The sequence below is a fragment of the Anaerosolibacter carboniphilus genome, from assembly GCF_014205875.1.
Classification (GTDB): Bacteria; Bacillota; Clostridia; order Peptostreptococcales; family Thermotaleaceae; genus Anaerosolibacter; species Anaerosolibacter carboniphilus.
Map to the genome: position 1 here is coordinate 1 of NZ_JACHEN010000037.1, position 53,978 is coordinate 53,978.

Annotated in this window: 56 protein-coding genes and 1 pseudogene; 12 read left to right on the forward strand and 45 right to left on the reverse strand. The window is 38.1% G+C overall.

Going from position 1 to position 53,978, the window contains the following annotated elements:
• Positions 1 to 198: 198 nt before the first annotated feature.
• From HNQ80_RS21935 to pdxR, 3 genes are all read right to left on the reverse strand, one after another.
• Positions 199 to 1,221, reverse strand: a complete 1,023-nt coding sequence (locus tag HNQ80_RS21935) for a DUF362 domain-containing protein (RefSeq protein WP_184312825.1) — start codon at positions 1,219 to 1,221, stop codon at positions 199 to 201.
• Between the two features lie 368 nt (positions 1,222 to 1,589).
• Positions 1,590 to 1,745: a hypothetical protein gene (locus HNQ80_RS21940; RefSeq protein WP_184312826.1), complete on the reverse strand. Its 156-nt coding sequence runs from the start codon at positions 1,743 to 1,745 to the stop codon at positions 1,590 to 1,592.
• A 192-nt stretch (positions 1,746 to 1,937) separates the two neighbouring features.
• The gene (gene pdxR / locus HNQ80_RS21945; protein ID WP_184312827.1) at positions 1,938 to 3,359 is read right to left on the reverse strand and encodes a MocR-like pyridoxine biosynthesis transcription factor PdxR; all 1,422 of its coding nucleotides are present in this window, start codon (positions 3,357 to 3,359) and stop codon (positions 1,938 to 1,940) included.
• A 120-nt stretch (positions 3,360 to 3,479) separates the two neighbouring features.
• Between pdxR and HNQ80_RS21950 the strand changes: the two genes are divergently transcribed.
• Entirely contained in the window at positions 3,480 to 3,848 is a 369-nt protein-coding gene (locus HNQ80_RS21950; protein ID WP_184312828.1) for a pyridoxamine 5'-phosphate oxidase family protein, read from the forward strand.
• A 306-nt stretch (positions 3,849 to 4,154) separates the two neighbouring features.
• Here the strand turns inward: HNQ80_RS21950 and HNQ80_RS21955 are convergent, their stop codons facing one another.
• Positions 4,155 to 5,030, reverse strand: a complete 876-nt coding sequence (locus HNQ80_RS21955; RefSeq protein ID WP_184312829.1) for an SDR family NAD(P)-dependent oxidoreductase — start codon at positions 5,028 to 5,030, stop codon at positions 4,155 to 4,157.
• A gap of 204 nt (positions 5,031 to 5,234) precedes the next feature.
• Here HNQ80_RS21955 and HNQ80_RS21960 point away from each other — a divergent pair, with 204 nt between their 5' ends.
• On the forward strand, positions 5,235 to 5,699 hold the full coding sequence (locus HNQ80_RS21960; RefSeq protein WP_184312830.1) for a MarR family winged helix-turn-helix transcriptional regulator: 465 nt from the start codon (positions 5,235 to 5,237) through the stop codon (positions 5,697 to 5,699).
• Positions 5,700 to 6,008: 309 nt separating this feature from the next.
• Here the strand turns inward: HNQ80_RS21960 and HNQ80_RS21965 are convergent, their stop codons facing one another.
• The 3 genes from HNQ80_RS21965 to HNQ80_RS21975 all read right to left on the reverse strand — a co-directional run bounded on the left by HNQ80_RS21965 (position 6,009) and on the right by HNQ80_RS21975 (position 11,741).
• Positions 6,009 to 6,911 (reverse strand): DUF3221 domain-containing protein, encoded by a 903-nt coding sequence (locus tag HNQ80_RS21965; RefSeq protein ID WP_184312831.1) that lies wholly within the window; start codon positions 6,909 to 6,911, stop codon positions 6,009 to 6,011.
• Between the two features lie 413 nt (positions 6,912 to 7,324).
• On the reverse strand, positions 7,325 to 9,685 hold the full coding sequence (locus HNQ80_RS21970) for an NlpC/P60 family protein (RefSeq protein ID WP_184312832.1): 2,361 nt from the start codon (positions 9,683 to 9,685) through the stop codon (positions 7,325 to 7,327).
• Between the two features lie 256 nt (positions 9,686 to 9,941).
• Entirely contained in the window at positions 9,942 to 11,741 is a 1,800-nt protein-coding gene (locus HNQ80_RS21975) for a C40 family peptidase (RefSeq protein ID WP_184312833.1), read from the reverse strand.
• Between the two features lie 105 nt (positions 11,742 to 11,846).
• Between HNQ80_RS21975 and HNQ80_RS21980 the strand changes: the two genes are divergently transcribed.
• Positions 11,847 to 12,530, forward strand: a complete 684-nt coding sequence (locus HNQ80_RS21980) for a poly-gamma-glutamate hydrolase family protein (RefSeq protein WP_184312834.1) — start codon at positions 11,847 to 11,849, stop codon at positions 12,528 to 12,530.
• Positions 12,531 to 12,635: 105 nt separating this feature from the next.
• Here HNQ80_RS21980 and HNQ80_RS21985 read toward each other — a convergent pair whose 3' ends face one another.
• The 32 genes and pseudogenes from HNQ80_RS21985 to HNQ80_RS22140 form a co-directional block, all read right to left on the reverse strand.
• Positions 12,636 to 13,466, reverse strand: coding sequence for a poly-gamma-glutamate hydrolase family protein (locus tag HNQ80_RS21985; protein WP_184312835.1), 831 nt, complete (start codon positions 13,464 to 13,466; stop codon positions 12,636 to 12,638).
• Positions 13,467 to 13,484: 18 nt separating this feature from the next.
• Positions 13,485 to 13,718, reverse strand: coding sequence for a hypothetical protein (locus HNQ80_RS21990; RefSeq protein ID WP_207727149.1), 234 nt, complete (start codon positions 13,716 to 13,718; stop codon positions 13,485 to 13,487).
• Between the two features lie 115 nt (positions 13,719 to 13,833).
• Positions 13,834 to 14,286 (reverse strand): poly-gamma-glutamate biosynthesis protein PgsC, encoded by a 453-nt coding sequence (gene pgsC, locus HNQ80_RS21995; protein WP_184312836.1) that lies wholly within the window; start codon positions 14,284 to 14,286, stop codon positions 13,834 to 13,836.
• A gap of 58 nt (positions 14,287 to 14,344) precedes the next feature.
• Positions 14,345 to 15,541, reverse strand: a complete 1,197-nt coding sequence (pgsB, locus tag HNQ80_RS22000; protein WP_184312837.1) for a poly-gamma-glutamate synthase PgsB — start codon at positions 15,539 to 15,541, stop codon at positions 14,345 to 14,347.
• A gap of 607 nt (positions 15,542 to 16,148) precedes the next feature.
• Positions 16,149 to 16,436 carry a DHHW family protein gene (locus tag HNQ80_RS22005; RefSeq protein ID WP_184312838.1) on the reverse strand — a complete coding sequence of 96 codons (288 nt, stop codon included), beginning with the start codon at positions 16,434 to 16,436 and terminating at the stop codon, positions 16,149 to 16,151.
• 14 nt (positions 16,437 to 16,450) lie between these two features.
• Entirely contained in the window at positions 16,451 to 17,857 is a 1,407-nt protein-coding gene (locus HNQ80_RS22010; RefSeq protein WP_184312839.1) for an MBOAT family O-acyltransferase, read from the reverse strand.
• 13 nt (positions 17,858 to 17,870) lie between these two features.
• On the reverse strand, positions 17,871 to 18,476 hold the full coding sequence (locus HNQ80_RS22015) for a GDSL-type esterase/lipase family protein (protein WP_184312840.1): 606 nt from the start codon (positions 18,474 to 18,476) through the stop codon (positions 17,871 to 17,873).
• Between the two features lie 160 nt (positions 18,477 to 18,636).
• Positions 18,637 to 20,373, reverse strand: coding sequence for a HAMP domain-containing sensor histidine kinase (locus HNQ80_RS22020; protein ID WP_184312841.1), 1,737 nt, complete (start codon positions 20,371 to 20,373; stop codon positions 18,637 to 18,639).
• Positions 20,370 to 21,044 carry a response regulator transcription factor gene (locus HNQ80_RS22025; RefSeq protein ID WP_184312842.1) on the reverse strand — a complete coding sequence of 225 codons (675 nt, stop codon included), beginning with the start codon at positions 21,042 to 21,044 and terminating at the stop codon, positions 20,370 to 20,372. The genes HNQ80_RS22020 and HNQ80_RS22025 overlap by 4 nt, the downstream gene beginning before the upstream one ends.
• A gap of 230 nt (positions 21,045 to 21,274) precedes the next feature.
• A complete protein-coding gene (locus HNQ80_RS22030) occupies positions 21,275 to 22,129 on the reverse strand; it encodes an AAA family ATPase (RefSeq protein WP_184312843.1) in 855 nt (284 codons plus the stop codon).
• A 217-nt stretch (positions 22,130 to 22,346) separates the two neighbouring features.
• Complete coding sequence (locus HNQ80_RS22035; RefSeq protein WP_184312844.1) at positions 22,347 to 23,186, reverse strand: AraC family transcriptional regulator; 840 nt, start codon at positions 23,184 to 23,186, stop codon at positions 22,347 to 22,349.
• Between the two features lie 130 nt (positions 23,187 to 23,316).
• On the reverse strand, positions 23,317 to 24,444 hold the full coding sequence (locus HNQ80_RS22040; protein ID WP_184312845.1) for a C45 family autoproteolytic acyltransferase/hydolase: 1,128 nt from the start codon (positions 24,442 to 24,444) through the stop codon (positions 23,317 to 23,319).
• Between the two features lie 320 nt (positions 24,445 to 24,764).
• Positions 24,765 to 24,863, reverse strand: coding sequence for an SEC-C metal-binding domain-containing protein (locus tag HNQ80_RS26595; protein ID WP_334297396.1), 99 nt, complete (start codon positions 24,861 to 24,863; stop codon positions 24,765 to 24,767).
• 11 nt (positions 24,864 to 24,874) lie between these two features.
• A complete protein-coding gene (locus tag HNQ80_RS22050) occupies positions 24,875 to 25,726 on the reverse strand; it encodes an ABC transporter permease (RefSeq protein ID WP_184312846.1) in 852 nt (283 codons plus the stop codon).
• Positions 25,723 to 26,625, reverse strand: a complete 903-nt coding sequence (locus HNQ80_RS22055; protein WP_184312847.1) for an ABC transporter ATP-binding protein — start codon at positions 26,623 to 26,625, stop codon at positions 25,723 to 25,725. The genes HNQ80_RS22050 and HNQ80_RS22055 overlap by 4 nt, the downstream gene beginning before the upstream one ends.
• A 4-nt stretch (positions 26,626 to 26,629) precedes the next feature.
• A complete protein-coding gene (locus tag HNQ80_RS22060; protein ID WP_184312848.1) occupies positions 26,630 to 27,739 on the reverse strand; it encodes an anti-sigma factor in 1,110 nt (369 codons plus the stop codon).
• The gene (locus HNQ80_RS22065) at positions 27,729 to 28,268 is read right to left on the reverse strand and encodes a sigma-70 family RNA polymerase sigma factor (RefSeq protein WP_184312849.1); all 540 of its coding nucleotides are present in this window, start codon (positions 28,266 to 28,268) and stop codon (positions 27,729 to 27,731) included. Before HNQ80_RS22065 ends, HNQ80_RS22060 begins: the two co-directional genes overlap by 11 nt.
• A gap of 148 nt (positions 28,269 to 28,416) precedes the next feature.
• The gene (locus tag HNQ80_RS22070; RefSeq protein WP_184312850.1) at positions 28,417 to 29,478 is read right to left on the reverse strand and encodes an FAD-binding protein; all 1,062 of its coding nucleotides are present in this window, start codon (positions 29,476 to 29,478) and stop codon (positions 28,417 to 28,419) included.
• 43 nt (positions 29,479 to 29,521) lie between these two features.
• A complete protein-coding gene (locus tag HNQ80_RS22075; RefSeq protein WP_184312851.1) occupies positions 29,522 to 29,746 on the reverse strand; it encodes a helix-turn-helix domain-containing protein in 225 nt (74 codons plus the stop codon).
• A 10-nt stretch (positions 29,747 to 29,756) separates the two neighbouring features.
• Positions 29,757 to 30,209 carry a DUF2975 domain-containing protein gene (locus tag HNQ80_RS22080; RefSeq protein WP_184312852.1) on the reverse strand — a complete coding sequence of 151 codons (453 nt, stop codon included), beginning with the start codon at positions 30,207 to 30,209 and terminating at the stop codon, positions 29,757 to 29,759.
• A 246-nt stretch (positions 30,210 to 30,455) separates the two neighbouring features.
• Entirely contained in the window at positions 30,456 to 33,074 is a 2,619-nt protein-coding gene (gene ppsA / locus HNQ80_RS22085) for a phosphoenolpyruvate synthase (RefSeq protein ID WP_184312853.1), read from the reverse strand.
• A gap of 475 nt (positions 33,075 to 33,549) precedes the next feature.
• The gene (locus HNQ80_RS22090; RefSeq protein ID WP_207727150.1) at positions 33,550 to 34,302 is read right to left on the reverse strand and encodes a transposase; all 753 of its coding nucleotides are present in this window, start codon (positions 34,300 to 34,302) and stop codon (positions 33,550 to 33,552) included.
• A 146-nt stretch (positions 34,303 to 34,448) separates the two neighbouring features.
• Positions 34,449 to 35,249 (reverse strand): ABC transporter permease subunit, encoded by an 801-nt coding sequence (locus tag HNQ80_RS22095; RefSeq protein WP_184312855.1) that lies wholly within the window; start codon positions 35,247 to 35,249, stop codon positions 34,449 to 34,451.
• Positions 35,250 to 35,253: 4 nt separating this feature from the next.
• The gene (locus HNQ80_RS22100) at positions 35,254 to 36,051 is read right to left on the reverse strand and encodes an ABC transporter permease subunit (protein WP_184312856.1); all 798 of its coding nucleotides are present in this window, start codon (positions 36,049 to 36,051) and stop codon (positions 35,254 to 35,256) included.
• 13 nt (positions 36,052 to 36,064) lie between these two features.
• Positions 36,065 to 36,937, reverse strand: coding sequence for an ABC transporter ATP-binding protein (locus HNQ80_RS22105; protein WP_184312857.1), 873 nt, complete (start codon positions 36,935 to 36,937; stop codon positions 36,065 to 36,067).
• 17 nt (positions 36,938 to 36,954) lie between these two features.
• Positions 36,955 to 37,194 (reverse strand): ATP-binding cassette domain-containing protein, encoded by a 240-nt coding sequence (locus HNQ80_RS22110; RefSeq protein ID WP_184312858.1) that lies wholly within the window; start codon positions 37,192 to 37,194, stop codon positions 36,955 to 36,957.
• 1 nt (position 37,195) lies between these two features.
• Positions 37,196 to 37,828: a TetR/AcrR family transcriptional regulator gene (locus HNQ80_RS22115; RefSeq protein WP_184312877.1), complete on the reverse strand. Its 633-nt coding sequence runs from the start codon at positions 37,826 to 37,828 to the stop codon at positions 37,196 to 37,198.
• A gap of 275 nt (positions 37,829 to 38,103) precedes the next feature.
• Positions 38,104 to 39,228 carry a radical SAM protein gene (locus HNQ80_RS22120; RefSeq protein ID WP_184312859.1) on the reverse strand — a complete coding sequence of 375 codons (1,125 nt, stop codon included), beginning with the start codon at positions 39,226 to 39,228 and terminating at the stop codon, positions 38,104 to 38,106.
• A 198-nt stretch (positions 39,229 to 39,426) separates the two neighbouring features.
• Entirely contained in the window at positions 39,427 to 39,627 is a 201-nt protein-coding gene (locus HNQ80_RS22125) for a DNA-directed RNA polymerase subunit alpha C-terminal domain-containing protein (protein WP_184312860.1), read from the reverse strand.
• Positions 39,628 to 39,776: 149 nt separating this feature from the next.
• The gene (locus HNQ80_RS26785) at positions 39,777 to 41,129 is read right to left on the reverse strand and encodes a YjiH family protein (RefSeq protein ID WP_243183497.1); all 1,353 of its coding nucleotides are present in this window, start codon (positions 41,127 to 41,129) and stop codon (positions 39,777 to 39,779) included.
• Between the two features lie 181 nt (positions 41,130 to 41,310).
• Positions 41,311 to 41,409 (reverse strand): annotated as a pseudogene (locus HNQ80_RS22135) (transposase); the annotation flags it as partial.
• A 261-nt stretch (positions 41,410 to 41,670) separates the two neighbouring features.
• The gene (locus tag HNQ80_RS22140; protein ID WP_184312861.1) at positions 41,671 to 42,597 is read right to left on the reverse strand and encodes a Gfo/Idh/MocA family protein; all 927 of its coding nucleotides are present in this window, start codon (positions 42,595 to 42,597) and stop codon (positions 41,671 to 41,673) included.
• A gap of 597 nt (positions 42,598 to 43,194) precedes the next feature.
• On the opposite strand from HNQ80_RS22140, the gene HNQ80_RS22145 reads away from it, so the two are divergent.
• The 9 genes from HNQ80_RS22145 to HNQ80_RS22185 all read left to right on the forward strand — a co-directional run bounded on the left by HNQ80_RS22145 (position 43,195) and on the right by HNQ80_RS22185 (position 49,359).
• Entirely contained in the window at positions 43,195 to 43,500 is a 306-nt protein-coding gene (locus tag HNQ80_RS22145) for a PadR family transcriptional regulator (RefSeq protein ID WP_184312862.1), read from the forward strand.
• Positions 43,500 to 43,847 carry a DUF1048 domain-containing protein gene (locus HNQ80_RS22150; protein ID WP_184312863.1) on the forward strand — a complete coding sequence of 116 codons (348 nt, stop codon included), beginning with the start codon at positions 43,500 to 43,502 and terminating at the stop codon, positions 43,845 to 43,847. The genes HNQ80_RS22145 and HNQ80_RS22150 overlap by 1 nt, the downstream gene beginning before the upstream one ends.
• 9 nt (positions 43,848 to 43,856) lie before the next feature.
• Complete coding sequence (locus HNQ80_RS22155) at positions 43,857 to 44,207, forward strand: DUF1048 domain-containing protein (RefSeq protein ID WP_184312864.1); 351 nt, start codon at positions 43,857 to 43,859, stop codon at positions 44,205 to 44,207.
• A 15-nt stretch (positions 44,208 to 44,222) separates the two neighbouring features.
• The gene (locus HNQ80_RS22160) at positions 44,223 to 44,981 is read left to right on the forward strand and encodes an ABC transporter ATP-binding protein (RefSeq protein WP_184312865.1); all 759 of its coding nucleotides are present in this window, start codon (positions 44,223 to 44,225) and stop codon (positions 44,979 to 44,981) included.
• Positions 44,982 to 45,752, forward strand: a complete 771-nt coding sequence (locus tag HNQ80_RS22165) for an ABC transporter permease (RefSeq protein ID WP_184312866.1) — start codon at positions 44,982 to 44,984, stop codon at positions 45,750 to 45,752.
• Positions 45,753 to 45,810: 58 nt separating this feature from the next.
• Positions 45,811 to 45,999 (forward strand): cysteine-rich KTR domain-containing protein, encoded by a 189-nt coding sequence (locus HNQ80_RS22170; RefSeq protein WP_184312867.1) that lies wholly within the window; start codon positions 45,811 to 45,813, stop codon positions 45,997 to 45,999.
• A gap of 161 nt (positions 46,000 to 46,160) precedes the next feature.
• The gene (locus tag HNQ80_RS22175; RefSeq protein WP_184312868.1) at positions 46,161 to 46,856 is read left to right on the forward strand and encodes an ABC transporter ATP-binding protein; all 696 of its coding nucleotides are present in this window, start codon (positions 46,161 to 46,163) and stop codon (positions 46,854 to 46,856) included.
• On the forward strand, positions 46,856 to 49,102 hold the full coding sequence (locus tag HNQ80_RS22180) for an ABC transporter permease (RefSeq protein ID WP_184312869.1): 2,247 nt from the start codon (positions 46,856 to 46,858) through the stop codon (positions 49,100 to 49,102). Before HNQ80_RS22175 ends, HNQ80_RS22180 begins: the two co-directional genes overlap by 1 nt.
• 23 nt (positions 49,103 to 49,125) lie before the next feature.
• On the forward strand, positions 49,126 to 49,359 hold the full coding sequence (locus HNQ80_RS22185) for a hypothetical protein (RefSeq protein WP_207727155.1): 234 nt from the start codon (positions 49,126 to 49,128) through the stop codon (positions 49,357 to 49,359).
• A 156-nt stretch (positions 49,360 to 49,515) separates the two neighbouring features.
• Here HNQ80_RS22185 and HNQ80_RS22190 read toward each other — a convergent pair whose 3' ends face one another.
• The 6 genes from HNQ80_RS22190 to HNQ80_RS22215 all read right to left on the reverse strand — a co-directional run bounded on the left by HNQ80_RS22190 (position 49,516) and on the right by HNQ80_RS22215 (position 53,615).
• Positions 49,516 to 50,082 carry a dihydrofolate reductase family protein gene (locus tag HNQ80_RS22190; RefSeq protein WP_184312870.1) on the reverse strand — a complete coding sequence of 189 codons (567 nt, stop codon included), beginning with the start codon at positions 50,080 to 50,082 and terminating at the stop codon, positions 49,516 to 49,518.
• Positions 50,083 to 50,174: 92 nt separating this feature from the next.
• Positions 50,175 to 50,396 (reverse strand): MerR family transcriptional regulator, encoded by a 222-nt coding sequence (locus HNQ80_RS22195; protein WP_184312871.1) that lies wholly within the window; start codon positions 50,394 to 50,396, stop codon positions 50,175 to 50,177.
• Positions 50,397 to 50,417: 21 nt separating this feature from the next.
• Positions 50,418 to 50,891, reverse strand: coding sequence for a flavodoxin (locus HNQ80_RS22200; protein ID WP_184312872.1), 474 nt, complete (start codon positions 50,889 to 50,891; stop codon positions 50,418 to 50,420).
• 452 nt (positions 50,892 to 51,343) lie between these two features.
• Positions 51,344 to 51,910 (reverse strand): DUF4256 domain-containing protein, encoded by a 567-nt coding sequence (locus HNQ80_RS22205; RefSeq protein WP_184312873.1) that lies wholly within the window; start codon positions 51,908 to 51,910, stop codon positions 51,344 to 51,346.
• Between the two features lie 307 nt (positions 51,911 to 52,217).
• Positions 52,218 to 52,700 carry an SRPBCC domain-containing protein gene (locus tag HNQ80_RS22210; RefSeq protein WP_207727151.1) on the reverse strand — a complete coding sequence of 161 codons (483 nt, stop codon included), beginning with the start codon at positions 52,698 to 52,700 and terminating at the stop codon, positions 52,218 to 52,220.
• A 471-nt stretch (positions 52,701 to 53,171) separates the two neighbouring features.
• Entirely contained in the window at positions 53,172 to 53,615 is a 444-nt protein-coding gene (locus HNQ80_RS22215) for a DUF5946 family protein (RefSeq protein WP_184312875.1), read from the reverse strand.
• Between the last annotated feature and the right edge of the window lie 363 nt (positions 53,616 to 53,978).

The window sequence follows — 53,978 nt, forward strand, 5'->3', positions numbered from 1 at the left end:
AACACATCAAAATTTGAATTATTCTTCAAATTTTGATGTGTCTTATTTTGTACAATTGATTTAGCTGAAAAACTATCTATTTTTCAGCGGCCTCGGTAGAACCGGGGGTTTTCGTTACATAATTAAAGCCACAGGACGTTAGTCTTGTGGCTTATTGGAGATAAAATAGGTACTGGACCGCTAATCCTAGCGTTAGTCTTACTTGACTTCTATAAGCTGATACTGCATGGAGCCTAATCCGATTTTTTCAGCATGAGAAAGAGATATCCTACCATTTTCAAAAAGCTTTTCTCCACTATTCTTCTGCACCAAATCGAGACAGGCAGTATCTAAAGCAACCGGATCCTTCCCTGCAAGAATACCAATATTTTCTGCTATCGGCTTCATCGCCTTACCCATACAATCACAATCCTTAGTGATATTATGAAGGAAGGTAATATAGATGATATCCTTGTCCTTTGCTGCTCCATACGCATATTCTGCCATTTTTTCAAGGAAATTAGAGCCACCCCATGTGTTTCTGATAGCGCCTTTCGGACAAACAGCAATACATCCGGCGCATCCGATACATTTGCTCTCATCAATGACTGCACTGTCGGTCCTATAAATGGCATCAAAATCACATTTGCTCACACAAAGATCACATCCCACACATTTTTCAGCATTCACAATAGGAGATATTCCCGAATGCTGAGCTAGCTTTCCTCCTCTTGCAGCAAATCCCATGCTTAGTTGTTTTAGTGCACCACCAAAGCCCGCCTCTATATGTCCTTTGAAATGACTCATTACGATAAATTGCTTATAGTTACCATAGGCTTTACCTATTTTGCATCTGTCTATGTATTCCTTGTTTATTTCTATTTCATCGTATTCTGTACCCACTTCCCCATCTGCTATGATAATCGGAATCTGGGTGAATCCATGACTTCTTGCAGTTTGAATATGACTATCTGAGGTTGTTCTTGATCCCCTATATAACACATTGGTTTCAATATAGGATGTTGATACGCCATTTTTCATAAGATAATCAATGGTTTCGTCATAACAGACAGCTGGTATGAATGTTGTGTTTCCTTTTTCTCCAAAATGAACCTTTAAGGGTACCTCCTTCTCAAACTGGTGGCCAGTCTCAGTTACTACTTTTTGCAATAGTTTTAAAGCATCCTTTCCCAGTTCAGTGTAGTCTGTGCCAGAATTTCCGATAAAATAAACTTTACTCATTCCTTATCTCTCCTTTACATACTTTTATTGAAACACCCTAGTCCTCTCTATAAGTTTATCACGACCTATTTTTATAAGGTAGCATAATATTCTCTACATGCCTTAAGTGTACAAAAAAGATGTCGCTTAAAGCTGGTACCCCCTTGGCGTCAAGGTATATTTCTGAAAATTGTCTTTATAGCCCATCCCATACCCTTCGCATCAGACTGCTTTTTGATATACATTTATATGTTAAAATTATAATTTTCATTATATCCTTAAGCCAAAATATTCATGTATTTTTCTAAAATAATAGACGTGAAAGTCTTCACTCTCACGCCATTAATTCTAACGCATTCTTTTTATTCTATCTATATCATAACTGATTTTTAGCCATCTGTCCTTTTGAAACCTAGCTGTTCTATATCTAGTCCATCTACAAAAACATCTATTACACGTACTGGATTTTCTTCTGCAATATACTCGTCAAGGTATTCAGGAAACATTATTACTTGGTTTCTATCTTCACCTTTGATATATGCCATCGGAATTCCGCTCCTTCAATGATAATATTCACTTCACAAAGTAGCATTCGGCAAGCGAGAGGAAAATCCTTTTTGTAATTTCTATTTCCTGCATATCTTTTAATTCCTATTAATTGTCACACAGTCTGCCGTCCCTTATCCTATACACGACTGCGCCAACTTGAAATCCAAATGATTAACTACTAACCAAACCTAAACTGTGTTTTCCCATGCTTGTGCCAGTTGTTTTATTCCTTCAACGATATCATTCTCCGATACATTTCCAAAGCCTAACAAAACCATGTTGTCAGGATAACGACTTTTATCTATCCAGAACATGGATACAGGATAAACCAATACGCCATGTTCTCTGGCTTTCTCAATCATCTCTTTTTCCTTTAAACCCTGTGTTGATTCCAGTAAAATGTGTAGCCCAGCATTTTTACCATGAATTATTACCTTATTACCCATTAACTCCTGGATAGTGCGAATCAGCAGATCATGTTTTTTCTTATTTGCGATACATACCTTACGCAAATGCCTTTCCCAATGCCCAGAATGAATGTATTCTTGAAGAATTCGCTGTTGTAATAAAGAAACAGGTGACTGATACATTTTAAATTCTTCGTCATAACGCGTCATCCACTTTTGAGGCAATACCATATAACTTATACGCAGACTTGGAGATAAGGCTTTTGACATTGTTCCGATATATATAACATCTTCATTTCTCGCAACACTACTTATTGACGGAATAGGTCTGGAATTATAGCGCAATTCGCTGTCATAGTCATCTTCAATAATAACTCCATTGTTTTGTCTTGCCCAATCTAATAAGAGCAATCTCTTTTGTATTGGCATGACCACACCGCTTGGAAATTGATGAGAGGGTGTCACATAAACCATTTTAGCAAAAGATTTTTCTAACTCCTTCACATTTACTCCATCTTTTTCAATACCAACAGGAACAACTTTTAATCCATTATTTTTAAATATATCTCTCGCTCCTGAGTATCCCGGATCTTCTAAAGCAATTTGATCGAAAGTCTTTTGTAACAGCTGACTCAATAAGGATATTGCATACTCAAAGCCTGAACAAAGGATGATTTGTTCAGGGTCACATGAAACTCCCCTAGATCTTCTCAAATAATCTGCTAAATCCTTTCTTAGCTGCAGCTCGCCCTTTCGATCGCAATACATAGTCATATCGTCAGCAGTCAAGGACGCTAAAGCTTTAGTTGAAACCTTTCTCCATATATTTAGTGGAAAATCCTGAGAGCTTAAATGTCCGTATTCAAAATTATATGGGTAAATCTTGTGCATATTATTTTTTTCAGTGCTTGATACTATTATTGGAAGTTCATGATGCTTTTCTTCATTAGCCAAGCGCATCATATCATGAATATTCTGTACAAAAAATCCACTTCCGATTCTACTTTCAACATAACCTTCCGAGGCAAGCTGCAAGTATGCGTTTTCCACGGTGTTCCTTCCAACAGCCAGCATTTCTGCAAGATGACGTGTGGAGGGAAGCTTTGAGCCATCGGGTAGTGCACCCGTAATGATTTCCTCTTTGAGTTGTTCGTAGATTTGTATATATAGAGGTGTACGTACATCATTTTTTAGTATAATCATATTTATACCTCCAACTGTATCCTATAAAATATTTAAAATTGGTTATTTTAACAAGTCCAATTAGATATTATACTAATAATATCAATCTGTCAATTTATTAATCAATATAGGAGGATTACAATGTTAAATGAAAAATTCTTTGAAGTTCTATCTCATGAAGGTGTTGTAGCAATTGTATCTTGCGGTGATAATGGAGCCCATGTAGTTAATACGTGGAATTCATACCTTGTTATTGAGGATAACAAAATCCTTATTCCTGCTGCCGGCATGCGGAAAACGCAGAAGAACATTGAACAAAACAATAGTGTTAAAGTTACGTTGGGGAGCAAAGAAGTAATGGGTTACAAGTATATGGGAACAGGATTTCTCATTGAAGGCACTGCTAAATTTATCGAATCTGGCTCAGAATTTGATATGATGAAGCAAAAGTTTCCATTCCTCAGTAGAGTTCTGGAGATTACAGTTGAGTCTGCTACTCAAACACTCTAAACCTAACCAAGAAGTAATTTTCTAATTATATCCAATACTAAATAGTAAAATATCCCTTGGCCAATTGAGCCCAGGGATATTTTACTATCATAATACCCTCCTATAATGTAAACACTCTGCTCACAACAAGTTTAAATTAATGAAAATTATTTTCAACAGAGAATTTTTTAATCTTTTCTACTCCCTAACCACTAACGCTACGTCCTCACAACGGGTGGTGTGTTGCAGTTAGCATGTATAAGCTCACTTAAAATATTATCATGACTGGGAACCTTCCCATGTCATATGCAACCGGTTTATATCTATTTACTCTATAAAACCTCTTCGCTGCAACAATTCTTTGGTATCATTCCACAGTTTATTCTGCATAGTGATTTCTCCGCCTGGACATACAGGCACTATAGGCTTCCCAGTTCCAACATTGAAATACCCACCAGTAACCCCATTATATTGCGGTTCTACAACTAATCGAATAATAATGTCAGCACCTTTGCGCGGATCTCCTATATGCAAAACTTTCAGTATATGTTCAAGCATGGAAGCAAACCAAAGCTCACGCCCTAGACCCGTGACATTAAAACCTGGATTAAGTGCATTAACAGTGACTCCCGTTCCAGAGAGCTGCCTCGCCAGTTCTCCAGTAAACATAATATTGAATAGTTTTGTTTTTCCATAAAGAGCAGACGAACCCCTAGCAGTAAATGAAGATGTATTAGTCAAATCCTCAGGCAGCTTAAATTCTCCATGGTTACGTGATGCTTCAGAAGCTACATTGACAATCCTTGCATTTCTTGACATTATTAGAGATTGTTGCAATGTATGCGTCAATAACCATGGTGCTAAATAGTTCACTGCTATCATTTCTGAAAAGCCCTCAGAAGTTATTCGCTGCTCAAATGCGTGTATCCCAGCATTATTCACCAGCACATCAATCTTTGGATATGCAGTTTTAATTTCATTTCCAACCCGCTTAACATCTTCCATCAATGATAGGTCTCCGAAAAAAAAGTCTAGCTTTGATTCTTGCGTAAAATCCATTATCATTTTTTTAGTCATTTCAGCCCGATTCTTGTTCCTGGCTATCAATACAAGATGGGCACCGCGCTTTGCAAGTTCAATTGCCACCAATTGTCCAAGACCGCTGGTAGCACCTGTGATCACAACAACTTGATGAGTCATCATAATAATCCCCCTTAGTTTTGTTTAGTTGATTGTCCGTTCAGATTACATTTCTACACTGTTTTTTAAATTGTATAATTAGATACCTTATTAGCTTGACATGAAACAAATAAACTCATATACTTGACATATATCAAATATGCCGATATATTTGATATATGTTAAGTATTTTATTCTATAAGAAAATATACTAAATTGAGGTGAACTATGAAGGGTACTACGCATAACAAAAATACCACAAGAGTACAGTTAGAACAGGAGCTGGGAAAACAGTTAAATGCACTTATTAGTGCCTCACATGCACTTAATGTCAGAACAGCAGCACGTTTTGATTCGACATTACAGCCAGCTGCTTTTCTTATTGTTCGTTGGCTCTTCTCATTTGGTCCAACAAGTGCCACAGTTTTAGCTGAATCAACAGCCATGGATCGCAGCTCTGTTAGCCGCCTTACCAATCAGCTCAAGCGCTTGGGTTACGCGAAGAGTGAACCATCTCCTAATGATCGTAGAGGAGTATTGTTATCTTTGACTGAACTTGGACGACAAAAGACTGTAGATGCTTTAAAAGAGAAAGAATCTGCATTCTATGAACGCATTTCAAAATGGGATGATTCCCAACTTGAAAATTTTATAGAAATGCTCGAACATTTCAACCATCACGATTTCAAATAACAGGACACAATGATTTTGCAGCATTAAGAGTATATCCTACTCGAGTCAAAATAAAACTGCACCCGCTTCAGGTGCAGCTTCATCTTACTTGTTCACTTATTGCGAGAAGACCTTATTGCAAATATATAATGAATATCAAAATTTCGTCCCCTCAATGTAAGAATACCACCAAATTTCAAAAATCCTCAGACCTATAGACTAACAAAACTACTAACATAGATTAAATTATTCCCATTTCGCTTCTCCCTGCCTAAAAATCAAACAAGGACCGTCCCCTACTTGCTATTGCTAGGACGGCCCGTCTTTTATTTATCTCTTTTCGTTTACTGCAACTGCGTCAGCTGCTGCCTGCATTGGATAGGATTCCATAATCGCTCCGTCTATTATTATCTCTACGTGATTTCCTACTTTAAATTCTCTGCTGACATTTCTATAGCCAATAGCTATATCCTCTGAAATGTTCTCAAAAAAGTTGGTTTCTTCATTTATGGTTATCCAAATCAGACCATTAACAGTAGTGTCTTTAGAATCTACTAATACGCGTTTTCCTCCTTCCTCAATCTCTATTATTTTGCCCACAACATCCGGAGCCTTAACTTTTGCATTTATGACAGGTGAATTTGTTTCCTCTGATAATATATTGATCTTTTTCGCCATGGCTTGGGCCGGATAAGATTTTGCAATAGGACCTGTAAAGACGGCCTCCACAATATCTCCTTCTTTAATTTCCCCATAGGCAAAGTTCCTAGTTATTTCCACACCATTCCTCATTACTGTAGTTTGCATATTGACGGTAACATAGGCTTTATCTAGCATAGTATCCTCATCCAGCTTTCCTTCAATTAAAAAGGTTACACCATCCTTGCCTTTAACCAGATTTTTGACTACACCCCTTACACCTATTTCATCCTTTTCTTCAGTCATATCCTCAATAAGTATTGTCTGGCTTTCATTGTCCCAATCAATATTTAATCCTGTTAAATTCGCTATTGCCCTTATCGGTAAGTAGGTGCTGCCATTTATTATTATTGGAGTTATTAACTCATCATTTGAGTCCTTTAACTCAATAGCTTCATTGTTGTACTTCACCATTATATCCGGCCTCAATGTAGCACTTACGTTATTGTATACCGTAGCTGCCCCCACCGTAGATAAGCCTGTCATTGCTACTATTGCACATACTGATATAGCCTTTGCAAATTTTGATTTCATGTCTTCTCCTCCTCTAATAAAATAGTTCATTTACATCTATGGTAGTTAGACGATGAAATCTTTGCACTGTTTCCCTAACTTATAATATTTGTATAGGTCATATTCTCCCACTCAGGCTCCTTAACGGTGCCCATTCCATTCTCAAAGCATGTAAGATCTAATTCTTTACAAGAAGATCGCACCTGATTCTGTCCTGTCTTAAGACTATTGAATTCCTATGATAAGTACTCCTATATTCACTTAAAACCTTCAAAGCCTTGATATGAGTCTTATAACTTCTCGATCTTCATGACACACTCAACATGCATGGAGTGTTGCAGTTAGCATATGTTCAACTTCTTCGAAATATATAATCCATCACAATAGTCACTGCAGCAGCCAGGCTATCATAGTGCAATTACTGCTATTATTGCTTAAAGCAATCGTCTTGCTCCCAAGTATCGTTCGCTCCAATCCTGGTGATATCTTAAGTTTCTTTCTTTTACTCCTGTACTTGTAAGTATGATAAATGAACCTTCCCCTGCATATATACCTGTCGTCGATGGTGTATCTTCGGATAGATTGCTTCTAAAAAATATAAGATCTCCTTCTTTCAGTGCTTCTGGTGAAATTGCTTGACCCAAATTCCATTGCTCATAGGCCTTAGAGGGTAATTCTAAATGAATATCCGGTGCTTCATTGAATACTTTTTGTACAAATTGTGCTGTCATGTAGTCTTCAAATGAGACATCTATATATTCTTTAGCCTTGATGACAGCAGAGTGGGTATTTTCGATTTTTTCATATCGTCTTGCCCCAACATATCGTTGACTCCAATGACTATCTGAGATATTAAGATCACGAATTGCTACACCTTCAGATTCTGTTACGATGATAAACTGCCCATTTCCAATATATAATCCTGGTAGCAGTACCTCATCGGATCCTTGGAAAAATAGAACATCTCCAATATCTAAATTTTCCCTTTCTATTTTATTTCCTAAAGCCCATTGTTGAAATGAATATCTTGGCAGATCAATATCTAAACCTGCTTTCATAACGTATTGTACAAACCCGGAGTGATCAAAGCCTTCTATGGTATTTCCTCCTGCTAAGTAAGGTACTCCCAGGGTTTTATATGCTTCTTCAACTACTTTAGAATCCAGCCTCAAACTGAGGGAGTCAAAGCGCTTTACGACTAAATAGCGATCCAGCAAATATTGTCCTAAATAGCTGATTGTCGTCATACCTTCGTCACCAGATGCATGAATGATATAATTATTTCCCAGATAAATTGCGGCATGATGTGTTTTCCCGTCCTGCTGCCATTTTCCTTTAAAATAAATCACGTCTCCAGGGCGCTTGTTTTCAAAATCGATGGTTTCGCCTACTACAGCTTGTTTATAAGTTATGCGAGGCAAATAAATCTTTTTAGCATCTCTAAAGACTGTCTGAACTAAATAAGAACAGTCAAAACCATCAGTTGTCTCGCCACCTAACAAATAAGGAGTTCCTATATATTTCATTGCTTCTCGAATAACTACATTCTCATGTTCCCTATAATTTTCAGGCTGAGAATAATATATATCTGCCTCGGTTAGTCGTTTTGCGCCTACATATATATCTGACCAATACTCACTCTCAATATCCCTTTCCGCAACGCCTTCTGTAGTTTGAACGATAAATCTACCATTTCCTTTGTAAATACCAGGTATAAGACTGCTTCCCTGGAAAAATACCAAGTCTCCTGCTTGAAGCTCTTCTTTAGAAATGGATTCGCCTACTTCATAGATCCTATCGGAAAAAACAGATAGTTGTATGTTGAGGGTTTCCTTAAAAACATAACGAACAAAATTAGTGGTATTAAATCCTTCGGTTGGTGATTTCCCTTCGGAGTTATAGGGTGTCCCAAGCAAGTCCATAGCCTTTTCTACAATTGGATTGCTTACGACGGATTCCTCAATAATATTCTTAGTAAACCGTCTTGCTCCCAGCAACCTGGATTTCCAATAATCACTTGCTTCCAGATCTACTACAGCAACCCCATTCGTTATAACAATAGCAAAAATACCATTGTCTATGTAAATTCCTGGTAGTCGTACACTGCTACCTTGAAAGAATAGTACATCACCAGATTTAAGATCAACCGTATCTACTTCCATACCTACTCGCCATTGTTCGTTCGCAGTTCTTGGAAAATCCAGTTTGTATACTTCACGAAAAACGTATTGTACAAAGCCTGAATGATCAAAACCATTTGGATCATTACCTCCAAGCTCATAAGGAGATCCTGCTAATTCAAGGGCTTTTACGGCTGCAGGATTTAATTCATTCGCTATATTTGTATAGCGCCTTGCACCTTTATACCGATCTCTCCAATAGGAATCTTCTACGATATTCCTTTTTACTACACCTTCATTGGTCGTTACAACGATAATGATATTATCGCCTTTATATATTGCTGGTATCAGGTTGTTGCTTGCGGTAAAGAAAAGAACATCTCCAGGCTGTATTTCACTACGTTCTATAGGTTCACCCAGTTTCCATAACTGCGAAGGTGATCCTGGGAGGACTATATTTTCTCCCTCTCTAAAAACATACTGAATAAACCCCGTACTATCAAATCCTTCCTCTGGTATATTTCCCCCTTGTATAAAAGGTTTGCCTATTAAACTTTCTGCAAGTAAAACCGTTTGAATTTCTGTCTCATTACTATAACCATAGGATGGGACTATAAAAGTTAACAGAATCAATAGGACTAACCATATGACATTTAGTTTTTTAAATTGGTTCATTTTTAAAATCCACCTACTTTACTAAATTTCACTAGAATTTGCAGCAGTTGACTGACTAAACATTGAAATTCAGACAATAAAAAAATTAGTCATTTAAACTAAAAATAGTATTCGGCATTATTCTCCAAAATCAAGCAATTTTTTGGATACTATGATGAGATCAATATTCTTAAGCTGGCAAGAATAAACTCGTTAGGGTATAGGATTTATGGTCAAACTGATGTTGATAAGTTGCTTCTTGACAAAAGAATTCATTTCATTTAGTTTTGACTAATGATTTAATAAACCGATATCCCAAATAGATAAGAAGTGCAAGGATAATTATTCCAATTCCTAAGGTTTTTTGAAGTTTTTTTGAAACATTTTTTTGTATTAATGGATTTACCGTGGGTTTAACTATGTTTGTTTGCCCAATGCTATTGATTTTTTCATATCGTCTTGCTCCAACATATCGTGGAGTCCAATAACTATCTGAGATATTAAGATCACGAATTGCTACACCTTCAGATTCTGTTACGATCATAAACTGCTCATTTCCAATATATAATCCTGGTAGTAGTACCTTATTGGATCCTTGGAAGAATAGAACATCTCCAATATTTAAATCTTCCCTTTCTATTTCCTTTCCTAAAGCCCATTGTTGAGATGAATATCTTGGTAGATCAATATCTAAACCTGCTTTCATAACGTATTGTATAAACCCAGAGTAATCAAAGCCTTCTTTGGTATTTCCTCCTGCTAAGTAAGGTATCCCCAGGGTTTTATATGCTTCTTCAACTACTTTTGAATCTAGTCTCAAACTAAGGGAGTCAAAACGCTTTACTACTGCAAGGCGGCCGAGCCAATATGGCCCTAAATAGCTGATTGTAGTCATACCTTCGTCGCCGGATGCATGAATTATGTAATTATTTCCTAGATAAATAGCAGCATGTGATATTTCTTTCTCCGATTTTCCTTTAAAATAAATCACGTCTCCAGGGCGCTTGTTTTCAAAATCGATAGTTTCGCCTACTACAGCTTGTTTATAAGTTATGCGAGGCAAATAAATCTTTTTAGCATCTCTAAAGACTGTCTGAACTAAATAAGAACAGTCAAAACCATCAGTTGTCTCGCCACCTAGCAAATAAGGAGTTCCTATATATTTCATTGCTTCTCGAATAACTACATTCTCATGATCCCTATAATTTTCAGGCTGAGAATAATATATATCTGCCTCGGTTAGTCGTTTTGCACCTACATATATATCTGACCAATACTCACTCTCAATATCTCTTTCCGCAACGCCTTCTGTAGTTTGAACGATAAACATACCATTTCCTCTATAAATACCAGGTATAAGACTGCTTCCCTGGAAAAACACCAAGTCTCCTAGTTGAAGGTCTTCTTTAGAAATGGATTCCCCTACTTCATAGATCCTATCGGAAAAGACAGATAATTGTATGTCGAGGGTTTTCTTAAAAACATAACGTACAAAATTAGTCGTATTAAAGCCTTTGGCTGATGATTTCCCTTCTGGGTTATAGGGTGTCCCAAGCAAGTCCATAGCCTTTTCTACAATTTCAAGGGCTTTTACGGCTACAGGGTTTAATTCATTCGCTATATTTGTGTAGCGCCTTGTACCTTTATACCGATCCCTCCAATAGGAATCTTCTACTATATCACGTTTTACTACACCTTCATTAGTCGCTATAACGATAATGATATTATCGCCTTTATATATTGCCGGTATTAGGTTGTCGCTTCCAGTAAAGAAAAGAACATCTCCAGGCTGTATTTCGCTACGTTCTATGGGTTCACCCAGTTTCCATAACTGCGAAGGTGATCCTGGGAGAACTATATTCCCTTCCTCTCTAAATACATACTGAATAAACCCAGTGCTATCAAATCCTTCCTCTGGTGTATTTCCCCCTTGTTTAAAAGGTTTGCCTATTAAACTTTCTGCAAGTAAAACCGTTTGAATTTCTGCCTCATTATTATAACCATAGGATGGGCTTTTAACAGTTAACAGGATCAATAGGACTAACCATATGACAGTTAGTTTTTTAAATGGGTCCATTTTAAAACATCCTCTTTATTGACTAATTTTGATAAATATCGACAATACAAGTACATACTATTATAATAGAAACATATACATTTATCGGAAAGTGAGTTGATGGATATGATTCTAAAGAGAGTATGCAGTTTTTTAAGTTCTACACGACTTTTTGCTTGTTGTTGTCTGATAACTTTGATATTTGCTCAATCAGCTACTGCAGCTTCTGTTGACATTTATCGTAATTTCAAAGAGTTACGTTCAAATACAGTAGAAAACGTCGACTATGAAATTGAAACTACCGTGACAGATTCTGATGTGATCGTTATTGCAATTCATGGAGGGAAAATTGAAAAAGGTACTACCGAATTGGCTTACGCCTTATCTTCCCATAATAATTATAACTATTATTCATATACAGGTTTAAAAAGCAAAGGTAACTCAACATTACATATTACTTCAGAAAAATTTGATGAACCAACTGCATCGGAAATGGTTTCGAAATCTAAAACAACGTTATCCATCCACGGCTGTTCCGGTTCAGAAGAATTCACCTATATTGGAGGCCTAGACACTGAATTGGGAAACAAAATAAAAGAATCTCTGACCAAGTATGGTTTTACTGTGTTAGACCCTCCAAAGAATATGGCCGGCATATCGCCAAACAACATAGCGAATAAGAATATGAGCGGCCGGGGAGTACAGCTAGAAATATCCAAGGGCTTAAGGACACAGTTTTTATCCAGTAATAATGATAAATTGAAAAGCTATGTTTTAGCAATAAGTGAGGCAGTCAACAGTATCCAATAGAAGTCACCCTGTAAAAATATTACGAAAAGATATAAATAAAAAGGCTTAAAGCTACCTTTTCGTAGTTTGTCAGCCTTTTTATTTATACAAACAATACTTTTTAGGTTACTCTTTTGTATTTTCAATTAATTCCTTAGGCGTTTTTGCGTCTTTTTCTAATATATGCTCTATTTTCTTATCAAAGTTGCGCTTTGAAGGGTTAAACTTATTTAAAATCCCTTCAGATTTAGTAATTTTCTGCAAGTGGGGAACTATTTTGGGCCAGCTTACGCTTAGTGCTTCATTGATGGAGCCTGAATAATCATTTAATGTACTGGAATCCGTTACGAGCTTATCTCTTAATCCTTTGGAAATAGCTATCTGAACGCCGCCAATCTGATAACTGTCATTAAACAATTTATTCTTATTCACGATATTGCTGTTCATAACCCCGGCAATGCGGTCGGAAATACTTAAAGTTTTTACATTATATCCTTTGTTAATAAGATGTAATCTGATCAATTCTGCCAATATTTTATTTTGACCGCCAATATATGTAATTTCCTCATCGCCGGCAGCTCCTATAACTGAAACAGTGTAATCTGAATTTTTTACTAAACTGACAGCTGTTGGCTCGTCAAAATCGATAGCCCTTAAAAAAAGACTCCCATTATCAGTGGCCTTAAGTCCTTCAAATAAATACGTATTGTATTTACCGTATCCTTTCAATGCTTCAACTAATTCTGAAGTACCTCTTTCAATACCGCCTCCGTGCAGCGCTAAAATGGTTGTATCTCTTCCCATATCAGCAGCTTTAATTGTATAGTCTGTAGCTTCTTCAGATGCATATAGTTCAGCAAAACTACTATAACCTGCTGTGAATGCATATGCACTTGTACCAATACCAAATACAAACAACACCATAATAGTTAGAATTTTGATAAATTGTTTTTTCATACTTATCCTACCCCTTTCTTAATTAACCATAGTAAATAGATAGTCTGCAGCAATAATCACTAGCGTTAATCCCATTAGCACAAGTGCTTGATAGCCAGTATTTCTCTTGCTGATCTTAATAAGATACAGGCATTTTTCTTTCAATGTTAGCGCATTAAAAACCGCAAGAGCTTCATTCTGACTATTTTTTCTGGTAGCTTCCGATGTGTTCATGCATTGTTTGTTATGTGTTAACCCGTATAAAGTGTTCATTTCACCCCCCCTTTCTTATAACGCATAGGAAACTATAAATTTTTCATTAATGTATGTTTCCGTAATGCGTTTCAAAAAAGGCTTCCTTATAATTGCTTCTAATCAGAAGCCTTTTTTATATTGTGACATGTAGCAGCATTGCGCTCCCATAAGTCACTCCAATCAGCAATCCGGTACTTAAAAATGTTGTTGCTAAGCCCTGACGCTGAATTGTGTTTGCTAATAATCCAGGTACAACAATACCAACTGCCGTCAATCCAGAGATAATACTATAATCAGATGGTAATATTGCATGCATCATAAACTGTAATACGATTGCTACCGTTATCGCGGCTGTAAATTTTCTTTTGCCGTATAGAATTGTAACTTTACTCACTCCGAAATAAACGATTAAATACGTCAAAACGCTGATAAAGAATGTTAAGAATATAGCCTGGGGCTGTTTCATAAGTAATGTTAAATATCCAGGTACAACGAGACCAGCAGGTAAAACTCCTGTAATCTCTGTAAATAACAAGCTGAAAATTACACCCAAAACGATGACTGTGGTAATATCCGTAGTTTGCAACTGTTTACCTCCTTTAATAGCGTATTTGCTGAAATTCTTTTATTTCAAATTTAAAGTTCTATGCCAATTGCAGCACTTGACCCGCTTCTAGATGAAATTCTTCATGAATGATCAGTTCAACCAATTCTTCTCCACCACCGTGAATGTTTCCAACGCCAAAGATGGTTCTGTTTATAAGATAATCCTTAATTAATATATAAACCTCATGGGGAGACAATCCTTCAGCATTTATATATTTCTGTGGAGATATTTTTTTCATATTAACTCCCTCGGTAATTGGCTTCACCGACTCACCCATTGCAACGAGAATATCAATATTCATATTTGGTAAAACATCTTCTGCCATCTGTAATGTTCTGTCAACTCTATCCGGTCTGCAATTCACAATTATCATGGAGTTTTCCGTTGGATATCCCATAGCGGTTATATGCTTCCAAATCATTAGTGTGGAATTTGGATCATTGGCAGCAAATGCATTGACAAAATATGTTGGGCTTTCGTCGTATAATGGATGTATCATTAAGGCTCCCGGATCAGGATTAGCGTTTAAAATTCCCCTCAACGCAGTATCTTTGTCAATGTCTAGAGCTTTCGCTACAGCCAGGGCAATAGCAATGTTCTCTGGAAAAATTATGTATCTAAACTTTTCCAGATAACCATCCGGGATTTCTTTTTCATTTGCAATAATTATCCTGCTGTTTCTTTTCTTTGCCTCTTGTGTAAAATAATCATTATAACTGCTATTCGCAACAATAAGGGTTCCGTTTTTGGGAATTGTAGCCGTAAAGGACTCTGCAATAAAGTCCAAAGTCGGACCACACAAATCCATATGGTCTTCACGAACATTAACAATAACTCCAATATTTGCTTTAACAAGCTTCTCCTGAAACGTAATCTGGTAATCGGGATTTACAGCCATACACTCTGATACAAATGCAGATGTACCAAGCTTGGCTACTTTTTTAATGACCTTTTTTTGTTCTATAATATTTGGACCTAGACGGCCTCGTTTGATTGGTTCTTCTTCTTCCTTATCCCAATAAATAATTCTCGCACTGGTTCCAGTTGTTTTTCCAACAACCTTAACCCCTGCTTCCTTTAAGATACCGGTAATTAGCCTTGTGGCAGTTGATTTACCCCTTGTGCCGTTTACATTAATTCTAAGATCGATACGGTTTAAGTTTTTATTATGTTTTATTTGTTCATAAACACCTAGGCTAAAAACGAAAATAATAAGCGCTATAGCAAACTGCAAAACTTATCAGCTCCTTTCTTTAAAGAGAATCGATTACATTTGTTTCCACCCTTTGTTCCTAACCTTTTAGACAGTCTGCCAAATATTAATTTATAAAAAAGTCTTCCATTGAAAGATTTGAAGGAAGACTTTTTTGAAACACATAACGGAAATTATCCACAGTTTTTTAATGTTCATAATTTCCTATGTGTTATAAAGAAAAGCTTGTCCACCTTTGGATTAATATGATGAAATATGTTTAACCGATGCACCCCCTTTGTAGATAATTATACTGAATGAGTATGAACAAATATTTTCTAGAATTAGAATATTTATTGCACAATTATTAATAATTGTTAACGCCGTTCATTTTTCTCGTTTTTTCCCTCTATATGACAAAAGACAGTTCTATGACACAATATATTAATAATAAAAAAAGAACTTCTCCTATTAAGAAGTCCTCTTGAAATTCTAATTATCTCTTCTCTATCCTCACAATAGCCTCAACATGCCTTGAGGAGATAAAAAAGATGCCGATTGAAAGTGTTAGGGTTTTGGCGGAAAAATTCATTGTTTTATGCTTTCCGTATTGTCGGCTGAGTTACTGTCCACATTGAAGTAATAAACATCACCTTTTAAATAAAATTTGATTGGAGCCTTCCTGAATATAAACCCAAAAGTTTCGAAAAGGGAATTGATCAGAAAAATATGATTCAACTTTAGTCTCATAACTGCCATTTAATACTTTTTCAATGTGAAAAACAGGCCATTGTGCTAAGTAACGTCGCTCCTCTTTGGAAAAGGTTTTATCCGGTAGGGCCAGATGCAATATAAGCATAGCAAATATAAATAAAAGCGGAAATATACCCAGGATATTCTGTATAATAGCAGAGTTTTTTTTGTTGTTTATTCGCATATCAATCCTCCAAGTTAAAATCGAAAATATATAAATGGGTTGTAGGTTGAACCAACCATATATGCCGCTCCCAAAAACATTAGTACACAATAGTACACGTTTACTGCTAATCTGTAAATATTGCAATGAATTCTTTTAAATAATAGTGCCAGTTTCTTCGGCCAAGGTGAAGCGGCAATGATACAAACAATATAAAGAGAGGTATAAGCTTTTAGCTTCACAATTCCTTGATTATCAAAAGGCAGGTTACCTCCCACTCCAAACATGATCCGTAGAAAACTCAGCCCATCCGTCAGCTTGGTAAATTCAAAAAACACCCAGCCTATAACAACCAACAGCAATAAGTATATATGACGGACAGCCTTGGGCCATCGTGTCATGCTTTTTTGCAAAAACAATTTTTCTACATATATTAACGTTCCAAAATAAAGCCCCCATACAACAAAATTCCAGCTTGCACCATGCCAGAGCCCGGTGAGAAACCATACGATGAACAGGTTCCGTATCAGTTTCCGCTTACCAACACGGCTCCCGCCAATAGGAATATATACATATTCCTTAAACCATGATCCGAGGGAGATATGCCACCTCCGCCAAAATTCCGAGATGCTTTGCGAAATATATGGATACCGGAAGTTTTCCTTAAAACGGAATCCAAACATTTTTCCCAATCCGATGGCCATATCTGAATACCCGCTAAAATCGAAATAAATCTGCAATGTAAAGGCAATAATCCCGGCCCATGCCATGAGCACTGAAATTTCTGTACTGGGCATAGCTTTTACTTCGGACCATAGCAGGCCTATATGATTGGCAAGAAGCACTTTTTTAGCCAGACCGTACAGGAAGCGCCGCATCCCGGAGTGAAATTTTTTGAATGTTATGCTCCTGTCAGCCAACTGTAATTCAATGTCTGCATAGTTCACGATAGGCCCGGCCACCAACTGCGGGAACATAGTAATATAAAGAGCAAATAGAATCAGGCTTTTCTGCGGCTTTATATTTCTCCTGTATACATCAATCACATGAGATAGTGTCTGAAAGGTGTAAAACGAAATTCCTATTGGAAGCGTCGGTATTTCCGCATTCAAATTCCAACCGCCAATGGATGCTATTGTACTTATGATCATACCGAAGTATTTAAAATAAGCGAGACAGCCTAAATTGAACACCAAGCTTATGATTAAAAAAAGCTTCCTTTTTCGTCTGGTGGTATCATCTCTACCTAAGAGAGTACCTATACAGTAATTAATCATTATGGAACCGCACATCAATAACACATAGACAGGTTCTCCCCATGCATAGAAAAACAGGCTTGCAGTAAGCAGGACAATATTCCTCAAATGCTTTCCTAACGAATAATATAGAATGACTGTGACTGGCAAAAAAGCAAATGTAAAAAACAGACTGCTGAAAACCATATGTTCTCCTCCGCTACATTAATTTAGAAAGCTTCTCCAGCCACAGCGGATAAAATTCTTTCTTAAAATGAACACCATCTTCGGCAAATAAATCGGGGTTTTCCTGTGCCAATGTCCCTATGTCTACATAGTTGACTGATAATTTGTCCGCTAATTCTTTTAAAATCTGGTTATATTCCTCTATTCCTTTATAACGGGGATCTTCTTTTAACGCATCCTGTGTCACAGGTGTAATAGACTGAAGATATATTTGGCTGTCGGGTAGTTCTTCCTTGATCTTGTTAATCAGCTTCATAAAATCATTTCTAAATAATTCTTTAGGATCATCTACAGGCATGAGAAGATCGCATGATCCCAACATGATAAAGACATTATCAGGCTTTTTTTCGACCAAAGTATCCATATCATCATAAATAAAACCAGCTGTAGCTCCCGCCCCAGCTATTACAGATTCTTTCGGCAGGATTTCATTAACGACAAAGCCTTCCGTAATGGAATCTCCCATAAATACACTGTTCTTAAACTTAGTAGTAACATCTTTTTCACTTGTTTGATTCCCGCAGGCAGTCATACTAATCAAAAGAATACCTATCAAGAAACGAATCATTAATTTTTTCATACAAAATACCTCTTTTCTTTATTTGATACATAGATATTACAGCAGCAAAATGCAGAACAAGTGCAGATGAGATAAAGTTCGGATATTATTTTTGTTCTAATTTTTTGCAAAATAAAAGCCATGAAGAATCCTTCATAGCTGTGAAAATATATCCAATGTTTTATGATTGTACTGGTAGTGAAAAGAAAAAGCGGACGCCATCTTTCGTATTTTCCACACCATAAACCGCATGATGAAGTTCCAGTATTTCCTTGGATATGGAAAGTCCAAGACCCGTACCTGCTTTGGATGTCCTCGCCTCGACACGGTAGAATTGATCCCATATCTTTTTCCTGTCTTCCTCTGATATCGGGCTTCCCTGATTTTCTACGCTGATTTCTGCTGCCTGTCCATTGCTTCTTACAGTAATTACGATTACATGTCCATTCTCCGTATGTCGGATTGCATTACTGAGAAAATTAGTAATAACCCGACTGATTAGCCCTTTATGTCCCACTACCCTTTGAGAATCAATGTTTAAGCTAAGAAAGAGATTTTTCTCCTGTATTTGCTCAGCCAGCGACCTGCATACTTCGGTAATCACTTTATCTATTTCAAAAGGAGCCATTTCCGGCTGATAGGTACCAGATGTAAACTTAGCCAAATCCAACATATTCACAACCAGCAAGTTCATCCGCTGTATTTCATCTTCCATTGCCTGAAAGTAATGTTCCCTTTTTTCGGCTGCAATTCCGTCTTTTAAAATAGATAGGCAACTTTTCATAACAGCAAGAGGCGTTTTCAGCTCATGAGATACCCCTGCAATAAATTCCTTCCGTGTGTTTTCCAGCTGTTTCTCTTTATCAAGCTCCTGTTTCAGCTGACCAATATACACTTCCATCTGATTCGACAGGTAATTGATATTTTGGGATAGCTGACCAATTTCGTCGGCGGAACGCACCGGCAGCTTTTCCGTAAAATCCATGTCTGCTATTTTCCCTGTGATCTGGTTGATGAATATCAGCGGTTTTGCCAGCCACTTAGAAAAAATAAATGCCAAAAGAATAACACACAGAACAGTAAATCCAAAAAAGTAAGGATAGAATTGCCGTATCACCGATATTGCTTCGCCTACCGGCTGAAGAGAGGTCATGGCGAAAATATATCTCGTTACCCCATTTTCAACAACCGGTTTAATGATTATCTTGTACTCCGCAAAATTTTCTGTTGCACTATGTTCTTCCGTATGATGAAGGGGTTTCGCATCATCAGCCAGCAGGCTGGCTTGAAATTCTTTTATCTGTTCCAAAAAATACTGTTCATTGTAGGGAAACTGGATATCCACCACATGTTCCGGAAATACAGCTTTCGCTATTGTTCCCCTTAATATACCGACTGCAAGGTGACTATAAGCCTTATCTGCATTAGGGCCATGCAGCTTGTATGCAAGGCTTACATTTACAACTCCGATTGAATCATTCTGTATTTGGTAAGGTATCCTTTCATCGGCTATATTAACGGTATCAATAACCACCTCATCACCGACCTTTAATAACAAGAGTACATCGGAAGAATAATCTCCTTGAAATGAGTACATTGGTATTCGCAAATTACCCTGATATTCATTATCCAATTTCACTTCGATATAATAATTCTCTACATCACAGACACCACCATATTCATCCAATTTTGTAATCCAAACATGCTTATTCTTATAAAATTCTGCTGATGCCGCTTCTGCTCCCTTTTTTGCCGCCGTATCTGAGTACTCGTTCATATACGTTTTGAGAACATCCAATTTCTCATTAACGTAATATTTCTCAAAGAAGTAATTTTGAGCGATCCCGATGAATAAAAGCATCGTTGAAAATATTATCGCAGTTAACATAAACCATTTAAAAACAATACTTTTTTTCATAGCTGCTCCTCTTCGAATTTATATCCCGAACGGATAACCGTAACAATACAGCTGCCTTTACTGCCCAGCTTAGCACGCAGGTTTCTGATATGGCTGTTCACTGTCTTTTCATCACCATAAAAATCATAACCCCATACTTTAGCGATCAGTTGCTCTCTGGTAATTACAATCCCTTTATTTTGCATTAAGTAAGAGAGAATTTCAAATTCTGTATGTGTCAGATTCATTGTAATGCCATCTACAGTAACCAGTCTTGATCCCATATTTATTACAATTCCGCCGACTGATATCAACATTCCATCCACAATACCAGAGTATTTTTCAAGAAACCGTTTCACTTTTGCCATCAAAACCCGGGGACTATATGGTTTGATCAAATAATCATCTGCTCCCAGCTCATATCCCAGGAGAGAATCATCCTCATCTGAACGCGCGGTCAAAATGATGATAGGAATACTGGAATTTTTTCGTATTCTACGACATACTGACCAGCCGTCAACCTTCGGCAGAACAATGTCTAGTATAACTAAATCAACGGAATTTGATTGAAACAGCTCTAAAGCTTTTTCTCCATCTGCTGCTTCTAATACCTGATATCCATCCTCGATTAGATAGTCCATTATCACTTCACGTAAGATATCTTCATCTTCAACAACCAGTATTTTATTCATCCCATACCTCCATCGGTGCCCTTACAAACTGCTTCCACTTCTTTTCCCCACTTTTACTATCAAGGTTTTCTATGTGTCCATCAAATCAGGTTAAGCTCATCTATATCCCCTCAATCACCCAATGTTATCTATAGACACTATATCTTTCAATTGGGCAATGCGTTTCAGTAAAACTCTCCTAAACGGATAGTATTGGAGGAGTAGATCATGCTTTTTTACTTTTAACAACATTAAAACTCTTTTTCGTGTCGTTTAAAAAATTCATAATATGTACGCACATTTTCCAGCTCAGTCCATCGTTTCACCTCGACAGGATTCTTATCAAGATCGTATATTTTCGCCCCACTCATGGCAAGCAGAAATGGCGAATGTGTCGATATGATAAACTGACATCCTAAATACCGTGCAGAGTCCTCAATAAATTTTACTAATTCCATCTGACGTTTTGGAGAAAGACTATTTTCAGGCTCATCTAATATATAAAGTCCATTTTCACCTATTTTCTCAGTAAAATATAAAAACGCGCTTTCTCCATTCGAATATTCACGCACATTATCCATCAATTGATTTCTCACAAAACGGGATTGTGTTTTACTTCTAGCAGTATTTACTTTTTTAAGTTGCTCATAATCTGCCATAGATCTCATCTGAAAATGTGAATATTTTGCATCCAAATATTCTTCAAAGAGTTCTTCCCGTTTTTGGTCAATTCCTTCATTGAGATTACGTATATTCAACATATAGTCAAATACATCATCACTAGTAATAATTCGGCTATTTTTAGGAATGTCAGCTTCAAGCTGCAGCTCACACATATTTACATAATCTGGATAAAAATTGGATTTATTATAGATAGAATCGCGACGGATTCCTGTTTTTTCTGCTATCACATTTAATGCCGTTGATTTTCCTGAACCATTTCCTCCATATAAAATCGTAACTGGCTCAAAGTCAATTCTTTCAAAACCATGTTTTGATAATATCTTAAATGGATAAAACGAGTCATAGCATGTTCTTTTTACCTTCATGAAAAAGTTAAACTCTATATCCTCATTTGGGAATGTAAAAACATTTAAATAAACCATTATCTTCTCCCTTATCATAACATTATATAAATAATCTTCAGATCAAATTCTTTTTCCCCATACTTAAAACACATGGAAATGTACAAGTGAACCTTGGCAGCGTATCTCTTGGTATATTTATAAATCCCTATCCAATAAAGTTAAAATCTGTATCATGATATGAAATAAAAATTGTTATTATGGAGCAGCAAAAAAAGCTTATGTCGACCAATTCATCCTATTTCTCCATAACCGGTATCCAAATCTCAGTCTCATATTCCTCAGAGTAGATATCCCCCTCGGTATAAAGCTCAATATCGTACTCCTGAATAAAGCTATACTGAGCCTGCGGAAGCCACTCCGTATAAATACGTTTCCACATATTTTGAATAGCATCTGGCATTGGTCCCTTGCAGGAAAAGATCACCCATGTATATTCCGGTATCTCATAGATTTTAAAACCCTTAGGAATATGATTCATTAAATCGATATGACATCCTATTCCATATGTAAACATACCATTTGATGACTGATCAAAAATACGAACGCCCATTTGGGGACAAACAACCTCCTCTTTATTTCTTCTATTATACTCTAACCATCTGTCCGGAATCTCAGCCTCACAGGTGCTGGCTTCAAACACCTCCGGATAAAGCACGACCTTAAATGCAGGTTTCTTTTCAATTCGGTACTGAATAATGCACCCGCCCTCAATGGCAATTTTAATGATTATTCGATTGAAGGACTTAAGTGTAGCCCCAGTCCTTTTAGCTTGACTTGGATTTATACCATGAAAGCGCTCAAATGCTTTCGAAAAGCTTTCAGCGGTTTCATAGCCGTATTCGAGAGCTGTGTCGAGAACCTTTGCCCCCTTTTGAGTCAGTGCTTGTCCAGCAAGGGATAATCGTCTGTTTCGTATATATTCACCGACACTCATCCCCGTGATCATGCTAAAGGCTCTCTGAAAATGATAAGTGGAAATATGTACATCATCTGCTACATCATTGATCGTAATGTTTTCGAGAAGATGTGCTTCAATATACTCAATAGCCCCATTTAAAATCTGTATCCATTCCATATTTTACCCCAATCCTTCTGCAGCATAATCAGGAGACAATACTCCTCATATCTTTCGTTCAAATTAAATAAGGATTTCTATTCTAATAGAAATCCTCTTGGTACATTCTATAACCATTATACCTTATATCTTACTTAAGTGGAACTCGAGCAAAAAAGTCCTCTGCAGGTGCTCTATCTTCAAATTCGATTTCACACGATGTACAGATTTCATATACTTCCAGAAGGTCATTCTTTATAGAATAACGCTCCCATCCATTTTGCTCATAACCGCCCCAGCAGATATGGAAGGACAAGTCATTTAAATCCATCACCACACTTTTAATCGTGCCGAAGAACGCACTAAAATAATGGCAAGTCATTCCGTTTGGATACGGCGTCAACAGGAATGACTTGAGATCTTCAATGCTCTTTTTTTCTGGTCGACTTAAAAACGCATCGATTTTTTCATATCTTACAATGGAATTTTTCATGGCAAAGGGCTCAAATGTCATCATAGGTTCAAAATGCGAATGATTGGTCGCATGAAGATATTTAGTCCCAATCACATCTTCAGATGAAATTTCCCCATATACTGCGTTCCCATCCAAGGTTTCATAAAGCACAGCACTTCCTGATGCATCTGCCATCATCAGATTGATGTTATAAGGTACAGGCATTTCCTTTACCCTAGAAAGCGCTTCCTTTACTGTCTTACAATTTTCAAGCAACGTTCTGACCACTGCCCAAAACTGCAATCCCTTAAATGTAGGTCTCCTCATAGCCTCGATATTACTTACTGGAAAACCACATGAAGTCATGCTGATCCCAAGACCATGCTCATTTAGTCCCTCACTTCTTCCAAATTCCGCTACTGATCCTCCAATATAAGCATATTTACCGAGAGGAGCAACCCTGTAAAGTCGAAAATCTTCATACTGTGGAGCAAACTCGTAATTACGCGCCAGTAAGACATGGCCATTCTGTGTTTTTTCAGGGAGCAGAACCATCTCACTACAATTCGGTCTGAGATAAGTCATGGACGTAAAAATGAGTCGGTTAAGAGCCACTCCCTTTGCATCAGCATATCCTCTGAGTTCGTCCGTAAGCCCTGGACAAAACTGGTCATATAGCTTTAATGCTTCCTCCAGCAAATCCTTTGATAACGCTTCTGCTTCTTCGCAGATCCCTATATTACCGCTGAGCTGTTTGCCCATCTGCCATCCAATGTCATAATGATTTCCCTTAAGTGCTAGAAACTGTGTAATGGCTTTTTTCATTTTAAAAGACCTCCCAATAAGTATTTGCTATACTCATTATAGATCTCTTCATTTAGAAATTCCTGTTCAAACGTGCTCCAATTTGTTGGATTTTATTTGACCGAGCTGATGAAGCATTTAAAATCCTTTATATAGGTTTATTAAACTCTGCAATCTCCATGTATCCATGCATAGATTTATATAAAAACCCTTCTACATCACATTCTAACCTATTACCGCCGTGCTAAAAAGCACCTATCAATTTGATAGATGCTTTTGGTCATTTTCTATTCAATTTCACGACACACTCTACATGAGTGATAAGTTGCAGTTAGCATATTCTAATTAGTGCAACACTTCTTATATTTTTTCCCGCTTCCACAAGGGCACAGATCATTTCTTCCGACCTTAATCAGCCTGTTATTTTCCTTATATTCAATCTCATATACTTTTACAAATCTCTACCTTGAAATTTCCTCAAAGCCAATACAACCATTCCTATGATATATACGCCAATATACGCCATCATGATTCCACTCGGTTGTACTGAAGCTCCTAGCATATCTTGTAAACTAATATTCATCCCTGACCCTGTAGTAAACAGTAAGGATGCAGTTTTTCTGTAGATAATGTCAGAGGGTATGACTAGGCTAGTTATAATACCTATGCTAGTTAATACTTCCTTTGCACTTCCAGTGATAAAATGCCCAATTTGCTCTAAAATTCCACCTATCATGCCACAAAAATATATGATTACGAGTGTGACCCCTGCTCCCATAGTTGATAATGAGCAGCTTAAATATATGCCTACAGAGGATAATAGCGTTGGTAGTAGATACAAGACCCCTAATGACTTAATTAAAGATATCGTCGTAAAGTTTGCAATTATACCTTTTCCAAATAACATATTAATGCCTAATATACTAGAATATAAAAATGTTGTATATGAAAGTAATACAAATAATACGCCTATGAATCTGCCTAACACTATTTCGTAGCGAGCTATAGGTTTTGATAAAATAGCATCATAGGTGCCTTGTTCAATTTCCGATGAAATCGCTCCAACACTTGCAAAAACAGATAAAAAGGATATAATAAATCCCGTTGCATAAATCCCCATTGATAAAAACTGTCCTGAAACAGCAATACGTAACAATACTTCAGCTTCATTTCTTAAAGAATCATAGGCGAAGTTTAATGCTACACCATAAAGTGTAAGAAAAATAGCTGTTAGTATAAGGGTAAGGTATAAAATCTTTTTCTTAAGCATTTCAAGTAGTGTAAGCCTTATCATAGTATTCATTCTACCCCATCCTCTCCAACAGTTTTTATAAATAACTCTTCTAATAAGTTTTCTTTACGCTTCATCATATATAGCAGCCCATCATTTTCAATGATAGAAGCTGCTATTTGAGGTAATAATTCATCATTTTCCACTGATAATTCTATTTCATTTCCCTTAACTCTAAGTGCAGAATCAAATCGCTTTAGTTCATTTATTATTCTTTCATTACAATTACCTATTGATAGAATTACTGATGAGAGTAATAATTCCTTCATAGTGCCTACCTTCATCATTCTCCCTTTATCTATAATGGCTACCCTATCAGATACCAGTTCTACTTCACTTAATAAATGGGTATTTAGAAAAATTGTTTTTCCTTCATGCTTTAGTTTAAAAATAATATCACGAACCTGTTTACGACCTAAAGGATCTAGGGCGCTAGTGGGTTCATCTAGAAATAGCAATAAAGGATCAGATAATATGGCACATCCTAAACCAATCCTTTGCTTCATACCTTTACTATACTCTTTTATTTTTTTATCTTCATGGCCCTTAAGGCCAACGATATCTAAAACCACTTCTATTCGCTCTTTTATATCTTTTTTGTTCATTTTATAAAGTAATCCATGGTTAAATAATAGTTCATAGCCTGAAAGCCAGTTGTGATACTGGAATAACTCTGGAAGATATCCAATCTTTCTGCGCGTTTCTACATCCCCTAAGGGTTTCCCAAGCATCATTCCCTTTCCAGAAGTGGGATAAAGTATTCCTAGTAATGTTCTAATAAATGTACTTTTACCAGCCCCATTTTTTCCTAAAAAACTAAATACCTCCCCCTCTTTAATTGAGAGGGAGATATCAATGAATCCGCCTTTACCGTTAAATTGTTTGGTTAGATTGTAAGTTTCTATCATCATGATCTTACTCCATAGATTCAACTATAGATAATACTTCATCTACAGAACAATTATTAGCATTTATGAAATATAGTTTATTTTCTTTCTTGAAAATTAGGCGGAGGTAGTTAATTGTTGATTTTGTAGACTCAATCAGAATAGCTTTCTCACCTAGGACTGTTATATCTCTTTTTGTTTCTCTATCCCCATGATAGGGAACAGGAAGAGTTGATGTAATATCACTTATAGCCATAAGTTGGTTTTTAATATTTTTGGGTAAAAAATTCATAGAAAAAAGTGAGTCTACTAGTTCTTCCTCATCTATATCACCTGGTATCTCTAAAACTGGTGCTTCCATTTGTGCTATATTAATAGATTTTTTTCCATTGCCACTACTTGAAGTCATAGCATAACTAAGCACATCCTTCGTATGAATCACAAAAGGTTTTTCATGCAGTATTAATGGAATCTCTGAATCTTCACCAATATACTTTAAGAAATCATTTATCTTATATACATCTAGTGACAATTCAATATTTACTTGTGGTTCTATTGCAGCATTTTCAAAAACAAAGTCACCAGTATTTACAGGTAATTTTGCGTCAGGCATTTTTCCCTTTATTTCAGCAGTTTCAATTGGATATTTAAATTTATATCCTTGACTCTTGAATGAAACATCTATTTTTCCAAAGTTCTCGATATCTTTAGCCCCTTCACCTTCTCGGAATAATCTTTCAATTTCCTGTAGGTCACTTTGATTAATAGATATTCCTTTAAACTCTTGTACTCTAAACATCTTTAATAAATCATTTGCTGTTACTCTAATTGGTTCAATAAAGAATACCCCTCCACACAATATAATTCCTGCAGCTACTGCTGCAAAACGTCTCTGTATCTTTCCCATTTGAAAAATCCCTCTTTTCTCGTTATTCTTTAATTGCATACCAATATTGGGACGAGGTGGTATAAACATATCCATCTGAAAAGCTTTGTTTATCACATTCTCACTTTCCTTTAACTCCATGAAGTTCTCTTTACAAGCTGGACATGTCTCTATATGTGCCAAAGCTTCTTGCACATCTCCTTCATATTCGTTATCAATTATTTGCTGAAGAACTTCAATTTTATAGCACATTCATGTCACCCTCTTCTTTATATAATTCTTGAAATTTCTTTTTTCCCCGTGCAATTAGCTGCCCTATATTATTTTTAGGAATATCTGTTGCTTTGTGAATCTCTTCATAGGAATATCCAGAAAACTTTAATAGTAGACAAATTCTTTGCTCCTCTGATAGGTTGGATAAAACCCTGCGAACAGTTTTAATCTCTTCACTTCGAAATATCTCATCCTCTATTGAAAAAATGTATTTATATTCTTCAAGAACACTGTCTTCTCTTCTAAGGCTTCTTTTTTGTCCCCTTAAATAGTTTAGCGCTGTATTGGTAGCTACTTTTGAAAGCCAAGCTCCTAGATATTCAATATTATCATTCTTAGAATGATAATATTGAATGAAGATCTCTTGCGTTAAATCCTCAGCTAGTGCATTGTTTCCTACCAAATAATATAATTGTTTGTACACAATCGGATAATATTTTTCATAGTTATTTTGAAAAATCTCATCGCTGATTCTTCTTTGCTTTGGGATCCCAAAAATGACTTTCACCTCCCGCCATATATATAAACACCACCGATTAAAAAAAATTGACACTTATATAAAACTTTTTAAAACTATAGCGAATAGTAACTATTCTATAAAAAATAAGAACCTCTCACTGTTAAGAAGTCCTTTTGAAATTATAACTACCTCTTTTCTATTTAATGCTTTGCAGACCTGATTTCATCGCTAACTGTCTAAGAAGTGGATTATACATAGCTGGGGATTTTAAATTTTTAATGAGTAAATTTACTTTGATATCCTTTACCTTCTGTTTATATCTATCTAAAAATCCATCTATTCCATCTTCAAGACTCTGGGCTAAGTATAAAGAGCTTTTTAATGCGTAGCTGATTCCTTCTGCAGAGCTAGGACTAATCGCACCTGCAGCTTCCCCAACCAAGGCTATACCATCCCTTCCTACATAAAACTGTGATACCTTCTTAGGTCTATAGATATATGCTCCTTCTGTTTTTATTTTGTTATGAAAATTAAAACCTATCTGTGTTAGTTTTGTTTTCAATAAATTATACTTTTCCCTAGTATTCTCTCTAGGTCTAAGGGCTGCCCCTAATAATAGATAATTCTCCTTTGGTATAACCCAAGAGTAGAAATCACTTATTTCCTCATCAAAAATTGCTGTGAAATATGGTATATAATCTGGACTTTCACACCATTCCTGAATTGAGATGTACTTTTCAGGAATATTTATATCTTTACTAATAAACTTCCTTAACTTTGAGAAGGCACCATCAGCACCTACAATAACTCTTGTCTTCGTAGATGTTTCTTGTCCATTATAAATATATCCAATTTCATATCCTCCAGGTATTTCAGCAAAGTTTTTGAAAAATGAGTTAAACTTCTTATCAACACCAGTTGGAACTATGGAAACTAGCCATCTATCAAATTTTTCTCTATCCATATTAAAATAGAATCTCTGATATAGCCTTTCTAGATTATTCGTTAAATCAATGGCTCTTACAGCAAAAAGTTGCGGATCAACCAGAATATCTTTAGGTATCCCTAACCCCAACTTTGCAATCATTTTCTGAGCATCGGGGGCTAATAATCCTCCACAGCATTTATTTGCAAAGTTTTTGGGATTCTGACTTTCTAAATCCCGTTTATCTATTAATAGAACCTTATATTTATCTCCGATTAATCGTGCAAGATTAGCCCCTGCTGGGCCTGACCCTACGATGACAACATCATACATAGATCCACCTCGTAAGTTTCAATTATTTTTTACCCTCCATTTTTTAATAATCTTGCTCTATCATATCATTGCTGTATTCTAGAATATCACCTGGTTGACAATCCAAAGCTTTGCATATTGCCTCTAAAGTTGAAAACCTAATAGCTTTTGCTTTTCCATTCTTTAATATAGAAAGGTTAGCCATCGTTATTCCAACCTTCTCTGTAAGTTCTGTCACACTCATTTTTCTTTTAGCCAGCATCACATCAATATTGATTATAATTGCCATCTTATTCACCTCATATTGTTAAATCATTATCTGATTTTATATCTATGGCTTCTTCTAAAAGTTTTTGAAGAACAGCAGCAAAGACTGCAATCACAATTGAAGCAAAGACAATGATCATTGGGATTCCTGCGAGGCCTGGGGCGTCGTCTGCCTCCGCTATGGGAAATAAGAATGGTATGATTCCTGAATATATAACACTGATTGTGATCGCACAGTATTTTATATTCTTTAAAGCCTTTACAGATAATTCAGAGAAAGCTTTGTTCTTATCAATATGGCTTAAAAGTTTTAAAGTTTGATACAGAGCAAAGAAATACGCTATCGCCGTTGCATATACACCGATTAAAATGGGATAGGGTAAGTAGTTTACAAATCCAGGCACCCAAAATATGCACAGAGCAAGAACCGGAATTGCAATAAGAAAAACTACTACCTTTAAAAAGAGAGTTGAAACTTGTTTCACATAAAGCACCTCACTTATACATTATTAATTTGATTTTAACATATGATTTATTGTTTATCAATAAATTGTTATTGATTTTCATTATTTTTTTATTGTAGCATAAATTTCCTTCTAAATTCTGTAGGTTAAATAAAAAACTATATTCTATATTTAGGCAAAGAAAAAAAGCATTCTTCACTACAAAGAAATGCTCTATAACCTTAAACTATTCAATTTATAACTTGTTCAACATCACTGCGCCACGATCTAAATGCAGAGGATTTCTACATACCCTTCTGTTCCATGCACGCGAATTCGTTGTCCATCTTTTATCAGTTTGGTAGCATTTTCTACTCCGACAACTGCTGGCAAGCCATATTCACGTGCGATCACTGCTCCATGGGTCATCAGTCCACCAACTTCGGTGACTAGGCCTTTTATGGATACAAACAATGGTGTCCAGCCGGGGTCAGTAAAGGCGGTGACTAATATATCTCCATCTTCTAAATTTGCGTCTTCCATGTTTAAGATTACGCGTGCTCTTCCCTCTATAACTCCTGAAGAAACAGGCAGACCTGCAATAGCGCCCGCTGGAATATTTTCCCGTTTGTACTCGCCTGCAATTATTTCACCAGCTGAGGTGATCACACGTGGTGGAGTTAGTTTTTCGTATAATTTGTACTCGTCTTTTCGCATGCTGATGATCTGATAATCCAGTTTGTTTGTGCGTACGACTTCGCGAAGTTCTTCAAAAGTGAGATAGTATATATCTTCTTTTTCATGAATAACGTTGGCATGTACGAGTTGTTCGGCTTCTTTCAGTAAAGCCTGCTTATAAACAAAGTAGCGGCTAACCATGCCGTATTTTGGATATTCACGATAGCCAATGAAATTCCGAATTAGGTTAATCATTCGCTTCGTTTCTTTGACTTTTTCTTCACCATCCGGCAACTTATTCAATCTCCCTAATAACTCTTTTTCTTTTTCCAAAGCTTCCTGTCGCCCTTGCTCAAATTTTCGATGGCTGGCATTAGGCTCAAAATTTTTGATGTTACTGAGAATCATGGGGACAAGTGTAGTTGGCTTTTCGCTAAAACGAGGTTTAGTAATATCAATTTCACCGCTGCATCGCATTCCGTATTTGTCAAGATAAGACAGGATTGCATCTCGGGCTTCCTGCCCACCATCAAACTTAACTAATTTTTCCAGAAAGTTATCATCTTTTACATGTTGTAAATAATCAACTAATTCCGGGTAAGGACGAATCACATCTGCCACATCCATTAACGCCAGACCCATTTCCGAAGTAATATTGTTTGGTACAGATTGAGAAAGTATGTCTGCTGCGTTCTTTTCACCCAACCACTCGTTCATTTTTTCATTGATCCATTGTGAAGCATTTATGGCGGCCATAAATACAGCTGAACTTTGTGGGTCAAATAAGATCCTCTTTAACTCCTGGATATCTTCTAGTATAAAATCAATTAAATTTATTCCTGATTTCCCTTGAATGTTTTGTTTCAACTCTTCTATGGAGGTTTGACTTTTTCTAATCAAATCAGAAACGATTGACGGATTGTTTTCGATTTGTGCTTGAGTATCTGCAGGCGGCTTAACTTTATCGCTATTACCAGAACTCTGCTCTTTCTTATCATTTGGTAAACATTTTATAAAATCTCGCTCTATTATGGTCATAAGTGCGTCTTTTATGAGCGGATCGTGTTGTCCCGTGTTATTTAATAACATTTTTCTGCCGTCTGGTGAAGCCAGCATTTGTGCCACATCAACAAACAACCTTCCACCAGCTTTAAACCTGTGACCATAAGATATTAACTCCATTAAAGACATTCCCAATGGTTTCAAGGGATCGGTCATCATTTGTTGATGGCCAACAGATAAATAAACGTGATTTTCCTCATCATTTACTTCAGGGATGGGGTATAAAGTTGTGATTGGTCGACTCTGGACAATATAAAATGCATCATCAGCCAAACACCATTCGATGTCTTGGGGGCAGCCGAAATGTTCTTCGATCTTTCTACCCATGCGCTCAAGCTGCAAAATCTGCTCATCCGTCAGCGCTTGCCCATTCTGCTGCTCAGGCTCAATCTCCTGTTCTTTCGTACCCCCATCTTTTAAGGCATAAATAGCCAGCTTCTTGGTGGATATCTTCTTATCAATAACCTTGCCGTTACGCACTTTATAGATATCAGCATTCACCAGACCGGAGACTAAGGTCTCGCCAAGTCCGAAGCTGGCATCAATGGATAACACCTTCCTATTGGAAGTGACGGGATCGGCAGTAAACAAAATTCCTGCCGCCTGGGGGAAGACCATCTGCTGAACAACCACAGACAGGTGCACTTTACGGTGGTCGAAGCCGTTTCGAATGCGGTAGGTTACTGCCCTCTCGGTAAACAGCGATGCCCAGCACTTGCTGATATGTTTTAGAATGGACTCCTTTCCAATAATGTTCAGATACGTATCCTGCTGTCCTGCAAAGGAAGCTGTCGGTAAATCCTCTGCAGTTGCGCTGGATCGTATTGCATAGGCATTTTTTTCACCAAGCCTAGAGAGAAGGCGGGTGATCTCTTCATGAATGTCTTTCGGGATGGCTATCCCTTCGATGACCCTGCGAATCTCACCGCTAAGTTCACTGATTTTATCCCGGTCTTCCAACTTCAACAGTGATAACTGATCCAGTAAGACGTTAACCGATGGCGTTTCCCCAATGATTCTTTTAAAGGCCTCAGTAGAAACGCAAAAGCCATCTGGTACGCGTATTTCTTCAATCTTGGAAAGTTCCCCCAGGTTCGCGCCTTTACCCCCAACAACCATGAGTTTTGTTTTGTCAATATCCTGAAAACCAAGCACATAGGAACTCATATGTTTACCTCCTTTGGCTATTCCTTCTTTGATAATTTTGATGACATCCTTTCCATAATAATCCTCTCCAACAAATCACATTAACATACTATTGCATTATAGCAGCAGCAAATGAAAACAAATAGTCTAGATTTACAATTTTTTACATGTTATAATTAAAGTGGGAAGGATTCAATTCTTCAAAGAAGTAAACCTTAAAGACGCTAACCCGATGCCAAGGTGCATCCTTTTATAGATTAGAGGGACAATGTACTTGGCCCTCGTCACATTTGCATTTATTACCCCTCGCCTATTTACTCTTTTACTTTTACATTGTAATAATTATTTCAGCATTTGCTAATTCACAAATGTTAAACTCCCTCAAATCTATAGTCTGAGGGAACATGAAACACACTTCAATCTGACGTGACGAAGTGTCAAGGGGGTGAAGTGTCAAGGGGACGGGTGGTGTCAAGGGGACGGGGTTATCGTCACACTACAATTTTTGAATAATGCCTCTATTAATTCCTGTCAATCTTTCAATTTGTCTAATTGATAGTCCATATCTTTCCTTTAATTCTTTTATATATGAATTTCTTTTATCTACATCAATCATTTGTAAATCTAATCCCCGCTCAACGTTACAATGATCCTTGATTATTTTTATAGCATCATTATCCGTTATCTGTCGACTTTCCTTTATTTCTAGGCATTTATCATCGTTATCTTTATCAATAAACTCAATAAATTTCCTTACAGCTTGTTCTCTATCTACATTTAAAATATCAAGGGCAAAGTCCGTATCAGTCTGATATTTTCCTTCTATATAGTCTGAGTAATTCGTCCATAAATAATCTTCAACTTTAGTCACTATACCAGCTTTTACAGGATTCCGAAGAATATATCTCAGGACTGTTAGGAAGTATGCATCGTCCTCTACAGGCTCACTTTTAAATCGATCCTGAAACAAATACCCTATTCTTCCATATTTTTTGTTATACCATAAAACATAGCTACCGCATATCCTTCGCATAACAGTCTCTAATGGCTCCTTATCTTCCATTAGAAGCAAATGAAGATGATTACCCATTAAGCAATAGGCATATAATTTGTACTCACTGATCTCCCTGTATTTTTGCAAGGTTTGAATAAACTTATGACAATCTTCCTCATCTTCAAATATAATTTGACGATTTATTCCTCTCATAACAATATGGTATATTCCGCTTTTGCTTTTTATCCTTGGCATCCTTGGCACGCAAATACCTCTATGATAAGTTATATCATAGAGGTATTTTACGTGTCAACAACCCCGTCCCTTTGTCACCGCCCCTGCTTCCGCACAGGCATTTGGAATGATAAATAATCAACGCCCCGCAAAAAGCGGGGCGGATTTCACAAAGCTCGTAAATCTTTTCCAGTATATCGTCTGCTTGCTTCAAAGCAGCTGCTTAAGATAATAACGAGCGAAAGTATAATGTATAGCGGGTTTAAGCCGTTTGCCGATACGCTTACTACTTCAAAATATCTTATCGGCGTTAAAAAATTCAAGAAATTCATTGTGCCAACGTAATCAAGCGCAAAGCTAATCACATAAAACACCATAACAGCAACCATTGTAAGCCGACTTGCGGTTTTGTAATTTTTTGCCATGCTTGAAATTAGCAGACCTATCGCGAACAACACAATTTGCGTGATAAACATTCCAATGGTTGTGATAATATGCGTGCCGATGATGCTCATATCACCAAGCGGGAGAATTATGCACAAGTAAGACATTATCCCTACGGTAAGCGAGAATATTGCGAGGTTTGTGACGGCAGCCCAAATTTTCGCCCAAACAATACTAGAACGCTTATATGGTTTTGAAAACAAAAACTCGCTTGTGCCGAATTTCTCTTCTCTCGCAACCGCAAACACTCCCAAAAATCCCGCAAAGAAATATGCAAGCAAGTTAGACCAAAATGCCATGCATTGATAAGCACCCAAGGCGGTATCGACTCCGACTCCGTTCATTCCAAACAAAACCAATACTATTTTGGGGAAACTACCCGCCAATTCCGCTATATCAGCCAACGCGTCTTTGAGCATAACAAACTCTACCGCGGCAAACCCTGTGAGTATAACGATTAGAGAAAGCCAAATAATAAGCATTTTTCGTGTTAGCCTTAGTTCTTTTAGATATATCGCTTTCATATCTTCAACCTCCAAACACAATATCTTTTTTGAGGAATTTTTTATAGCTGATTAGCAGTAATCCTGCGCCAAGCACAACATACCACACCACAAAATTCCACTCATAAAATCTCGTTTCAACTATATCTATGGGACTAAAAAATGCAAATGGGGTTAAATATCCTAATATCGGCAGATTTATCTTTTTAGACATTGTGCTCAGGCAAAACAGCGCAAGCATAACGCATGAAGATATAAGAACAGGCGTGCGTACATTCGAGAAAAACGTTCCCGCTACGGTGCCGAAAACTACGAACATTAACTCTACCAATACTAACGTTTTCGCAATCAATATGAAAGACCACCAATCAATGCTTATATCTTTAATCGTCAATAACGCTAAAGCCGCCCCTATTATATAAGCGGCTCCCACAATCAAGCTATCAACCACGCAAGCGAAAAACTTTCCCCAAAAAACTTCACCTCGCGAATGTGGTTTGGTCAGCAAAAATTCCGCTGATTTGCTTGTATATTCCTTTGTGTGCGATGAAAAGGCTATGCTCATTCCGTGAATCGCCGCCGCCGTCATAGCAAAGCTGCCCAAAAAGCTAAGCATACCAATGGGGGTAGTTATGAACGAGGCACTTACGCCCAAAACATCAAGCAAAGGATTGTTTCGCATCGCATCAATCATTGTTATATTGCCACTTGAAGAAAAACCAATGTAAACCGGGAGCATCAGGAAGATTAACCCTCCCATAGATAACGCCCATATAATGATATTTTTCTTTAATTGTTTCAGTTCGTATTTAAAAATAGTCATTTTGAACCTCCTTCTACTTGTAATAGTGCATGAAAATTTCTTCTAAAGTCGGCTCTTCAATAAAAACATCGTAAACATTCAAAGCAGACATTTTTTTCAAAACATCAGCAACATTTCCCATATACATAAACGTTGCGCTTTTTCCCTCCTGCTTGTAGTTTGTCACGCCCTGCATATCAAAATGTCCGTCCGGTATCACATCCGCCGCTACGCTAATCTTTTTATGACTATTCGCGCGCAATTCGCTGATTTTTTTAATGCCGATAATCTTACCGTCTTTAACAATAGCCACGCGGTCGCAGATTTTTTGCACCTCAGACAGAACGTGAGATGAAAAGAAAATAGTCGCGCCCTTTGCGTTTTCTTCTTTCAAAATATCGAAAAACTCTTGCTGAACAAGTGGGTCTAAACCGCTTGTGGGTTCGTCTAATATGATAAGTTTGGGGGAATGAAGCAGCGCGCACACAATACCCACTTTCTTTTTGTTACCCAAAGACAAATCCGCGATTTTGCGCGATAAGTCCAAATTCAGACGTTTGGACAGCTCCGCTATTTTATCATCAAAGTTTTTGCCATATAAATCAGCCGCATACCCCACAAGTTCACGAACCGTCATGTTGTCATAGTAAGCTGTTTCACTGGGCAGATACCCCACGTCTTTCGCTATTTCCGCCGCTTCTTTGATACAATCTTTGCCAAAGATTGACGCGCTCCCGGATGTTGGATGTATCAGGGCAAGCAATGTGCGAATAGTCGTAGATTTTCCGGCTCCGTTTGGCCCGATAAATCCAAGAACCTCGCCTTGTTCAACATTAAAGCTGACGTTCTCTATCCCTCGCTGACTTCCATAAAATTTTGTTAGATTTTTAAGTTCAATTACGCTCATAATCCCATTCCTTTCTTTTAAAAGTTCCAACAGTTGTTCAAATCGCTTATCTCGACCCCGTCAACAGAGACAGAGCCGCTGTCGCCGCGGTCAATGCCCCCGATGATATTCATAAGCGTGGATTTTCTTGAACCTGATGGCCCGAGAATAACACCGATTTCTCCCTCCTTAAGCTTCATCTCGATTCCCTTCAAAACTTCAGTTTTAACCACGCCTGATGTGTAGCTTTTCTTCAAGTTCGAAATATCAATAAACATATTATTGTTCTTCCTTTTTATAAAAACAACGTTTCATTATGTCAAAATATTCATTCCATTCATTAAGCACTTCCAAGCTGGCATCTTCAATGGAATTAACTTGATCCCATTTCTGTTCGGCAAAACTTAGTATGGTCCAGTTAATTATATTAATCATTTTTTCACGATTAATATCTTCACGGAACTTTGTCCAATCAATATTTTGATAACCTCTTTCCAAACCGCTTGCGATGGAATGTTTACCGATTTTATCGATTTCAGACTTCACTTCAGCAGCATCCTCACGAGCTACAGCCTTTAGAAAATTAAATGCTTGTGGAAATTCTTTGTAAATTTTAAATTTAACTAATCCGAATTGTCTCATTCTTTCTAAAAAATCTCTTTCATTCCAATCTATTTCATCGTAGATTTGATCAATCACCTCAACCACATAATCAAGTAGAAACAAATATAATTCTTTTTTACTATTAAAATAGTTGAATAATGATCCTTTAGATATTTCTGCTTCTTTTATAATCTCGTTTGTGGAAGCCTTTTCATAACCATTTCGTGCAAACTCTTTAAGCGCTGCATTAATAATCCGTTCTCGTTTCTCTGGTTCTAAACTATAAAATTTCGAATAGATGCTAACCACCTCATTTCTTAAATATAGCACAATCAGATGACCACTCTGGTCATAACTTATTATACAACTAATGACCAGGGTGGTCAAGGACGCCTCGAAAATATTTTATAACCATTATTTCCTATTGTGTTATAAAAAAAATTGCCCTACATATATAATGTAAGGCATTCCATTCATTACTGGGGAGTCAATAGCTCCCTAACCAAGAGTATCGTTTATGCGATATAAGCAAATTTCTCTAAACCTACACAAAATTGACTATCAATAGAAGGATCCATATCACTCTAATAATTCATCTCTACTGGTTTATATTCGTCAGGCAATTCTTCTTCACTTAAAAATTTGAAATTGTCATCACGCAGAATTGGTAAAAATACTTCGTATGGAATCCTAGAAAACTCACAGGCATAATTACTGGCTCCGAACCACATACCCGCTTTGCTACTCAAATTTAAACCTCTAGCAAATTTTGTATAGTTTGAGCAATCATGAACCGCTAAATCCCAGTTTTCTTCATCGGCTTTTTTCATGAATTCCAGAGTTAATTCCCTACTCCAAATCGGAGATATATAGCCGTGTCTGGAAATATACATGTTTTCCCCATAATAATTGTCTATGTTATTTTCATTTAAATGTAATTCTGCACAATTGATAAAATCGAGTTTTGTCTCTAAGATCGCTTGCTTTTTCTTAAAAAATGCTTCGAAAAACTCAGGAGTCATTGGAGTTTCAATACCTACATTTTCAATATATTTTTTAGCTATGCCAATATTTTCAATAACTTTGTCTGAACACTTAGAAGCACCCAAGTTGAAACGTATCTCGTTAAGACCGGCTTCACCTAATGCTTTCAATGTCTCTTCCGTAGCTAAAATTCCATTTGTATATAAATGTTGATGAATCCTCGCATCACTAAATTTCTTTATAACCGAATAGTACTTTTCAATTTCCATGAATGGCTCTAAATAAACATAGGAAATGCCAGAGGGTTTCTGGTGGATGGAAAGAAGCAAATCAATATCTTTCTCATAAAATTTAGTGCCTCCAATTTCCCACATACCTTCGCCAACTGGAGGAATATCTTCTAGTTCTCCATAGTTATAACAGAACTTACACTCTATGTTACATTTGTTCGTTTTTCTAATTGCACTCAAGCCAGTGCCCAACAAACAAGAACGACATCCATTTGGGAATTTGTTTTCATTTCCCACAAAAAAAGTTCTATTCTCCAAAGTTTTCAAACTTCTAATTTTCGATATTAACGTATCATTTCTATGATCGATCGCTGCCTCAATTTGTGCAAAGGTAGAGTAAATGATTTCTTCATGTTTTGCACTCATTTCCTCTTCCTCAGGCATTAGTGAAAACAATTCAAACCATATCAACGCATCTTTCTTTGAAATCTTCATAACCTATCCTCCTCTAATTAATCCTTCTGAAGACTCAATTCAAATCTTCATGCAATGCTTTTTAATGAAAGTACCATCTCTATTATGCGTCTGCCTTGCTAAGCAAACAGTCTCCGCATGCATGGTGTGTTGCAGTTAGCATACTTATTTATTTTATTTTGCAATTGAACGACTTTGATACCTTACAAATTATATCACTTACTCCTCTTCCTTGAAAGAAAGACTATATTCAGCAAGAATACTTTTTAAAATCCCTAAAGCTTTAGGTCCAAACCCATGTAGAGCCAACAGTTCAGTTTCTCTATACTGGGTTAGCTGATCTAGACTTTCAATTCCCGCATTTTTTAACGCTCTATATGCAGGCTGACCAATTTTAATATTTGCTAATTCTGGTTTCATATTTGCCTCCCTTTTATATTCTAAATCTATACATTTTCATTTTCACTATATTTTTATATTTATCCTATTTTATTGGATGAACTCACTTAATTTTCTTTTGAAAAAAGAGCCTTGCTTCAACTGCAATGGCTCCTTTTATATATTATTATTTAAAAAGATATAACATCTAAATAAGACAAGACATTTGTTATAATTACTAATATCGGCAATGATAACGCGGTTCTAAAAATGAATAATTTGATTACATCCCAAAAATTCAAACCAATTTTACTTTTAACTAAAACCATTCCGGTTTCAGACATAAATACCAACTGAGTAAATGCAAGTACACCAACAAGAAATCTTGAGCTTTCAGAAGCTGATTCGCTGATAAACAATGCTGGTAAGTACATATCGGCAAATCCAGCAACCGATGCTGGTGCCATCATTGCTGCCACTTCTTTACTGTAACCTATCATAGTATAAATAAACACCAGTGGTGTGCTTATGATATTAAAAAACTCAGTATATTCTGCAACAATTAAAGCTAACGTTCCTACCATCATAATGACGGGTAAAAAACCAACATATACATTAAGAATACTCTTAAGAGATTGCACCAAGGCTTCTCCAATTTTGACACTATCTGCTTGTTTTATTGCAGACTCATATGCATGTTGTAAAGCAGTTTTACCTGCTGGAATTTCAATCTTATTAGGGGTCACCCCTTCATAATACGTCGGTTTAAATTTCTTAAGCGGCATTCGAGCTGCAATGAAAGCCAATATGACCGTTACTAATGCAATAGATCCATAAAATATTGGGAAAATATGTGAGAATCCTAACTCTTCAGCCACTGCAGAAGCAAAGGCAATACCTACAATAGAGAAACTAGTCGCAATAATATAGGCTTCTCTTCTGTTATAGTATCCTCTTTGATACTGGGTATCAGTTACCACAATACCAATGGTACCATCACCAACAAAGGATGCAATTGCATCGATCGTTGAGTATCCTGGAACTTTGAACAACTTTTCAACTACAGAACCTAATAAAATCCCTATAAATTCAACAGAACCAAAATGTGTTAATAAAGGAAGGGCAATTATACCAACAAAGAATGTTATATAAAGTGTAGTTAGAAGGCCTCCTTCTCCAGCCATAAGCCCACCAGTATTGCCATCTAAAATTATACTTGCAACACCATAGTTTTCAAACCAAGAATTAAGCACCATCAAATATAAGAATGAGCCACCCACTCTAAGTACAATATTCAAAGGTGATGCTTTGAATACAGAATTAATAAAATCATTCTTTGATGAATAAAAAGTAAAAAGCACAGTCGAAATTAATACAAGCCATGCACATAGGATAGTGAATCCTATAAACAAATCATATATATTTCCTGTAATAAAATTCACTATATGTGAAATAGCAATCTTCTTTTCACCATGAAAATTAAAAGGCATGAGAAAGAAAATATATCCAATAATTGATAAAAATACAAATTTGAATTTACTCATAATACTAGCAACCTCCATTTTGCTTTGACTTAAGTGCACCTTTCCTAGGATAGCACAGCATGTAGCAACTTGCAATACATTTTATGCATATTTTATCAGTGTATTTGTATGAATATTCACGACATTCATGACAAGGGGGCTTGATATCAACTTTTCTTTTCTAGTGTAGTTATGCTTGTCCTTTACTTTTTCCCAATATCGCTTTCCTTCTATATTTAGGTACGAACACTACATGATATTTACAATTCCATGTGGTATGTGCTAAACTGTTCTTATCCATTTCGGATACCTCCTTTTGTTTTTGATTGGTTGGCGAACCGTATCTATTCTTACAAAAGGAGGTTATTTTTTCTACTCATATCTAAAGCTTTTTGGGCCCCCGGTAGAACCGAAGGTTTTCGCTGCACAAATAAATCCTCTGATGAAAATTCGCCATCAGAGGATTTATATTCTTATTCTACTCCCTAACCACCAAGTCTACAGCCTCACAATGGATGGTGTGTTCTAGTTAGCATATGATAAAACCCGATTCAATAACCATCTAAATGTCGTGCCTGACACCATAATCCGATATGAGCTGCTTCACGATTTTTTCGCATAGTTCATGGGTTTCTAAACTGTCCTCATCCTGCTCGATATAACCGTGAATCTCTCTAACATCGTTCAGGAAGCGTTCAGTGACCTGGTCAAATCCCCTGCGGTAAAGAACCGGCTCCCAATCACCAAACTTTTGCCTTATTTCCTTGCCATCCTTATATATCGTAAGATTATTCAGATCCTCTATGATACGTTTTTCTCCCGGACAAATAAATTCCAGCCGCTCTTCAGTTTTACCAGAATCCCGATTCATAATCCCAATCGCTGTACCTTTACATCCAATTAGTTGAAGTACCACCGAATATAACAAGCCATTATCTACTTTGCCTGTGACTTGATAACTAATCAGGTTATCCTCTGATAAATAACGTAGAGTGTCAACTACATGTATGAAGTCATCATAGATAAAAGTTCTAATATCTACCGGTAATTTAAGCCTGTTTTTCTGGCATATTACCACATCCGGTTTCTCCAGTTCCTTCAAACTCCTTATCAGAGGCGCTTCCCGCCTATTAAAACCAACTCTGAAGATTCGGTTCTTCTCCTTCGCCAGTTTAAAGAGCTCTCGTGCCTCGCTTATATGGTAAGAAATCGGTTTATCTACATATACATGGATTCCGCTTTCCAGCAGTTCCCTACAGATATTATAGTGTGCCTCCGTGGCAGCATGAACAAATGCCGCATCAATCCCTGCTGCAATCAAATCTTTGATATTGGTTACATATTCAAGCCCACGATAAATGCCAGCGGCTTCTTTTAATTGATTTTCATTTCTGGAGCATAAGATGATATCAATGCCCTTTTTCTTTGTCATTACAGGTAAATATGCTTTCTGGGCAATATCTCCAATTCCAATTATACCTATCTTCATATGGCCCCCCCCCCCGTTGCGCATACTGAGTTCCATTTGATTAATAGACAGCTCGTATTGTAAAGCAACTATACTATACTTTATTTAATTATATACTAGCATATCATCTTCGAGAACTATACTTAAATCTATAGAATTTAAACTGGTATGCTCATTTATGTGACTTACCCTTATCAGCACTATGGATCATATTGTTACCAACATTTCTATTGACAAAATATTTACCCAATCTGGATAAATAAAAAATTCCCCCACAACTTAAGTTTTGGGGGAATATGCTAAACACTCTATACCCGCTCTATCAATGCTACGGCCTCACGATGTATGGTGTGTTGCTGTTAGCATGTATAAGCTTATAGACATTGTACACGTGTCAAAGAACAGTCAGACTGTATGACAATTAATTAATACCGAGTACTGCTCTCGTAATCAAAATGAAATGATTGCACATAATACAAAGGGAGATATTTTGTTTCCTCAAAAATATACCTCTTGACAACCACACTACTCAGTGTTACTATATACTAGTAGTAAGTAATACTGCATACTAGTTATACAGAATAGCGAGGAGGGGTTACGCTGGAAAATCTAACGGAAATGCTCAAAGGCGTACTTGAGGGCTGCGTCCTTGAAATTATAAGCCGCGGAGAAACCTACGGATACGACATAACGCGGCGGTTGAATGCTCTCGGCTTCACAGACATTGTGGATGGGACAGTTTATACCATCTTGGTGCGGCTTGAGAAAAACAAGCTGGTGGAAATTACGAAAAAGCCATCTGATATGGGACCGCCGCGAAAGTTTTTCGCGCTCAACGACGCGGGGCGCAAGGAACTACGGAAGTTCTGGGAAAAATGGGAGTTCGTATCATCAAAAATTAACGAGTTAAAGGAGGAAACATAATGAATTTTTGGGAAAAAATCACGGGCAACGACATGACTAAAAAATTGAAAACTTTTGAATCGCGAGCCAAAAAGCTGCCGGCTGATTATCAAGCGGCATGGGAAAAAATTACCGCCAATCTTTGGCAGCACTCAGATTTCACCGGTCGCAACCTCATGCCAATTCTTGACGGTGTGCTTGGCCTGCTCGAAGAAACAGCGGCAGACGGTCAGAGTGTCCAAGAGGTTTTAGGTGACGATATCAAAGGCTTCTGTTCAGCGCTGGCCGGCGAAGAAGGGGCAAAGTCTTATCGCGACAAGTGGCGCGAGCAACTCAACAATAATATCGCAAAAAAATTAGGTAAATAGGAGGATAAAATGAGAATACAAGATATCATCGAAGGCAAAAAAAAGTGGCGAGCACACGTGGCGCGTGTCAAAGCGCTCCCGAAAGATTATCAAATTGTTTATAAAGAGATTCAAAAATATCTCTTTAAGGTCGGCCCTGTTGAGCTAACCGACGGAACAGATTTGCTCTCGGGGATTATCGATCTTTTTGAAGAGGGCGCGGCCTTGGGGAAAGGCGTGCTCGAAGTGACGGGCAGTGACGTAGCGGCTTTCTGCGACGATCTGATCAAAGATTCAAAAACTTACGCCGACATCTATCAAGAATCTGTTGACCAAGAAGTTAATAAGGCCATGAAAAAGGTTATGGATAAAACAAAGTAAAAGGGGGATATCGGGATGGAAAAAGCAATTCAAGTGAAAGGGCTGCAAAAGTCCTACAAGAAACTTCATGTTCTAAAGGGCGTGGATTTCGAGGTGGAAAAAGGCAGTATTTTCGCCCTGCTCGGCTCCAACGGTGCAGGCAAAACGACGATTGTAAAAATCCTCACCACGCTGCTCAAACAGGATAGCGGAACTGCCACCGTCAACGGCTTCGACGTTGGGGCAAAGCCCGACTATGTGCGGCAGTCGATCAGTCTGACCGGGCAATTCGCTGCTGTAGACGAGATCTTGACCGGGCGGGAAAATCTCATCATGATTGCCAAGCTGCGGCACCTCACCAATCCGCGTCAGGTCGCGGATGATTTACTGAACCGCTTCGGCTTGACTGAGGCCTCCGGTCGTAGGGTATCCACTTATTCGGGCGGAATGCGCCGCAGGTTGGACATCGCCATGAGCCTTATCGGAAAACCACAGCTTATTTTCCTCGACGAGCCGACCACCGGACTTGACCCCGAGGCGCGCATTGAGGTTTGGAAGATTGTCAAAGAACTTGCTAACGGCGGCACGACGGTATTCTTGACCACGCAATACTTGGAGGAGGCTGAACAGCTTGCCGATCGAATTGCCATTCTGCATGAGGGTAAGATTATTGCCAACGGCACGCTGGCGGAGCTAAAAAACCTGTTTCCGCCCGCAAAGGTGGAGTATGTGGAAAAACAGCCGACATTGGAGGAGATATTCCTCGCAATCATCGGCAAAAAGGAGGAGAAGTAAATGGAAACGATCAAGAAACACTTTTTCAGCGATATGAGCGTTATGCTTGGACGTTCCATGCGACATATTTCCCGCAGCATGGATACCATCATCACGGTCACCATCATGCCGATCATGTTTATGCTGCTGTTTGTCTATGTGTTCGGCGGTGCGATTCAAACTGGCACGGACAACTATGTGAATTACCTGCTGCCCGGCATCCTGCTGATGGCGATTTCAAGCGGCATCGCCTATACTGCTTTCCGCTTGTTTATGGATATGCAAAGAGGCATCTTCGAACGATTCCACTCCATGCCGATTGCACGTTCGGCCGCGCTGTGGGGTCATGTGCTGACCTCACTGGTATCCAATGCGATTTCGGTTGTCGTCATCATTCTCGTAGCGCTCATTATGGGCTTCCGTTCATCGGCAGGAATATTGCCATGGCTTGCCGTAGCCGGTATTCTCACGCTGTTTACCCTGGCCTTAACTTGGATCGCCGCAATTGCCGGACTATCCGCAAAAACAGTGGACGGTGCGAGCGCGTTTTCCTATCCCCTTCTCTTCCTGCCGTTTATCAGCTCGGCTTTTGTACCGACCGAGACGATGCCGTCCGTAGTGCGTGCCTTTGCAGAAAACCAGCCGGTGACCTCTATCGTAGAAGCCATCCGTGCGTTATTGTTTAATCAGCCGGTTGGTAATGATATATGGCTTGCGCTCGCATGGTGCCTGGGCATATTGATTGTTGCATATGTATTCGCAATGCGGGTTTATAAACGTAAATCAGCTTAATGTTTTCAGGCATTAAAATGATAGTAGTTAACAAAACATCAAGTAAAGGGATGGTAGAATGTATAAATACGAGTGGCTATTATGTCCGGTCTGTGACAACAAAACGCGGGTCAAGATACGTTTTGATACGGTGCTTGAAAACTTCCCGTTATTTTGTCCCAAGTGTAAACAGGAAACGATAATCCATGTAAAACAACTGAATATGTCAGTTATCAAAGAGCCAGACGCTAAGACGCAGAGCCGATAACATGTGGGATTGTTCACAGTTATCGGTTCTTTCTTTTATGGTGCGCTGGGTGTATTCATATATTGGCCTTAGCCTGAAATGACTGGGGTCATGGAGCAGACCATAAATAATGAACTTAGTCAAATGTTGGAGCTGCTAAAAAAAGGAATGGGGTGTTAAATATGTTTTTATCAGTATCAAACCTTACGAAAAGCTATAACACAGGGATTATTACCCATGTACTCAAAGGTGTAGGCCTGGAGATGGAAAGAGGACAAATCGGAGTAATATTAGGCCCCTCCGGTTCGGGTAAATCTACACTGATGAACATTATAGGCGGCGTTGACTGGGCCGACGGCGGCACGGTCGAAGTGGACGGCGAGCGTATTACGGATTTAAACGACAGCCAACTGGTGGAATACCGGCGGGGGAGCTTGGGCTTCGTCTTCCAGTTCTACAACCTTGTGCCGAACCTCACGGTAGCCGAAAACATCGAGGTTGTGTCGAACATCAGTAAAAACCCGCTTAAAACAGACGAGGTGCTTTCTGCTGTCGGACTTTCCGACAAAAAGAACCGTTTCCCTCGGGAACTCTCCGGCGGCGAGCAGCAGCGCGTGTCGATCGCACGAGCCATCGTCAAAAATCCAAAGCTCCTGCTCTGCGATGAGCCCACCGGAGCGCTGGACCTCGAGACCTCGCGGGGCGTGCTGTCGTTGCTCCAAAAAGTAAACGCGCAGTTTGGCACGACCATCCTGATGATTACCCACAACAGCGCCATCGTTGGTATGGCGCACGCCGTATTCAGGCTGAGAAGCGGCGAGGTGGCGGAAGTTACGCACAATTCCGAAATTATCCCGGCGGAAAGGATTGAATGGTAATGGCACTGCGAAAACGCCTATGGCGTATCATAAAGGAAAACAAAGGGCGGTATATCGGTATCGTTATTCTGATTCTTTTAGGAAGCTTTTATTTTATCGCGGCTACAGGCGTAGCAAATAACCTCGAAAAAATGGTCGTCGGGTTTGCCGAAGAATACAGGCAGGAAGACCTGACATTTTCGACAGACATACCCATTGAGGATATCGCGGCGCTGGAGGGCGAATCCGGCACGCTGATAGAGGCTTACCGGCAGTACGATGTCAAACTGTCCGGCGGGGAGCTGCGGCTGCTCAGCCTTTCTTCCAAAATCAATATCCCGGCGGTATTATCAGGACGGGGTCTTGAAAATCCGGGGGATATTTTGCTCGATCCGTATTTTTGTCAGAAGCAAGGCTTGAATATAGGCGGTCAAATAGAGCTAAACGGCAAAACCTTCAATATAGTAGGTACAATGGCGGTACCCAATTACGTTTTTATACTCAAAAACCTTTACGATGTGCTGCCAACCAGCGGTTTTGGCATCGGGATTGTTTCCGGCGCGGATATCGAGGCGTTCCCGGAGGCGGTCACGGTCTATGGGGCGCGCTTTAAGGACAGGGAAAATTTAAACGCGCAGACAGCGAAGTTGCATGGGCTTTTAAGCGAAAAAGGGTATTCCCTTTCCGAATGGCTGGACGCCAAGAATAACAAGCGCGTCAGTATGCCTTGGTCGAACATTTCCAGCATGAAGTCCATGAGCTTTCCCGTATCAACGGCTTTTTTCCTTCTTAGCTGTCTTATTGTAGGCGTGATGATCATGCGCATCGTGAAGTCCGACGGCGTAGTCATCGGAACGCTGTACGCGCAGGGCTACCGCCGCCGTGAACTGACCCGGCACTATATGGCGATCCCTGTGTTGCTGTCCGCGGCGGGAGGTCTTGCCGGCACACTGCTTGCGCTGCCGTGTGTAAGGCCCGTTGTTGATTCTATGCTGATTTATTACATCCTGCCTGATAAAGGCATTACCTTCTCTCCATTAAACCTGGCGCTTGCCGTGCTGATGCCGGTGGCTTTTATCGGTCTGTCAAGTTTTCTTATTATACGCAAGATACTCAAAAAACCCGCTGTTGAGCTGATGAAAGGCGACGAGCAAAAAGCAAAGGTGAATTTTATAGAACGTGCACTCCGGCTGGATCGGTATAGTTTCAATACCAAATTTCAGATACGCGAACAAGTGCGGAGCATACCGCGTCTGTTGTTCTTAGTGCTGGGGGTGAGCGCCGCGTCGATGGTACTACTGTATGGTTTTACCTTCAACTACTCGATGGATCTGGTGATGAACAGAGGCGCCTTGGAGAGATACAATTATGCCATAGAATATAACTTCAAGGAAGTACAGAATTTACAGGATAGAGATATTCCCGAAGGCGCGGAGCCGTACAACTCGTTTCGTGCCTACCCCGAGGGCAGGGAAACGGTTGAATTTTACCTGTTAGGCATGGAGCCGGATTCCGTCGGCATAAAGATGAACGGCATAGGGGGTACTGAGCTGTCCAGGGATCAGGTAAATATCACTTATCCCCTGGCCAGCCGTCTGAAGCTCAAGAAAGGAGACACGATTCATTTTGTAAACAAGCTGGATGGAAAATCATACAGCCTGACAATCGATGGGATAATCGAAGCCTACGGCGAGCAATATGTTTTTATGCCCCTTGACGAGTTCAACCGCATGACCGGTCAACCTCTCGGAAGCTACCGTACCGTGCTTAGCAACCGTGAGTTAGATTTTGACGAAAGCCTGCTTGCCGGCGTGATGGATGCGCGGGATCCCGAGGCGTTTGAAGACCTCGCCATGCCAACGACGTTGATCGTTGCGTCTGTAACGGCCTTGGCCGTGCTTATTGCGGTCATTATTATCTTCCTTGTGACATCGTTGATGATTGACGAGAGCCGGAACACCATCTCTCTGCTCAAGGTATTGGGCTACCGCGAGAAAGAGCTGGCGAAGCTGATTCTGAATAGTTCTACGCCGGCGGTGTTTATCGGCTTCTGGCTGGGGCTGCCGTTCATGCTGGCCTTCGGGAACAACTTGTACGGTTATGTCGCGGAGATGATCAATATGGTGATACCCATGATTGTGAACCCGCTGTATGTCCTGATCAGCTTCGTGTTAATCTTTGCGGTGTACGAGATAACCAAGCGGTTGTGCGGAAGGAAGCTCGCGAAAATATCCATGAGCGAGGCGCTGAAAGCGGGCACGGAGTGAGTTGTTTGGTCGCAACCCAATACATGCCGGCAAATCTAAAAAAGCGTTGCCGTTTAGTTGCGGATACGTTAATGGCGATCATACCGATTATGATACTGCTGCTGTTTACCTATGTGTTCGGCGGCTCGCTTGCGGGTTCAATCCAAACGGGCGGAGCAGCCAAGGTCAATTACGTAAATTACCAGTTGCCGGGAATATTACTGATGGCAATCGAAATTTATGGTGCCAGGTACAGCACTTTAGCAGTTATTGCATAATAAATCCTCTACTGAGAAATTTCAGTAGAGGATTTTAAACTTCTTAGCTACTCCCTAGCCACCAATGCTACGGCCTTACAGTGCATGGTGTGTTGCCGTTAGCATATTGAAACACACATCGAGTAGTCACATAGACACAACGTCTCTAATGACATACTATTTCCCAGCAGGATGATAACAAAGCTGCACAACACCTGAAGAAAATCTCCTAGTATTAACAAGTTTTAGCCCTAGTCTCTGCTTTATGTCAACAAACAGAGGTTTACCTGCTCCTAAAATGACAGGATGAACGGATAATCTATACTCATCAACAAGTCCTAGGTTTATGAAAGTTGTTATAAGACTGGCTCCACCATAGAGCCATATATCTTTGCCTGGTTCATTCTTCATTTTATTTACTTCTTCAGGTATATTGTCATTTATTATCATCACTTTTTTGTCTATCTTGGTAAGCGTTTTTGAGAAAACATATTTCTTCTTACTATGAACCAATTCCCAAATTTCTCTTTCCATAGCAGAAGCATCATTCCCAGGGATGTATTGTCCCCATAAATCATAGGATTTACGTCCATATAGAATCGTATCAATATCATTTAAAAAATCATTAAAACCCATATCCGTATCCATTATACACCAGTCAACTTCTCCATTTAGGCCCTCTATAAATCCGTCCAAAGACACCGCCAAATCTAAAATTATTCTTCTTGATTCACTATTTAACATAATAGTTTACCTCCTCAAAAAACACTCCGTTTCAATCTCATTTTAGACTGATCACTATTTAATTTTATTATAACTCACATTCTTAATTTAACCTATTGCACAAAATTGAATATTTCTTTTAAAGTTAACTCTATCTCCTTAAAAAACAAAATCGTTTGAATATTTTCTAAATCATTTCTATCATCAGCTCGATAACCATTTTTTGTCTTATGACTCGGCTTTAATAGATTGATCTTATCGTAATAATATAATGTTCTTGGAGTTATTCCTGTTATCTGAACAATATCTTTAATAGTTAAAAATAGTTTCTTCATTCTAAAATCCTTGTCTCCTGTCTATAATTCGTATCCAATTGTCTCAAGCCATTTTGTAACCTCTTCAGATGCAACAATACCATTTACAGCAATACCAGGTAGAATGAGAGATTTTGAACACTCTCTAGCTATATCATTCTCAATTTTGCAAAACCCACCGCCTCCATGAGTGCAGAAGGGAATTATCGTTTTACCTGTAAAATCATGTTGCTTAATAAAGCTCATAACTGGTGGGGCTAATGTTTTAAACCAGTTAGGTGTACCTATAAATATTGTTTGATAATCATCTATGGACTCATTTCCAGAAATTAGTTCAGGACAAAATCCTCGAGTAATTTGATTCCTTACTTCTTTAGCGGCAGTATTATAATCAAAGGAATAATTCTTATTAGGAATTAATTCTCTTATAGTGCCACCAGTCTGTTTTGCTATTTCTAACGCTAAGTTCTTTGTATTTTGGAAAAGTGAATAATAAACAATCAGTGTTTTGTGCATATGTGTTATTTCCTTTCTTCAAAATTCCTACATATCGGTTTGCTTATAAATAATTCATGCAATATTTAAATATGCAGGATATAATATAATCTGCTATGAATACTAAACTATTAGCTCCAATATTTTAACTCTTGATTATAAATATATGATATGCCATGACCTTACGTCATAGTCAAGTATAAATTTCAGCAAAATCCAAACCTTAACACAAAAATCATCTCAATATTCACTAGGGGTAGACTCCCTAAACAAAAATTCCCCCAAACCGTAGTCTGAGGAAAAATAAAACACACTTCACAATTTACTTAAAATCCTTCTAACTCTTTGATTCAACCTATTCCCTTTCTATCCTCACAACCCATTCAACATGAGTGGTATGCTGCAGTTAGCATATTGCTACCTCGTTACTCAATAACCGTCTATACGTCGTGTCTGACACCATGAATCCTTGTTCAAACCCTTAGCGAGCCACGGAACCCCCTAGCACCATAGTAAGATTCTGCACCGTTATGATACACGAAGACATTATCGTAGCGAAAATCAGCAAAGATAGCGCCCCCGAGTTCTCTAATCTTAAAAGGTGTTTTCACCCAGCTTGATGTTTTCGTATCGAAATTTCCGAGTTTCTGTAGCTCTCGATATTGCTCTTCCGTTAAAAGCTCAATACCCATGGAAGCCGCCATATCAACTGCGTTATTTTCTGGTTTATGTTCTTTCCTTGACTCCAGCGCTTCACGGTCGTAACAAACACTTCTGCGTCCTTTAGGACTTTCCGCTGAACAATCATAAAAAATGTATTCGCCCGTCTTATTATCAAAACCAACAACATCTGGTTCACCGCCAGTTCTTTCCATTTCATTGAGTGACCACAGTTTTTCTGTAGTACCTTCCAACTTTGCTTCTACTTTAGTCCATTCGAGATCTTTATGGCGGTTCATATTTTTCTCAAAACGAACTTTTAACGCTCTGAGTAGTTCTTCACGTTGTTCGGGAGACAACTCCCTCTTTTGTTTTTCCATAACAAAACCTCCTAATGAAAGTTCGAAACTTCATAAATTACTATGCTATTTTCAATTCTATTACTCAAATAGTAAAATCCTTCAAGTGCATTCCAGGAACAAAAACCCGCTAGGACTAGGCCTCACCATGCCTTGAGGGTATAAAAAAGATGAGGGTTAATGTTGGTAACCTCTTAGCGGCAGGTGTTTTAATATTTTTCGTATCTTTAACTTCAATAAGCCCTTGACGCGCCACCCACAAGTAGTTTTCCTATTTTCCTTATCGAGATTATTACAAATCAAACTATCTTATAAATTGAATTCTTATTTAGGAACCTTTTGCTTCAAGAAAACGAGCGAGATTTTCCAATGTAGATCCCATTCCTTCTTCGTGCTCATCCTGCCGGATTCCTACAGGCACGTTCTCGCAAACTACCGTAACTTCAGTACCGTCAGTGACGGTCACTAGATTCCAAGTCATGATCATCGCCCCAGAGAAAGCAGGATCCTCGGATTCGAACTCTATCCGCTGTACAATCCGTTTATCCTCGACTAGCTCTACAAATATACCTTGAACAACGTCGATGTTTTCCGAAGTTTTACCAGCTATGTGTGCGGAACCAACATAGGTGAGTGTCATTCGATAGGTTCCACCTACTTGATCTTCGAATACATCGATGTGTCCCTTCATCCCTTCTGGCGGAAGCCATAATACGAGTGCCTTCGGATCCATGAATGCCTGATAAATGGCTGATGGTGATGCCTTTATGATTCGCAATGCAGTATCCGTCCTTTTAAATTTGCCTTTCATCCATATCATCTCCCCCATGTATTGTTTGAGTAAATATATTTACATATTTAATTCATTCCATCCTTAGTAGAATATAAACAATTTTTTCTTGCTCAAACCTATGAACCCATGAGGATTGGTTTTGTCGTAATTCACTTTTCCTATATCATCACGAGTACTCTGAGCATAAGCACGTCCCCATAATAAAAGATTCCTCGTCAATGTCTCTCTAACACAAATGAATTCATATCTAAATTTGGCTTGTCATGTAGAAGATTATATAGATTATGGTCATTATGACAAGGGGCGGTTCTGAGACACAATATAACAGAGTAAACAATAAGGACTTCTCATTATCAAGAAGTCCTTATTGTTTACTCTGTTATATTTTCTCAATCCTCACAACACATTCCACATGTGTTTTAGCTATAAAATGATACAAGTACGCATGATTATTGATTTATATAAGGTTACAGCCACTTGAACGTTTGGTTACAACTCTTCCCTTATTGTTACAGCCCATTTTCTTACTCGTTCAGCAGTTCTTTCGGGGCAATCAGGAATATACACATCCGAAATAGTCATTTTCCACTTTCGTTGCACTGGGCATCTTTCTCTTATATCCTTTAATACCCGCCTATTACCTTCATATAATTTCCCATTTCGTCTTCTGATTTCCCCAACGCTTAGACCTTTATCTAAATGTTCGATAAGAGCTGTTTTCAAACCTGCTATTGCTTCATCGCTAAACTGAGCAGGATGTTGCAAATTATAGCATGCTACTGTCTTAAAATGCTCAGCAAAGAGTTCAGGGTAATCATATTCCCATGCTATGATTCCATCTAATTGCTCCCAACAGTTCATATTGTCAACCAATGGAGCACCGCATTCAGAGCATAAATCTGATTTTTCAAATTTATCATTTATTTTCAACATTTACTCCTCCTCATTATGAAGATTATTAGTTGGCATCGCTATTATCTTTCATATAATGTTATTATAATCGTTAACGTAACGTCAATGTCAATACTGCATAATCGTACGATCCTATAGCTATGTCTTTCACCATTATGCTAATATAATCTCTTAATTATAAAGTCAACTACCTTGTATCAGGAAGAGGGGTATGTATCTGCACTAATAACTGTTTGCTCTTTACAATCTCCTCTTCTGTATGGACATATTTAATCCACTTAAACCAATACATATGACCTTTACCCAATTTGATGGACACACATCAAAGCTAGTATAATAAAAGTAAGATGGAGGTGTCCTTATGGGTAAGAAAAAAACTTATGA

Excerpts from the sequence above, each read along its gene's own strand:
- HNQ80_RS21935 (WP_184312825.1), bottom strand. The coding sequence starts at position 1,221 with ATGAGTAAAGTTTATTTTATCGGAAATTCTGGCACAGACTACACTGAA.
- HNQ80_RS21940 (WP_184312826.1), bottom strand. The coding sequence starts at position 1,745 with ATGGCATATATCAAAGGTGAAGATAGAAACCAAGTAATAATGTTTCCT.
- pdxR (WP_184312827.1), bottom strand. The coding sequence starts at position 3,359 with ATGATTATACTAAAAAATGATGTACGTACACCTCTATATATACAAATC.
- HNQ80_RS21950 (WP_184312828.1), top strand. The coding sequence starts at position 3,480 with ATGTTAAATGAAAAATTCTTTGAAGTTCTATCTCATGAAGGTGTTGTA.
- HNQ80_RS21955 (WP_184312829.1), bottom strand. The coding sequence starts at position 5,030 with ATGATGACTCATCAAGTTGTTGTGATCACAGGTGCTACCAGCGGTCTT.
- HNQ80_RS21960 (WP_184312830.1), top strand. The coding sequence starts at position 5,235 with ATGAAGGGTACTACGCATAACAAAAATACCACAAGAGTACAGTTAGAA.
- HNQ80_RS21965 (WP_184312831.1), bottom strand. The coding sequence starts at position 6,911 with ATGAAATCAAAATTTGCAAAGGCTATATCAGTATGTGCAATAGTAGCA.
- HNQ80_RS21970 (WP_184312832.1), bottom strand. The coding sequence starts at position 9,685 with ATGAACCAATTTAAAAAACTAAATGTCATATGGTTAGTCCTATTGATT.
- HNQ80_RS21975 (WP_184312833.1), bottom strand. The coding sequence starts at position 11,741 with ATGGACCCATTTAAAAAACTAACTGTCATATGGTTAGTCCTATTGATC.
- HNQ80_RS21980 (WP_184312834.1), top strand. The coding sequence starts at position 11,847 with ATGATTCTAAAGAGAGTATGCAGTTTTTTAAGTTCTACACGACTTTTT.
- HNQ80_RS21985 (WP_184312835.1), bottom strand. The coding sequence starts at position 13,466 with ATGAAAAAACAATTTATCAAAATTCTAACTATTATGGTGTTGTTTGTA.
- HNQ80_RS21990 (WP_207727149.1), bottom strand. The coding sequence starts at position 13,718 with ATGAACACTTTATACGGGTTAACACATAACAAACAATGCATGAACACA.
- HNQ80_RS22005 (WP_184312838.1), bottom strand. The coding sequence starts at position 16,436 with ATGCGAATAAACAACAAAAAAAACTCTGCTATTATACAGAATATCCTG.
- HNQ80_RS22010 (WP_184312839.1), bottom strand. The coding sequence starts at position 17,857 with ATGGTTTTCAGCAGTCTGTTTTTTACATTTGCTTTTTTGCCAGTCACA.
- HNQ80_RS22015 (WP_184312840.1), bottom strand. The coding sequence starts at position 18,476 with ATGAAAAAATTAATGATTCGTTTCTTGATAGGTATTCTTTTGATTAGT.
- HNQ80_RS22020 (WP_184312841.1), bottom strand. The coding sequence starts at position 20,373 with ATGAAAAAAAGTATTGTTTTTAAATGGTTTATGTTAACTGCGATAATA.
- HNQ80_RS22025 (WP_184312842.1), bottom strand. The coding sequence starts at position 21,044 with ATGAATAAAATACTGGTTGTTGAAGATGAAGATATCTTACGTGAAGTG.
- HNQ80_RS22030 (WP_184312843.1), bottom strand. The coding sequence starts at position 22,129 with ATGGTTTATTTAAATGTTTTTACATTCCCAAATGAGGATATAGAGTTT.
- HNQ80_RS22035 (WP_184312844.1), bottom strand. The coding sequence starts at position 23,186 with ATGGAATGGATACAGATTTTAAATGGGGCTATTGAGTATATTGAAGCA.
- HNQ80_RS22040 (WP_184312845.1), bottom strand. The coding sequence starts at position 24,444 with ATGAAAAAAGCCATTACACAGTTTCTAGCACTTAAGGGAAATCATTAT.
- HNQ80_RS22050 (WP_184312846.1), bottom strand. The coding sequence starts at position 25,726 with ATGAATACTATGATAAGGCTTACACTACTTGAAATGCTTAAGAAAAAG.
- HNQ80_RS22055 (WP_184312847.1), bottom strand. The coding sequence starts at position 26,625 with ATGATGATAGAAACTTACAATCTAACCAAACAATTTAACGGTAAAGGC.
- HNQ80_RS22060 (WP_184312848.1), bottom strand. The coding sequence starts at position 27,739 with ATGTGCTATAAAATTGAAGTTCTTCAGCAAATAATTGATAACGAATAT.
- HNQ80_RS22070 (WP_184312850.1), bottom strand. The coding sequence starts at position 29,478 with ATGTATGATGTTGTCATCGTAGGGTCAGGCCCAGCAGGGGCTAATCTT.
- HNQ80_RS22075 (WP_184312851.1), bottom strand. The coding sequence starts at position 29,746 with ATGGCAATTATAATCAATATTGATGTGATGCTGGCTAAAAGAAAAATG.
- ppsA (WP_184312853.1), bottom strand. The coding sequence starts at position 33,074 with ATGAGTTCCTATGTGCTTGGTTTTCAGGATATTGACAAAACAAAACTC.
- HNQ80_RS22090 (WP_207727150.1), bottom strand. The coding sequence starts at position 34,302 with ATGCCAAGGATAAAAAGCAAAAGCGGAATATACCATATTGTTATGAGA.
- HNQ80_RS22095 (WP_184312855.1), bottom strand. The coding sequence starts at position 35,249 with ATGAAAGCGATATATCTAAAAGAACTAAGGCTAACACGAAAAATGCTT.
- HNQ80_RS22100 (WP_184312856.1), bottom strand. The coding sequence starts at position 36,051 with ATGACTATTTTTAAATACGAACTGAAACAATTAAAGAAAAATATCATT.
- HNQ80_RS22105 (WP_184312857.1), bottom strand. The coding sequence starts at position 36,937 with ATGAGCGTAATTGAACTTAAAAATCTAACAAAATTTTATGGAAGTCAG.
- HNQ80_RS22110 (WP_184312858.1), bottom strand. The coding sequence starts at position 37,194 with ATGTTTATTGATATTTCGAACTTGAAGAAAAGCTACACATCAGGCGTG.
- HNQ80_RS22120 (WP_184312859.1), bottom strand. The coding sequence starts at position 39,228 with ATGAAGATTTCAAAGAAAGATGCGTTGATATGGTTTGAATTGTTTTCA.
- HNQ80_RS22125 (WP_184312860.1), bottom strand. The coding sequence starts at position 39,627 with ATGAAACCAGAATTAGCAAATATTAAAATTGGTCAGCCTGCATATAGA.
- HNQ80_RS26785 (WP_243183497.1), bottom strand. The coding sequence starts at position 41,129 with ATGAGTAAATTCAAATTTGTATTTTTATCAATTATTGGATATATTTTC.
- HNQ80_RS22140 (WP_184312861.1), bottom strand. The coding sequence starts at position 42,597 with ATGAAGATAGGTATAATTGGAATTGGAGATATTGCCCAGAAAGCATAT.
- HNQ80_RS22145 (WP_184312862.1), top strand. The coding sequence starts at position 43,195 with ATGCTCAAAGGCGTACTTGAGGGCTGCGTCCTTGAAATTATAAGCCGC.
- HNQ80_RS22150 (WP_184312863.1), top strand. The coding sequence starts at position 43,500 with ATGAATTTTTGGGAAAAAATCACGGGCAACGACATGACTAAAAAATTG.
- HNQ80_RS22155 (WP_184312864.1), top strand. The coding sequence starts at position 43,857 with ATGAGAATACAAGATATCATCGAAGGCAAAAAAAAGTGGCGAGCACAC.
- HNQ80_RS22160 (WP_184312865.1), top strand. The coding sequence starts at position 44,223 with ATGGAAAAAGCAATTCAAGTGAAAGGGCTGCAAAAGTCCTACAAGAAA.
- HNQ80_RS22165 (WP_184312866.1), top strand. The coding sequence starts at position 44,982 with ATGGAAACGATCAAGAAACACTTTTTCAGCGATATGAGCGTTATGCTT.
- HNQ80_RS22170 (WP_184312867.1), top strand. The coding sequence starts at position 45,811 with ATGTATAAATACGAGTGGCTATTATGTCCGGTCTGTGACAACAAAACG.
- HNQ80_RS22175 (WP_184312868.1), top strand. The coding sequence starts at position 46,161 with ATGTTTTTATCAGTATCAAACCTTACGAAAAGCTATAACACAGGGATT.
- HNQ80_RS22180 (WP_184312869.1), top strand. The coding sequence starts at position 46,856 with ATGGCACTGCGAAAACGCCTATGGCGTATCATAAAGGAAAACAAAGGG.
- HNQ80_RS22185 (WP_207727155.1), top strand. The coding sequence starts at position 49,126 with ATGCCGGCAAATCTAAAAAAGCGTTGCCGTTTAGTTGCGGATACGTTA.
- HNQ80_RS22190 (WP_184312870.1), bottom strand. The coding sequence starts at position 50,082 with ATGTTAAATAGTGAATCAAGAAGAATAATTTTAGATTTGGCGGTGTCT.
- HNQ80_RS22195 (WP_184312871.1), bottom strand. The coding sequence starts at position 50,396 with ATGAAGAAACTATTTTTAACTATTAAAGATATTGTTCAGATAACAGGA.
- HNQ80_RS22200 (WP_184312872.1), bottom strand. The coding sequence starts at position 50,891 with ATGCACAAAACACTGATTGTTTATTATTCACTTTTCCAAAATACAAAG.
- HNQ80_RS22205 (WP_184312873.1), bottom strand. The coding sequence starts at position 51,910 with ATGGAAAAACAAAAGAGGGAGTTGTCTCCCGAACAACGTGAAGAACTA.
- HNQ80_RS22210 (WP_207727151.1), bottom strand. The coding sequence starts at position 52,700 with ATGAAAGGCAAATTTAAAAGGACGGATACTGCATTGCGAATCATAAAG.
- HNQ80_RS22215 (WP_184312875.1), bottom strand. The coding sequence starts at position 53,615 with ATGTTGAAAATAAATGATAAATTTGAAAAATCAGATTTATGCTCTGAA.